General features: G+C 60.3%; 40 protein-coding genes and 2 pseudogenes. 13 read left to right on the top strand and 29 right to left on the bottom strand.

Going from position 1 to position 57,671, the window contains the following annotated elements:
* A partial coding sequence (locus tag FFS45_RS42910) for a hypothetical protein (protein ID WP_349292334.1) occupies positions 1 to 1,480 on the top strand: 1,480 nt, incomplete at its 5' end.
* A 420-nt stretch (positions 1,481 to 1,900) separates the two neighbouring features.
* Here the strand turns inward: FFS45_RS42910 and FFS45_RS42915 are convergent.
* Together FFS45_RS42915 and FFS45_RS31090 are read right to left on the bottom strand one after the other, a co-directional pair.
* Positions 1,901 to 3,279 (bottom strand): annotated as a pseudogene (locus FFS45_RS42915) (ESPR-type extended signal peptide-containing protein); the annotation flags it as partial.
* Positions 3,280 to 3,379: 100 nt separating this feature from the next.
* A complete protein-coding gene (locus FFS45_RS31090; protein ID WP_137958476.1) occupies positions 3,380 to 4,663 on the bottom strand; it encodes an EAL domain-containing protein in 1,284 nt (427 codons plus the stop codon).
* Positions 4,664 to 5,473: 810 nt separating this feature from the next.
* Between FFS45_RS31090 and FFS45_RS31095 the strand changes: the two genes are divergently transcribed.
* The gene (locus FFS45_RS31095) at positions 5,474 to 7,033 is read left to right on the top strand and encodes a HAMP domain-containing sensor histidine kinase (RefSeq protein WP_171029800.1); all 1,560 of its coding nucleotides are present in this window, start codon (positions 5,474 to 5,476) and stop codon (positions 7,031 to 7,033) included.
* 339 nt (positions 7,034 to 7,372) lie between these two features.
* Here the strand turns inward: FFS45_RS31095 and FFS45_RS31100 are convergent, their stop codons facing one another.
* Entirely contained in the window at positions 7,373 to 7,735 is a 363-nt protein-coding gene (locus tag FFS45_RS31100) for a hypothetical protein (protein ID WP_249363005.1), read from the bottom strand.
* Positions 7,736 to 8,034: 299 nt separating this feature from the next.
* Complete coding sequence (locus FFS45_RS41920; RefSeq protein WP_171029801.1) at positions 8,035 to 8,172, bottom strand: HHHH-motif protein; 138 nt, start codon at positions 8,170 to 8,172, stop codon at positions 8,035 to 8,037.
* 431 nt (positions 8,173 to 8,603) lie between these two features.
* Here FFS45_RS41920 and FFS45_RS31105 point away from each other — a divergent pair, with 431 nt between their 5' ends.
* A complete protein-coding gene (locus FFS45_RS31105; RefSeq protein WP_249363006.1) occupies positions 8,604 to 9,704 on the top strand; it encodes a porin in 1,101 nt (366 codons plus the stop codon).
* 4 nt (positions 9,705 to 9,708) lie between these two features.
* On the opposite strand, the gene FFS45_RS31110 is transcribed toward FFS45_RS31105, so the two are convergent.
* From FFS45_RS31110 to FFS45_RS42800, 6 genes and pseudogenes are all read right to left on the bottom strand, one after another.
* Positions 9,709 to 10,419: a response regulator transcription factor gene (locus FFS45_RS31110; protein WP_137958478.1), complete on the bottom strand. Its 711-nt coding sequence runs from the start codon at positions 10,417 to 10,419 to the stop codon at positions 9,709 to 9,711.
* Between the two features lie 202 nt (positions 10,420 to 10,621).
* Complete coding sequence (locus FFS45_RS31115) at positions 10,622 to 12,382, bottom strand: hybrid sensor histidine kinase/response regulator (RefSeq protein ID WP_137958479.1); 1,761 nt, start codon at positions 12,380 to 12,382, stop codon at positions 10,622 to 10,624.
* Between the two features lie 323 nt (positions 12,383 to 12,705).
* Positions 12,706 to 13,341 (bottom strand): response regulator transcription factor, encoded by a 636-nt coding sequence (locus FFS45_RS31120; RefSeq protein ID WP_137958480.1) that lies wholly within the window; start codon positions 13,339 to 13,341, stop codon positions 12,706 to 12,708.
* Positions 13,342 to 13,497: 156 nt separating this feature from the next.
* On the bottom strand, positions 13,498 to 14,991 hold the full coding sequence (locus FFS45_RS31125; RefSeq protein ID WP_137958481.1) for a sensor domain-containing diguanylate cyclase: 1,494 nt from the start codon (positions 14,989 to 14,991) through the stop codon (positions 13,498 to 13,500).
* A gap of 123 nt (positions 14,992 to 15,114) precedes the next feature.
* Positions 15,115 to 15,738 (bottom strand): annotated as a pseudogene (locus FFS45_RS31130) (methyl-accepting chemotaxis protein); the annotation flags it as partial.
* A gap of 437 nt (positions 15,739 to 16,175) precedes the next feature.
* Positions 16,176 to 19,121, bottom strand: coding sequence for an HD domain-containing phosphohydrolase (locus FFS45_RS42800; protein ID WP_137958483.1), 2,946 nt, complete (start codon positions 19,119 to 19,121; stop codon positions 16,176 to 16,178).
* Between the two features lie 435 nt (positions 19,122 to 19,556).
* Between FFS45_RS42800 and flhC the strand changes: the two genes are divergently transcribed.
* Together flhC and FFS45_RS31145 are read left to right on the top strand one after the other, a co-directional pair.
* Complete coding sequence (gene flhC, locus FFS45_RS31140) at positions 19,557 to 20,087, top strand: flagellar transcriptional regulator FlhC (protein ID WP_137958512.1); 531 nt, start codon at positions 19,557 to 19,559, stop codon at positions 20,085 to 20,087.
* A 218-nt stretch (positions 20,088 to 20,305) separates the two neighbouring features.
* Positions 20,306 to 21,925: a YadA-like family protein gene (locus FFS45_RS31145; RefSeq protein ID WP_137958484.1), complete on the top strand. Its 1,620-nt coding sequence runs from the start codon at positions 20,306 to 20,308 to the stop codon at positions 21,923 to 21,925.
* Positions 21,926 to 21,994: 69 nt separating this feature from the next.
* Here the strand turns inward: FFS45_RS31145 and FFS45_RS42165 are convergent, their stop codons facing one another.
* The 8 genes from FFS45_RS42165 to ugpC all read right to left on the bottom strand — a co-directional run bounded on the left by FFS45_RS42165 (position 21,995) and on the right by ugpC (position 29,169).
* Positions 21,995 to 22,783: a hypothetical protein gene (locus tag FFS45_RS42165; RefSeq protein ID WP_212745781.1), complete on the bottom strand. Its 789-nt coding sequence runs from the start codon at positions 22,781 to 22,783 to the stop codon at positions 21,995 to 21,997.
* Between the two features lie 308 nt (positions 22,784 to 23,091).
* Positions 23,092 to 23,253, bottom strand: a complete 162-nt coding sequence (locus tag FFS45_RS41925) for a hypothetical protein (RefSeq protein ID WP_171029802.1) — start codon at positions 23,251 to 23,253, stop codon at positions 23,092 to 23,094.
* A 41-nt stretch (positions 23,254 to 23,294) separates the two neighbouring features.
* Positions 23,295 to 23,678, bottom strand: coding sequence for an L-rhamnose mutarotase (locus FFS45_RS31155; RefSeq protein WP_249363007.1), 384 nt, complete (start codon positions 23,676 to 23,678; stop codon positions 23,295 to 23,297).
* Positions 23,659 to 24,777: a mandelate racemase/muconate lactonizing enzyme family protein gene (locus FFS45_RS31160; RefSeq protein ID WP_137958485.1), complete on the bottom strand. Its 1,119-nt coding sequence runs from the start codon at positions 24,775 to 24,777 to the stop codon at positions 23,659 to 23,661. Before FFS45_RS31160 ends, FFS45_RS31155 begins: the two co-directional genes overlap by 20 nt.
* A 32-nt stretch (positions 24,778 to 24,809) precedes the next feature.
* Positions 24,810 to 25,601 (bottom strand): carbohydrate ABC transporter permease, encoded by a 792-nt coding sequence (locus tag FFS45_RS31165; protein ID WP_137958515.1) that lies wholly within the window; start codon positions 25,599 to 25,601, stop codon positions 24,810 to 24,812.
* A gap of 106 nt (positions 25,602 to 25,707) precedes the next feature.
* Complete coding sequence (locus FFS45_RS31170; protein ID WP_137958514.1) at positions 25,708 to 26,676, bottom strand: sugar ABC transporter permease; 969 nt, start codon at positions 26,674 to 26,676, stop codon at positions 25,708 to 25,710.
* Positions 26,676 to 28,034, bottom strand: coding sequence for a sugar ABC transporter substrate-binding protein (locus tag FFS45_RS31175; protein WP_137958486.1), 1,359 nt, complete (start codon positions 28,032 to 28,034; stop codon positions 26,676 to 26,678). Before FFS45_RS31175 ends, FFS45_RS31170 begins: the two co-directional genes overlap by 1 nt.
* Before the next feature lie 70 nt (positions 28,035 to 28,104).
* Positions 28,105 to 29,169 carry a sn-glycerol-3-phosphate ABC transporter ATP-binding protein UgpC gene (gene ugpC, locus FFS45_RS31180; RefSeq protein ID WP_137958487.1) on the bottom strand — a complete coding sequence of 355 codons (1,065 nt, stop codon included), beginning with the start codon at positions 29,167 to 29,169 and terminating at the stop codon, positions 28,105 to 28,107.
* Positions 29,170 to 29,359: 190 nt separating this feature from the next.
* Between ugpC and FFS45_RS31185 the strand changes: the two genes are divergently transcribed.
* Positions 29,360 to 30,169 (top strand): IclR family transcriptional regulator, encoded by an 810-nt coding sequence (locus FFS45_RS31185; RefSeq protein ID WP_249363009.1) that lies wholly within the window; start codon positions 29,360 to 29,362, stop codon positions 30,167 to 30,169.
* A 44-nt stretch (positions 30,170 to 30,213) separates the two neighbouring features.
* Here FFS45_RS31185 and FFS45_RS31190 read toward each other — a convergent pair whose 3' ends face one another.
* Positions 30,214 to 31,491, bottom strand: coding sequence for an MFS transporter (locus tag FFS45_RS31190; RefSeq protein ID WP_137958488.1), 1,278 nt, complete (start codon positions 31,489 to 31,491; stop codon positions 30,214 to 30,216).
* Positions 31,492 to 32,060: 569 nt separating this feature from the next.
* Between FFS45_RS31190 and FFS45_RS31195 the strand changes: the two genes are divergently transcribed.
* Complete coding sequence (locus tag FFS45_RS31195) at positions 32,061 to 32,318, top strand: DUF4148 domain-containing protein (protein ID WP_137958489.1); 258 nt, start codon at positions 32,061 to 32,063, stop codon at positions 32,316 to 32,318.
* Positions 32,319 to 32,694: 376 nt separating this feature from the next.
* On the opposite strand, the gene FFS45_RS31200 is transcribed toward FFS45_RS31195, so the two are convergent.
* From FFS45_RS31200 to FFS45_RS31215, 4 genes are read right to left on the bottom strand one after another with little or no spacing between them, the layout of a single operon-like run.
* A complete protein-coding gene (locus tag FFS45_RS31200) occupies positions 32,695 to 33,534 on the bottom strand; it encodes a heavy metal-binding domain-containing protein (RefSeq protein ID WP_212745782.1) in 840 nt (279 codons plus the stop codon).
* Positions 33,535 to 33,558: 24 nt separating this feature from the next.
* Positions 33,559 to 34,485, bottom strand: coding sequence for a heavy metal-binding domain-containing protein (locus FFS45_RS31205; protein WP_171029803.1), 927 nt, complete (start codon positions 34,483 to 34,485; stop codon positions 33,559 to 33,561).
* Between the two features lie 38 nt (positions 34,486 to 34,523).
* Positions 34,524 to 34,892 carry a hypothetical protein gene (locus FFS45_RS31210; protein WP_137958491.1) on the bottom strand — a complete coding sequence of 123 codons (369 nt, stop codon included), beginning with the start codon at positions 34,890 to 34,892 and terminating at the stop codon, positions 34,524 to 34,526.
* Between the two features lie 55 nt (positions 34,893 to 34,947).
* Positions 34,948 to 36,234, bottom strand: a complete 1,287-nt coding sequence (locus FFS45_RS31215; RefSeq protein ID WP_137958492.1) for a toxic anion resistance protein — start codon at positions 36,232 to 36,234, stop codon at positions 34,948 to 34,950.
* Positions 36,235 to 36,816: 582 nt separating this feature from the next.
* Between FFS45_RS31215 and FFS45_RS31220 the strand changes: the two genes are divergently transcribed.
* Both FFS45_RS31220 and FFS45_RS31225 read left to right on the top strand, forming a co-directional pair.
* Complete coding sequence (locus tag FFS45_RS31220) at positions 36,817 to 37,854, top strand: bifunctional nicotinamide-nucleotide adenylyltransferase/Nudix hydroxylase (protein ID WP_137958493.1); 1,038 nt, start codon at positions 36,817 to 36,819, stop codon at positions 37,852 to 37,854.
* 82 nt (positions 37,855 to 37,936) lie between these two features.
* Entirely contained in the window at positions 37,937 to 39,370 is a 1,434-nt protein-coding gene (locus FFS45_RS31225) for a nicotinate phosphoribosyltransferase (protein ID WP_137958494.1), read from the top strand.
* Positions 39,371 to 39,543: 173 nt separating this feature from the next.
* On the opposite strand, the gene FFS45_RS31230 is transcribed toward FFS45_RS31225, so the two are convergent.
* Positions 39,544 to 41,424 carry a serine hydrolase domain-containing protein gene (locus tag FFS45_RS31230; RefSeq protein WP_249363010.1) on the bottom strand — a complete coding sequence of 627 codons (1,881 nt, stop codon included), beginning with the start codon at positions 41,422 to 41,424 and terminating at the stop codon, positions 39,544 to 39,546.
* A 249-nt stretch (positions 41,425 to 41,673) separates the two neighbouring features.
* On the opposite strand from FFS45_RS31230, the gene FFS45_RS31235 reads away from it, so the two are divergent.
* Positions 41,674 to 43,623, top strand: a complete 1,950-nt coding sequence (locus tag FFS45_RS31235; RefSeq protein WP_137958496.1) for a tetratricopeptide repeat protein — start codon at positions 41,674 to 41,676, stop codon at positions 43,621 to 43,623.
* Between the two features lie 66 nt (positions 43,624 to 43,689).
* Here FFS45_RS31235 and FFS45_RS31240 read toward each other — a convergent pair whose 3' ends face one another.
* From FFS45_RS31240 to FFS45_RS31260, 5 genes are all read right to left on the bottom strand, one after another.
* Positions 43,690 to 47,886 (bottom strand): bifunctional nitrate reductase/sulfite reductase flavoprotein subunit alpha, encoded by a 4,197-nt coding sequence (locus tag FFS45_RS31240; protein WP_137958497.1) that lies wholly within the window; start codon positions 47,884 to 47,886, stop codon positions 43,690 to 43,692.
* A gap of 46 nt (positions 47,887 to 47,932) precedes the next feature.
* Entirely contained in the window at positions 47,933 to 48,334 is a 402-nt protein-coding gene (gene nirD / locus FFS45_RS31245) for a nitrite reductase small subunit NirD (protein ID WP_137958498.1), read from the bottom strand.
* A gap of 10 nt (positions 48,335 to 48,344) precedes the next feature.
* Positions 48,345 to 50,888, bottom strand: coding sequence for a nitrite reductase large subunit NirB (gene nirB / locus FFS45_RS31250; RefSeq protein ID WP_137958518.1), 2,544 nt, complete (start codon positions 50,886 to 50,888; stop codon positions 48,345 to 48,347).
* Between the two features lie 392 nt (positions 50,889 to 51,280).
* A complete protein-coding gene (locus tag FFS45_RS31255; protein ID WP_137958499.1) occupies positions 51,281 to 52,681 on the bottom strand; it encodes an MFS transporter in 1,401 nt (466 codons plus the stop codon).
* A 47-nt stretch (positions 52,682 to 52,728) separates the two neighbouring features.
* A complete protein-coding gene (locus FFS45_RS31260) occupies positions 52,729 to 53,466 on the bottom strand; it encodes a type IV pili methyl-accepting chemotaxis transducer N-terminal domain-containing protein (RefSeq protein ID WP_137958500.1) in 738 nt (245 codons plus the stop codon).
* Positions 53,467 to 54,202: 736 nt separating this feature from the next.
* Here FFS45_RS31260 and FFS45_RS31265 point away from each other — a divergent pair.
* The 3 genes from FFS45_RS31265 (at position 54,203) to FFS45_RS31275 (ending at position 57,238) form a co-directional block, all read left to right on the top strand.
* On the top strand, positions 54,203 to 55,672 hold the full coding sequence (locus FFS45_RS31265) for an MDR family MFS transporter (protein WP_137958501.1): 1,470 nt from the start codon (positions 54,203 to 54,205) through the stop codon (positions 55,670 to 55,672).
* Positions 55,673 to 56,175: 503 nt separating this feature from the next.
* A complete protein-coding gene (locus FFS45_RS31270; RefSeq protein WP_137958502.1) occupies positions 56,176 to 56,742 on the top strand; it encodes an acyloxyacyl hydrolase in 567 nt (188 codons plus the stop codon).
* A 130-nt stretch (positions 56,743 to 56,872) separates the two neighbouring features.
* Positions 56,873 to 57,238, top strand: a complete 366-nt coding sequence (locus FFS45_RS31275; RefSeq protein ID WP_137958503.1) for a hypothetical protein — start codon at positions 56,873 to 56,875, stop codon at positions 57,236 to 57,238.
* Positions 57,239 to 57,671: the final 433 nt, after the last annotated feature.

A 57,671-nucleotide genomic window follows, 5' to 3' on the forward strand; every position in this document is an offset into this window, starting at 1 on the left:
CGAAGCCGATGTTGACAGGCTGGCGACACTGCTGTTGGTCGTGCTCAGGCCTGTCGACAACGAGCTGATGCCCGTCGAGGCCGAGGTCGACACCGATGCAATACCGGTCGAAGTCGAGCTCGAGAGCGAGGTCACGGTGCTGTTGGTCGTGCTCAGACCCGTCGAGAGCGAGCCAATACCGGTCGAGGCCGAGGTCGACAGCGAAGCCACGCTGCTGTTCGTTGTGCTCAAGCCGGTCGACAGCGAGCTAGCCGTCGTCGAAGCCGATGTTGACAGGCTGGCGACACTGCTGTTGGTCGTGCTCAGGCCTGTCGACAACGAGCTGATGCCCGTCGAGGCCGAGGTCGACACCGATGCAATACCGGTCGAAGCCGAGCTGGAAAGCGAGGTCACGGTGCTGTTGGTCGTGCTCAGCCCCGTCGAGAGTGAGCCGATACCAGTTGAGGCCGACGTCGACAACGAAGCTACGCTACTGTTTGTTGTGCTCAAGCCGGTCGACAGCGAGCTGGCCGTTGTCGACGTTGACGTTGAGAGGCTGACGACACTGCTGTTGGTCGTGCTCAGACCCGTCGACAGCGAGCCGATACCCGTTGAGGCCGACGTCGACAACGAAGCTACGCTACTGTTTGTTGTACTCAGGCCGCTCGACAGTGAGCTGGCTGTCGTCGAGGCTGACGTTGACAGGCTGGCAACACTGCTGTTGGTCGTGCTCAGGCCTGTCGACGCCGACGTCGACACCGATGCAATACCGGTCGAAGCCGAGCTGGAAAGCGAGGTCACGGTGCTGTTGGTCGTGCTCAGGCCCGTCGAGAGTGAGCCAATACCAGTCGAGGCCGACGTCGACAGCGAAGCCACGCTGCTATTGGTTGTACTCAGGCCGGTCGACAGCGAGCTAGCCGTTGTCGAGGCTGATGTTGACAGGCTCGCGACACTGCTGTTGGTGGTGCTCAGACCCGTCGACAGCGAGCTGATACGCGTCGAATCCAACGTCGACAGCGAAGCCACGCTGCTGTTGGTCGTGCTCAGTCCGGTTGACAGCGAACTGATGCCCGTCGAAGCCGACGTCGACAGCGAGGCGACATTGCTGTTGGTCGTGCTCAGCCCCGTCGACAGCGAGCTGATGCCCGTCGAAGCCGACGTCGACAGCGAAGCGACATTGCTGTTGGTCGTGCTCAGCCCCGTCGACAGCGAACTGATGCCCGTCGAAGCCGACGTCGACAGCGAAGCGACATTGCTATTGGTCGAGCTCAGCCCCGTCGACAGCGAGCCGATGCCCGTCGAAGCCGACGTCGACAGGCTGGTAATGCTCGACACCGTCGTGCTGGCCACGCTATACAGTTGGCTGCCGTTGACTGCATCCGTACTGGCGCTGCTGACGAGGCCGGCGGCCACGTTCTGGATACGGCGCTCGGAACCGGGGGCGCCCACGCTGACCACACCGGCGGCGGAGCTGGTGCCCGCGTACGTACCGAAAGTCTGACCACCAATCGTGGAACTGCTGACCGTTCCCGTTCCGCCGGTTGCGGCCGTCGCCGAACCTGCCGTCACCGCGCCGGAGCCCAGCGCCACCGAGCCCGCAACCGTGGCACTAGCAGTCGCACCAAGTGCCACTGCGTCGCTCACATTCCCGACCGTAGCGGTGTCCCCGATAGCGACCGAGGACACACCACCGGCGGTGGCACTGTGGCCCAATGCCGTGGCCGCCGTAGCAGACGCGGCGGAACCCGCCCCGAACGACGCAGCATTAGCCGCGCTGGCTGTACTCGACGCACCGACGGCGACAGAACCAGCACTGCCACTCGCCGTGGATCCATCTCCCAGCGCCACAGCGTCACCCCCCGTCGCAAGGGTGGTCGCATCGAAAGTTCCCGAGTTGCCAAGGGCTATCCCTCCGTTGCCGGTCGCCGTCGCAGAGTTACCGATTGCAACCGAACCATTGACACCGGTTGCATTCGACCCAACCCCGAGTGCTACAGCGCCGTTGGTCGCGATGCTGCTGCTACCCATCGCAATTGAGCCCGTGCCGGAGGCCGAATTGGCGCTGCCGATCGCCACCGCACCGGTGCCCGTCGCCGTATTGTTTGCGCCCACCGTCACAGCGCCGGTGCCGGTAGCAACGCTCGGGTCTCCGATAGCCACCGCACCATTGCCGCTTGCGGTGTTCTCATCGCCAATCGAAACAGCCGTACCACCGGTTGCCGATGCGGACGTGCCAATCGCCACGGAATTAACCGCGTTCGCATTCGCGCCAGTACCGATCGAAATGGCTTCCGTCGCGCTTGCGGCGTTATAGTCGCCCAGTGCGATTGCAAAGTTCGCGCTGGCAGTCGCGCCCGTACCGATCGCAGTGGCGCCTATCGCGCTTGCAGTCGAAAAACCACCCAATGCGGTTGAATTCCCCGTGCCCGTCGCGTTGGCGGCATATCCGATCGCTACGTTTTGCCCTCCGCTTGCAGTTGAGGTAGCGCCCATCGCAATGGCTTGATCGCCCGTGGCGTTCGCCAATGTGCCGAACGCCATCGAATCGGTGCCCGACGCTGTCGTTTGTGCGCCAAACGCAAAAGAGCCTTGGCCTGAAGCCGTTGCGTTGATGCCCATTGCAACCGAACTCACGCCTTGCGCTTGAGCACCCCAGCCGATGGCGGTAGCACCCAATCCGGTCGCGGAGCTTCCGCAGCCCACGGCAAAGGTGTTCATGCCCAGCGCGGCCGTACCCTGAGACGCCGTATCAACAATAGCCGAGGTAACGCTGACCTGACCAAACGTCTGCGCAGTGGTAAAGTCATTGATCCCCGTCGGCTGCCCTGCCCCAGCGTTCGCCGGAACGCTCCACGTAGTCGCCGTCGTTTGCTGGCCGAATCCATACAGCCCACCGCTGTAAGTCGAACCGGTACCGTAGACCGAGCTGGCCGTCAATGGATTGATCATGCCGCAGGTATCCGACGCTCCCACCAGCGCCACGCCATTCATGGATGCCGTCGTGTAGCCACCGCCCAGCCCCTGATTGTCGAAGCTGTTTGTTAGACTCGAGTTCGAACCCTCCACCGTAGTGTTATTGCCGATAATACCGGCCTGCGCCACGAGAGGATAAACTGCTCCTGCTAATGACAGAACCAGAAACACAGCAGATGATATTGCACTAAGCGTACCAGGATGTTCATCCCTGCTCTGAACAGCACGCCCCTTCTGTACGCCCGCGCAATAGCCCTTAGCCAACTCAGAAGCGACAATCCAAGCGTTTCTTACACGACTCCAGACAATTCGATAACTGCTATTCATCACTCGCTCACTTGCAAATTTGTATCGTTACGTATTTGTCAACCTGACAGCGCCTTCATCGACTACCGGCGCTCAGTCGCGCCTCAAACGCTAAGTTGTCCTAATGCCCAAGGCTATTGCTACGAATCGATCCCCGGACCAAACATCGATGACGTGTCCCCGACTGCGCCACACCCAAACCCTGCAGTCCGGCCGCCCCAACCTCTACCGCTAACCGCGTGTCCTCCCCGCTCTCCACCTGCTCAACCACCACCAGAGGCGCCAAAGCCCTACACAGTGACGCCAGATTCCGGAATATCAGGGCATCCTGCTCGGAAGCCCTCGCGCGATGCAAATAAGCTCCGTCGATTTTGATCACATCCGGCTTCACAGCCAGAGCGAACGCGACATTGCTATGGCCCGCACCAAAATCATCGAGCGCAATCTGACAACCCAATTTCTTTAAATGTTGAACGAAAGCCACAGCAACATCGAAATCAGGAAGCGGTGCGGTTTCCGTGACCTCAATCGTCAGACGGGCAGCCACATCCGGCCGGGCAGCAAGACGTTCAACAATGCCCATCCAAAAGGAGTCAAGCATCAAGCTGCTGGCGGAGACGTTGCAACCAAGTTTCGCGCTGGATTTCCTTTCCAGTTCGCCTAGCACGGCCAACACCACTGCACGATCCAGCATACGTACCAGTCCCAACCGCTCGAGTGAGGGAATGAAACTCGCCGGGCCGCCGCTTCCCGCGAGCCCCGAAACGCGGAGCAATCCCTCCGCGTAAAGCTCCACTCCAGCCTGGTCATGACGTACAACCGACTGGAACTCGAGGCAGATCTGCTCAGTGTTAAGCGCGTGCACCAGAGCCACGGCTTGCGCCATGCCACGTTTGTAGTCCAGGCTCCACTCGGCACCGAACTGAGGCAACGGCAATTGCGGCGACAATGCGTCCACATGATCCAGCGTCTTTGGGTAGTGGAAACCTCCACCAATGGGGCCAAGATGCCCCGAACCCACCGATTTCACCGTGACCACAGGAAGGGCGGCCCCTTCCTCGAATTCAAACGGGATGGCAGCTAACTCCAACTGCCAGCCCTCCATACGGAGGACGAATTCACATGAATTCTTCGTCGAAGGCATCGCCACATGAGGCGCAAACATAGCCAGGAAAATACCTGGCCTAAGATCCATCACCGACGCGCCCCATAGCTGAACTCGCTGCTGTAGCGCACGCGTAGCCTTGTGAGCGAACGCCTCGCCATACACCGAGCTCAGGTGCGCATGGTTGTGCAGTTCAACCAGCAGGTAATGTCCTTCCATAGCCAAGGCGTTTGAGGCCTTGAACGGATTGACTGCGGATAGCGAGCCGGCGGGTCGGAAAGAGGGAGGAATCAGATTCATGATGGACCTTCAACGCGACAACCGAGGCCACCGTTGAATTTGTCGTAAAAGTGTTTGAATTAGACACTCCGACGCACCCCCGAACTTTTGAATAGCGGATTAATGTTTTTGTTTTTCCCCGAATGACCAAATTTAACAATTTATTTTTGGTTTACGATTGCCAAAATCATCAGATGATTTATAAGCTTCGAAACATCAGTCGAATTCATTCGCGAAGCGTGGCCAGCCATGACAACGACAAGGAAGAGCGATGGCATGCAGGTTCCGAGAGAGTGTTCGAAGCGGATACACAACTCCCCAATGCCACCAAACATGCATACGACACTTCACCCACACAGCGATGGAGTCTGAGCCGTTTATCGCTTCGAACTCCACAACGGGCAATCCGAGTGGTAATTCCGTATCGCTTTAGATAGCGTCAACAGAGGGGCAAGATCGTACTATCCGGCAAGACAGTCTGATAGCACAAAACCGCACTATCGGTGCCGAATAAGATGATGAATGAAGTGTTTAATATTACTGACAAGCGAGTGCTCAAGCATTGCGACCTTTCAATATTTGTCAGACTGCCACCGAACAACCTTGTGGAGTAAGCTAACCAGGCGACCCAACAATCCGCACCGCCGATGCCAGGGACCACCGTTTGCCGCACAGGGAAATTCATTGATTAAATTAGGATTTCTTATATTTTTCGGTGCCTCTTGACAGAATCGTTTGCCGCAACCAATGACCTGGTTTACAAAATTCATATCCTGGACTGCCTCCCGGCGCGGGGATTCGGAAGCCGCGTTCCAGCGGCACCATCTACCGATGACTCGCTCATCGCTGCGTCTCGTTCTGATTGCCGGCTCTGCGCTCTTCCTTGCTTTCTCGTTCGCGGATATCGAAGCGCTGGGTTTCGCCCCTCTTACGCTGTTCCTCGTGCTAGTGCGCCTGTCGTTCGCCTTGATTGCAGCGTGCTGCTTTTACTGCCTGCTACATTGGCCGGCATCGATCCTGACCCCCAGGATCGTGGCGACCGTCATCACGGTAACCGGGATGACGATATTCATGGTCATCACGTGGTGTTTGCCTGGGCAATTCCTGCGGCACGCGATGTCGATGTGTGCATTGTTGATGCTTATGTACTTTTTCGTACCCAATCGATTTGGCATCTCAGCGGCGATTGCGCTCGCGTCGAGCGTAATCTTTGTTCTGGTCGCCATAAAGCAGCGGGAGATCGTCCGATCGGACGCACCTGCACTGATGATGCTGGTCTTGATCAACGGCTTTGGCCTGGTGGTGGCTGCACGCTTGCAACGGCATCTGCGGGAAATGTTCGAGATTCAGGTGGCGATGACACATCAGGCCCAGGCACTCAACAACGCATTGCACCACGCGGAGGAATTGAACCGGCAGAAGGTTGAGACCATCGGCTATATCGGACACGACCTTCGTGCCCCGCTATCAACGATCAGTATGTATTCGAAACGGCTTTTCAAACACGCTCGCGAAAATCAGCAACCCCTCATTCGCGCAATCGAGCGCAGCATTGAGTATCAGCTCAACCTGATTGACGAACTCATGGAGTATACAAAGGCGGAACTGCAGCCACTGGATGTTAAACCTGCTCCGACTGACATATCCGCCCTGCTGCTCGACGTCGCAGAATTTGCCACAGCACTTTGTTCGCGGCAGGACAACGAATTCCGCTTCCAGTTGCAAGCCGCATTGTCCTCGCTTGTGGAATGCGACGGGCGGCGCCTGCAACAGGTCCTGCTCAACCTGCTTTCCAATGCGGCGAAATTTACCCGCGAGGGTATCGTGACGCTTACCGTCCACGAACTACCTGTCGAGGAAGGACTATGTATTGCCTTTGAGGTCTCGGACACCGGGATTGGCATCGATCTCTCACAGCATACGGACATTTTTGATGCGTTTCGGCAGGTTCAGGAAACTGGCGGTGGAACCGGGCTGGGACTGTTCATCGCCCGGAGCATTGTGAATGCAATGGGCAGCGAACTTCGGGTTGCAAGCACGCCGGGACATGGGACGACATTTAATTTCGAACTGATAGTTCGGGCGCTCGAAAACAAAACAGATACCCAGTCTGAGGTCCCGAGTACGGCAGCAATCCTCTCCAGTCCAATCGGGACGGCTACTCGCAAACCGGTTCAAATGAATCGCCCCTCCGGAGCCCATCTTGAGGAACTGGCAAGGCTCGCAAAGCAAGGAAGCTTGACGGAGATCGAGCAATGGATCGGCAAGTTCTCCAATGACGCGAGCTATTCAACATTCGTCACCGAACTGCAGGAGCGTCTTTCTCAACTGGATTTTCTCGGTATCGTAGACCTCGCAACTGTGCCAGAACCACGGACGAATAGTCAGTAATCGCCTGTACACGCGGCGCGCTCCGGGTGCGACGGTGCGTGCGGTCCATGAGCGGGATGCGATGGTTTTCGCTTCGAGGAAAAGGTTGGGTGTAGCTGAGAAAAAAAGCGCGCCGACATAGGCGCGCTGAACTTCGAAGAAGCAGTGCCAGAGACCAATCTGGCATCTCGATGGCCCCGGGGGTGCGGCCATCAGCACAATACTAACAACGATCGGCTAAAGCAAATGTAAAGCATCGTCACAGATTGTTGAGCCTCGCATGACAACGCTCGCGTTCCTCGCGTCGATTCCTCAAGCTCGACCCATTATCGCTTCCGCGGATGCGATAATGTCCATCGGTCACGCTAGCACCTCATTCAACCGGCTGCCCGGCAACGGCGACATCTGCGTCGAGCCGACAAAGCGCGTGAGCTTGCCCCACGCCTCGGCGTAACAGTACTTCGGCAGGCTACCCATGATTTCATCGTTGCGCCGCAGAACCTGCTCAATCGCCGGTAACCACTGCGCGTCCACCTGCCAGTCGCATCCCTGTGCCGCCGTCCGGATGCTTTTGTCCAGGCCCGTCTCGACCTCCAGAAACAGCGCCAGGTCAACCTCAGAACAATTTCCATCTAGCAGGTAGAACGTCATGTAGAGTATCTGCAGCAGGGCCGTCATCGTGTCCTGTGTACCGTGTCCGTTCCTCATGACCACGAGCGACATGTGATTCTCGAGAGAGATCTGCTTCACAATGCTTGCCGGTAGCGGCAGGAGCATCTCCTTCGTGCGCGTTTTGCGCGCCTGGCCTTTTCTCGTCATATCCTATCAACGCGTTGTGGCGACTCCACCGCAACCGAAGACTCCACATTCGGACAGAAAAACCATCACCATATAAATTAGTATAGCCAATCGATATTTCATGAAACATACACCCCGGACGGCGTTTGCACGACAGCCTGATCTACCTCACCGACGAGCCTCAACCGCAGCCTGGTTCCGCTTTACCAGGATCACGCAGCGTGTTATTTCACCCAGTGGCAAACACGATGATGATGATGATCGAAATGGCACACACGATGCGAATGCGCTTCGGCTAGTACCGGTGCAAAAATACCAAGCGTGACAGCGATGACGGCCAGAATCTTTGCGATTTGATTCATAAGTTTCCTCTTCTTTATTGACAAGTAGCCGAGCGGCTTCCGCCTGTGGATCTACGCGCACGCGACGGCACGAACTTTAACTGCATCGGGTCAACGAGACTGTCAAGCTTTGTGAAACCGGTCGTTAGCCAGGAGGGGCAACCAAACGCTTTGCATCGAACTTCGCGACCACTACGGTCTTGCTCCTGAGCTCGTACCTTGTCCTGTCGAAAGCAAATTTCGGGGATCGGCCCGTCATAAGCTGATCTGATCCAGCATCTGTCTAGTGGACCTGCATGTAGGCTTGCCTGCCTCCAAAGCAACACCACATCTACGAAATTTCATGTTCAACTGACATCCAACTGAGTTGAAAACAGGTGGATAATTGCAACGTTCCGCAGGTTCTTGCTTTACGCCGCCAAAAGCCAACTTTCATTTGAAGAGCGGATCATTTGAAAAACAGACATCTCGCAGGGTTGTTTTTGATCGTCTCATCGACAAGTGCATTCTCGCAATCGAGCGTGACACTTTATGGATTGACTGACGCAAACATCCGCTACATGACCAACGCGAGCGCTGACGGCAAATCGATTCTGGAAATGGGGACGGGAGGACTATCGGAGAGTCGCATCGGTATCAACGGTCTCGAAGATCTTGGGCAAGGTCTCTTGGCAATCTTCCGAATTGAGAATCGCTTCTTCTCCAACTCTGGGCAGGCTGATCCGGCACTTCCATTCTGGAATACCGCATTCGTCGGATTGCGTTCCGCAACCCTGGGGCAACTGACGCTTGGCCGGCAGACGAATACACTGGTTGACACGGTGACGAGGGCCTACGCCTCGAATCCGTGGATTCCATATGCGAATTCGTTTCAGCCCGAACTGACATTGACGGCCGGTATCTGGACCAGCAACCTGGCAAAATACATCATGCGTTTAGATAACGTCTTCGCTGAAGCTTCCTATGCTTTCGGTGGAGATGCCGGCCACACTTCATATGGCTCGCAGATGGCGTTCGGTCTTGGCTGGTTGCCCGGTGGACCAATCAATCTTGCCGCCGCCTATTCCCTGACCCGCGATTCAACAAACGGTTCGCTCGCGAAGATCTGGACTGCGGGCGGATCCTACAAATGGGATGCGACTCAATTCCACACGGGCTATTACGAGAACAGGCTCGATGCCGGATTCAGCTCTTTCCTGAATGGCCCCTTTACGCAGCAGGAGCTGACTGCCCTCAAATATCTCGACTTCAGCTCGCGTCGAATGATGACGGCCGGTGTTACGCAAAGCCTCGGCACAGCATGGCATTTGTCATTTAATTATTGGCGTACCTGGCAATCAGGCAAGACATCCAGCCTCGACGGTTCAGCATCGCAGTTCCAGTTCGTTACCGACTATAACTTATCGAGGCGTACCGATGTTTACCTCGAAAGCGACTACGGTTTGTATCGACAGGACCTGATCGGCGCGCAGTTGCAAGGCGCAAATGCCCTCGGCTCAGCGCCGAAGTCGACTCAGCTCGGGGGTACGGTGGGGTTAAGGCACCAGTTCTAGCTGGCTACGCAGATTCTCTGCCCTCCTCTTTCTCGACTGAGTCGAGCCGGTAGCCATAGCCGTACACACAGGAGAGCCGAAACCCGTTCTCCGGGCGCAGCCCGAGTTTGGCACGGACACGCGTCACATGAGTGTCTATAGTCCGTGAGAGGACGTCATTGGCTTGGCCCCAGACTGTTTCGATAATGTGCGCGCGCGAAACCGGCTGACCGATGTAGCGGAACAACAGCAGCGCGAGTGCAAACTCCTTCTGCGTGACCGCCCTGATTTTGCCGCTCATGTGGACCTGTTGCGATGTCAGATTAAACTCAATCTGTCCAAACATGGCTCGGGTTGCGGCTGGGTCGAACGCATAAGCTCGCCGCAGCAGTGTTTCGACGTGCACGCTCAGTATTGCCATCGCCACCGGTTTGACGAGATAGTCGTCCGCACCCATGTTCAGAATCGACACAATGTCACTCTCACGGCTGCGCTTCGTCAGGAAGAGGACCGGCAAACAGTTCGACAGGTTTTGTCGCGTCCATCGCAATACATCTTCGCCTGACATGCCGGGGACAACCCATTCAAGGATCAGAAGATCAAATGTTTCGCGACGCAGTCGCCGAACCAGCTGGTCACCCGCGGCGAAGATATGGCAGATGTGGCCCGCTACCGATAACACTTCGGTCAATTGGCCGGCCTGAACGGTATCGTCTTCGAGAATAGCGATTCTCATGGCTACCTCAGCTCATCGACAGGGATTGCTGTGGTTGAGACGCCGCCGTTGCGCCGGCTAAAGTACCGTCAAACCCATCTTGCAACCAGAAGCGTTCAAGCGGCGACTGGATTAAGCATCTACCAATAGTGGTCGTCAGTACATTGGACATAGGTCTCGAGACGTCTTATGGCCTTTGAGAGGCTCGGTTACTCGTGGTCAGTCAGTCCGATGAAGGTTCGGCAGCAATCAGTTCGACAATGGCAGTTTTCAGCGCCATATTCGACACTGGCTTGTGCAAAATCAGCAAATCGTTCGACTGTGCTTCAATCAGTCGATTGGCGGCAGTGTCGCCGGAGATCAGCATTGCGGGAATCGTATCGTTATATTCGGTGCATAGTCGATGAATCGCGTCGACGCCAGTTTCCTCTCCCCGCAGGCGGAAGTCGCAAATCAGCAAATCTGGTCGCTGCCACTTTGCAGACAGCATGGTGATCGCCTCGTCGGCTGAGCCTGCCACGATGACGTCATAGCCCCAGCTCGACAACAAGATCGACATCCCCGTCCGAATTGCCTGTTCGTCGTCGATTACTACGATGAACGCATTGCCGTGAGCGACATCGATTTGATCGACTTCGACGGAAATGGGCGAAAAAGTAGAGAACTCGGCGCGTTCGAGCAACACCTCGAAACATGATCCGCGTGTTGGCACTGAACGTAGCGTGATGGTGCTTTCCAGCAGGTGCGCGAGTCTGCGGACAATCGCAAGCCCGAGTCCGAGCCCTTTCTCCCGGTTTCGTTCTGGATTACCAACTTGATAGTATTCCTGAAATATGAGTTCCTGGTGAGCGGGAGCAATTCCTGCTCCTGTATCCCAGACCTGCATTGCTATGCCTGCCCCTCTTTGGCGACAGCCCACTATGATCTTTCCTGTATCGGTGTAGCGTACGGCGTTTGAGATCAGGTTGCGTGCGATCCGCTCGACAAGCACTGGGTCCGAATTCACTACGGCGCGACTTGGTACGTATTTAAGTACCAGGCCTTTAGCCGAGGCATCCCTCGAGAAATCCGCGCATACCCGGGACAGGATGATGTTGATCTCAAAGGCGTGTCGATGAACCTCGACTATTCCTGCATCGAGTTTCGAGATGTCCAGTAATGCGGCGAAAAGTTTGTCAAGTGCGTCGGTCAGAGCCTCGATGTGACTCACAATCTCTCGACCTTCCTGCGCCATGGGTACTCCACGAAGCGCACCGACAAAGAGGTTGAGCGCATGGGTGGGTTGACGTAGATCATGGCTGGCTGCGGCCAGAAAACGGGATTTATCGAGGCTTGCCCGCTCGGCTGCCTCCTGTGCGTTCTCCGCCAGCTCTTTCTGATACATCAGAGCAACCGTCATTTCCTCGAATTTTATCCTGAGCCGGATGCCTTGCCTGATTGCCCGGTTCGCCAGAATTCCCAATACAATTAGCACTACGGTGTAAATAAACAGGAACGACCCGGAAACAAGATGGAATTTATCGCCCGAAGTCAGGTTGACTAAGGCATAAATCATCGTGGCCGGCACGACGAATGAAATCAACGCGGGGAGGTATGGACTAAACGCCGGTATGCTCCCGGCGGCGACGCCACCGGCACTGAGGAGCGTGAGTGTTTCGAATTCTCCTTGCCCCCCCGTTGCGAGCCCGATGCATCCCCATCCGGTGCCTTCAGCCAGACAGATGATGGTGAACCACGCTGCCCAGTTGCGCGATACGGCTTTGAGCGATTCTCTGCGCTTAAATAGATGGGCTAGAGTAACGTGGCAGGCTCCACAAGCAATCATGTAGACAAGCCAACAAATGCTATTTACCAGATCCAGGTAGCCCAGTTGACGAACAGCGAATACAAATACAATCGCGAAAAATGCTGCAGAAACAACCGCTGGAGTAACAAAATCGAACAAAAGTTTGATCTGCTCGTCGTGCAAGCGTTTTGAAGTCATTGGATAGAGTTAGCAAGCCGGAACGCTCAAGGCGAAATCGGCGTGGACGGTGGTCGGGATCTCCAATCGCCCGGCAACGCGCTGCTGCATGAAGCGCAACACGATCGCTCGTGCGCTCGGACGCATGGTGATTCTTCCCGTTCGCTCTTTGAACAGAGGCTAACCAGCTATTCGAAAAATTTCTGTCAACAATTGCAAAGGCGATAGCATTTCATGGCGATTGCACGAAAGGTTAAATCGCGGGAATTTCTGTGCGTCAACGGTTTGCGGGATGCCTTGCGAACTTTCGAGACCTGTCGTTCGTGCGCATTGCTTTCGCCGAGCTAGATCAGCCCCGCCTTACGTCCGGCGACGGTCGCCTGTGTGCGGTTGACCACCTTCAACACCTTAAAGATGGCGGTGATATGAGCCTTGACCGTCTTCTCGGACAAACCTAGTTCGCTTGCAATCGTCTTGTTCGGACGACCATCGCTAACAAGCCGCAACACTTCGATCTGACGCGGTGTCAGCGACATGCCGCCTCCGCCATACTGGCTAAGGGTTTCGGACCGTGCGTCCGGACCTTCGTCGAGCATGAGCGTCGGGACATAGCGATCGCCGTTGAGCACGAGTTTGATGGCGGAAAGCAAGGCGTACCGACTCGACGATTTAGTCACATAGCCTAGTGCGCCGTGCGCGAATGCCTCGCGTGCATCGTGGGGATCTTCCGACGATGACAGGATGACGACCGGCAAGGCCGGGCGGATCTTCACAAACGCCGCGAGCGCCTGGAAGCCGCTCATGTCCGGCAGTCGCAGATCGAGCACGACGGCGTCGAGGTCGTCGTGCTCATTGATAAGTCCAATTGCTTCAGCTCCGCTCCCGGCCTGCAGCACAATGGTGTCCGCACCGTCCTGCAGCAACAGGGCGGCAATCCCCTCTCTCAGAACCGGATGATCGTCGATAACTAGTATTTTCATAGGGATCACTATGACGCGAAAACCAGGCTAACGGCAAGTGGCCAGGAGGCTGAGATGAAATCGCATGTCCAGGACTCCAGTCTACCCGCGACACCGCCACGGTAGCGCAAAAGTCGCTGGAGCGCGCGGCCTTCCTGAGCGCTTTTCAACGCGTGATCAGCCCGCGCGACGTCGAAGACACGCGGTAGCCTCTTCTCCATACACGGCAACGCGATCTCTACCGGCGTGTTTGGCCTGATAAAGCGCCTGGTCTGCCGTTTGCAGCACGGTATCCACTTCGGTGTCCTGGTTCGCAATTCTCGTTGCTGCTCCAATACTCACCGTGACGTGTCCATATACGCTTGCGGCATGCGCGATATTCATCGCGCTGACACATGCGCGGATTTTTTCGGCTACCGTTAGTGCGCCTGCTTCATCCGTATCCGGCAACACGATCACAAACTCCTCGCCGCCATAGCGCGCCGCACTGTCGCCCGGACGCGAAACATTGCTGCTGATACAACACGCGACAGCCGCGAGCGTATCGTCTCCCGCCTGATGACCGTATGTGTCGTTGTAAGCCTTGAAGCTATCGATATCGATAAAGAGCAGCGAAAACGGATTTCTCGTGCGGCGAGCCCGGCGCCACTCGTGCTCGAGCGCCTCGAAAAGCGTGCGACGGTTGTTGAGTCCCGTCAGTTCGTCCGTCCGCGCGAGCATCCGCAATTCGGCCTCGGCCCGCATGCAGTCGCGTTGCTGCATGCCGAGCCAGACCGACACGCAGACAAAGACGGCACAGAAAATCGCCATCGCCGAGCCCATGCGAATGGCCCGATCCCACCATTGCGTGTAGATGTCCTGTTCCGCCTTCGCAACCATCACGATCAAGGGCAGCTTCTGAAAATTTTTGAAGGCGTATTGCCGGCGCACGCCATCGATCGATGCAGTCGCAGTGAAGATGCCTTCGGAGGTGGTGCGAAAATGACGCACCGTGGCCGCAAGGCTGATGTCGAGACCGACCATCGCTGCACTGTACGGCTGACGCATGATCACAATCCCTTTTTGGCTCACCAGAGATATGGACCCGTGAGAGCCCAGCGACAAACCATCTAGCAATGCCCGGAAATAGTTCAGGTCAAGCTCGATCAGAACCACACCGGCAAACGAGCCATCGGGGTTAGAGACGCGCCGGCTCAGCGCAATACTGAGCGGACGATCGCGAAACGTCGAATGATACGGGTTGCTGATATAGAGTCCGACGCTCGGGCTGTCCCGATGCACAGTAAAAAATGGAAAATCGGCGAAGTTGCCGGCATGCGGCGTGTCGCTCGCAGCATCGAGCACGACCTGACCGGACCCATCGATCACGACCATCGCCGACAGATATCGTGCAGTCAGCGCCCGATCGAACAAGGCCTGCCTTTTCAGATGCGCCGACAAATTGCGTACTTCCGGATCACGCAGACCCTCGACGACCGCCTGCATCGAAAGATCATAGAGTTCGAGGTTACGTTCGACGTCGCGCTCGATCAATACCGCGAGATTGCCTGACGTTTCGGCCGCGTGGTTAGAGGCGTCGACCCGGGCCTGAAAGAAAATCGCTGCGCAAATGCCGGACATGCAAAGCGCAACCGCCAGCGCCCAGCAGAAGAGAATACGAGGTCCGCTCATGCTCAGCCGCGGCTGGATCAATGTCCGGCGTTCAGGAGACGCGAGTCCGTCCACTAATTCCACGGTACCGTTACCTCGAATGAATTGCCGCCTGTATGCAGGCCGACCCTACAACTTCGGGGATTAGAGTCTGAAAGCGCTCATCTCGATGTGAAGCCTGCTTGCCTGGTCATCCAGTGATTGCGCAGCGGCGGCAGCCTGCTCGACGAGCGCCGCGTTCTGCTGTGTGACTTCGTCCATTTGCATGACCGCCTTCCCCACCTGGTCGATACCACGACGCTGCTCGTCCGAGGCGGCCGCAATCTCGTCGACAATCTCTGTCACCCGCTTGATGCTCGACACCACCTCCTCCATGGTCACGCCCGCCTGATCGACCAGCCTTGCGCCCGCGCCGATCTTGCTCACGGAATCCTCGATAAGCATTTTGATTTCACCCGCTGCTTTCGCCGAGCGTTGCGCGAGCGTGCGCACCTCCGTGGCCACCACAGCGAATCCCCGGCCCTGTGTGCCGGCGCGCGCGGCCTCGACCGCGGCGTTGAGCGCCAGAATGTTGGTCTGGAACGCGATCTCGTCAACAATACCTATGATGTGGCCGATTCTCTCGGAACTCGCATTGATCTCACCCATGGTCGCGACCACTTCGCTCACGACACCACCGCCCTTCACCGCGATTTTGGCCGACGTCTGAGCCAGTCCACTTGCTTGCAGCGCATTGTCGGCGTTCTGCCTCGATGCCGTGCTGACCATCGCGACGGACAGCAGACCCAACATCGCGATGACGACAGTGCTGCCCGTGCCATCAGCGCGCACGTCTGCAAACCGGGCGGACTGTTCGGGCGTAACGTCTGCCCGCGCCACGGCCCACATACGATTGACAGCGTCGAATCCCAGCGCCGTCACACCGACACTGATGCCAAGTGTCATCACCGAAATCAGTATCAGCATGCGAAGCTTTAACTTGATTGACATGATGTCCTACCGCGATATGGTGTTCATCCGCGTCTCGCACACGCTGCTCGAGACCTGTGTACAAAGAGACCGTCGGAGTGACTCCGACGGTCCGCAAGACCACTCACCAGGGAGGGGCTAGTGAGGGCCGGATTCAGTACGAATCCAATTGTGTTAGCGGCACAAATTGAAACAACTACATGGCACGTCACAAAGCTTAACAATCGGCCCAGCCGTCAGAAGCAGGCGGGTTCGCCGCGGGTTGAATAGCGCAATACGTCGTCTATATCGATCGACGCGGATTTCATGTAACGGCGGGCGTACTCCATACACACGCCCGAACGCAGAAAAAGCTCGTAGAGTTCGGCATCCAGGTGCCGCTCCGCCGCCATGCGGCGCATGATGTCGAGCGCTTCCGACAGTGTCTTGCCCGGCTTGTACGGACGGTCTTCCGCCGTCAGCGCCTCGAATACATCGGCCACAGCCATCATTCGCGCCTGCAGACTCATCTGTGCGCCCGTCAGTCCCTTGGGATAGCCTTTGCCGCTGATCTGCTCGTGATGCCCCCCTGCTATTTCCGGAACGCCTTGCAACTGGCGCGGAAACGGTAGCTCACCCAGCATCTTGATCGTCTGCACCATGTGCTCGTTGATCTTGTATCGCTCTTCGCTGGTCAGCGTGCCCCGCGAAACCGAGAGGTTGTACAATTCGCCGCGGTTGTACAGGTGCTCCGGCTGTGCAATGTTGAAACCCCATCGATTACCCGCGACCAGACGCTCGCCTGGCGCACGCGGCACAATATGCTCGGGCCGGTCTGCCAGCAGCAGTTCCTGGGCCGGCAACGCAAGTGGAGCACCGGCAAGCCGATGCCTTTCTTCCGCTGAGAGCCCGAGACGGTTGTCCATGGTGCGCCACCAGCGAGTTTGTCCGATTTCCCGCAAGCGGGCCTGATGCTCTGGGCTCATGGATTCAGTGCCGTGATTGCAGCTTGCGATGAACGCAAAATCCTCGTCCAGTCGCTTCTGGGTATCAGCTGCTTCGGCATGGGCCCGGGCAGTACCGTGCTCCCCCAGTCTCGCCTCCAGGCGCTCGATCAGCGCGTCCCGCTTGAGCACCTCGAAGCGCGTGCGAATCTCGTGAATGCGGTTGTAGATGGTCTCCAGCTTGGTTGCCTTGTCGACAACGTAGTCCGGCGTAGTGATCTTGCCGCAATCGTGCAACCACGCGGCAATGTGCAGCGTTTCCCACTGATCCGCATCCATCACGAACCCGGCGAATGAGCCCTCCGTTGTGTCACAGGCCGCGCGGGCGAGCATCTTGACCAGATCCGGCACACGCTGACAATGTCCGCCCGTGTATGGACTCTTTGCGTCGATGGCGCCCGCCATGAGCTGAATGAAGCTCGCCAGAAGACTTTTGGACGTGCGCAGCAGCAGATGATTGTCGATGGCCAGCGCGGCCGTACCCGACAGTGCACGAATCAGATCGACTCGTGTAGACGCGAGCGGCGCAGGCACGGCATCGCTCGCCGTCGTGAAACTGAGTGTCAGCGTTCCGATGACCTCCATCTGGCGGTTCTTCAACGGCATCGACAATAGCCGTGAGCGCGCCGCGCCCTGATTGCCAAGGCTTGCGCCGAAGATCGCGTGGTTAGTCGCATCGTCTCGATTCAATTCGATTTCTACGACAAAGTCTGAACGCAAAGCACGCACCGGAGCCGCGACTGGGTACGGTTCGTTGACGTCCCATGTGGGACCTTCCGCAACCGCGACCCGGCCATGCAGGCGCAATGCCGCGGGCTCAAGATGGTTGCCGTCGCGCGACAACAGATGAACGGCGCCGCCGCTAGCAGCCGAAATATGCATGGTCTCGCGAAGAATCCTATCCATTAGCGCATCAAAATTGTGCTCGGCGTTCAGGGCGCCACTGATCTCGAGGAAACGATGCAATGTGTGCTTCATCGTCGTCATCGACACGGCGAGTCGATCGACTTCCCGAATCAGGCTGCGTTGCGGGTTCTCTCCATCGAAATCGAAATGCGTGATCGCCTCTGCCTGCCGTGCGAGGTTGCGCAACGGCTGAGCAATGCAATTGGCCAGCCAGTGCACCAGCGGCAACAGCAGCAGCATGAGACCGAGCGAGATATAGAAGCCGTGGCGACGGCTTTGAATCTCGAGTGCCTGCAACTCGTCGCGTGGCGCGGCCACCAGCAGGGTCAGCGGTGCACCGCCTTCGTGTGCCTCACTGTCCAATGTCAGCGAGTGCGCTACCCACTCGCGGCCCGCGATCTGCTGTATCGGTTCAAGCAGTCCCTGTCTGTCACGCCGATGCCAAAGTGCCTTCATCACCGGCGATGCCACTGCGTCGACGGTCGGCACGACACGAAATCGGCTTGAAGCCGCGACATATTTTCCCTCCGATTGCGCTAGCAGTTCGCCACTGCTCGTCGCGATCAGCAGTTCCGCCGAGGCACTGATATTGGTTCGCGCCAACAACTCGCTGAGCGTCTCCAGACTCACGTCCGCCCCCACGACGACATTCGAGCTCGCCTGCGCCAATGTGACCCCGGGTTCCCCGGTGGTAAAGAACAGATACGGCTGCGATTGCACGCGGGCGCCGTCGCCGGCCTGCCTGGCGAGTTCGAACCAGATGCGCGAGCGCGGATCGAAGTCGTAATCAGGCATGTCGCGTCGCTCGATTTCCCGCATCTCGTCGTCGAAATAGCGGAAACCGCCCACCACTGAGCCGCCGTCCCGATCGACACTCTGTAAGGCGAAGGCCGCCGCGAGCGGTGCGCCTGTGCGTTGGCGAGCGAGCGCACTGCGCAGTCGGCGCAGCAACATAAACGAGCCGGACGTAGTGCCGAAGTAGATCGCGGACACTGACGCGTTGCTGCGCAACGTTTCCGCCAGTTCGGCAAGCATGCGAAGACGCTCGGACTCCGTCGATGCATGGCTCGGCACGCTGGACGCAAGCAAGGCCACTTCGGTACGCGCAGGGCGGAGTTCAGACTCCAGCGCTGCTGCAGCTTCACGGCCGACGTACTGCGCCTGTGTAGCAGCCTGCTGGAGCAGCATGGCGTTGCTGCGTGATTGCTCGTGCCACATCAGCACACAGTAGACCAGCGCAACGAGTCCGATCATCGACGCACTGAGTGTGACGTAAAGGCTCTTTGGTTTCATGCCGGTACTCGCCTATATGAATTCCCACAATTCACGAGGAAATCGCGTTTTAGCTTAGTCCCTTATAACGTCATAAAACGTCAAATCTTGTTACATCGAGGATCTAAGTCGCGACCAGGCACGGCAAATTCCCGGAAACACGGCACTCTCAAACATCAAAGGATCATCGAGCTCGACTTCCCCTACTGGGTCCTAAGACCTTCATAGCCGTTTGTCTCATTTACTTTCCAATGTCGTGAAGTACGCTCACTAGCAACCAATCTATATTTTTAACTGCACAAATACGAAACCCCGGTTGCAATTCCGAGGCGCCCCCACGGGAGCGAACAGATTGGTCAGCGTATCGAACTTCACAACTTAACCCGCCTCGCGTAACGATGGATTCTGGCTGCGTTCAACCCACCCGCGAGGTCGCTTGAGAGGGAGTTGGCCATGATGGAGAAGCGAAGCTTGATAAAGGACGCGCAAGAAATATTCAGCGCCATCGCTCTGATCGAACTCGGTGCTCGCCTGCAAGTGCTGGAGTCTGAGCTGTCCTTGCCACGTGTGCGTCTGGTTCGGCTTTATCACGAGGTGAAAGGCATGTCGCCGCCGAAGGGCATGCTGCCGTACTCGCCCGACCGTTATATGACATGGCGAGCGAACATCCACGCCTCGCTGTTTTACAACACTTATCTCCACCTGAAAACAGAGATGGGTTGCTCGCATCTCGACGCGCTCACTAAAGGATATAGGCTCTATCTCGACTACTGCGGGCTGGACGGCGTGAGTCCGGCGCTGGACATGACGCGAGCATGGACGCTGGTTCGGTTCTTCGATGCGGGCATTCTGCAACTGACGCAATGCTGCCGCTGTAAAGGCAAATTCGTCGCGCACAAGTACGACCCCCAGCTCGGTGTTTTGTGCTGCGCCTGTTTGCCGCCGCCGGCGCGTGTTGGCAAAACGAAAGCGTGCATCGCTGGGTAATCAGGCTCGTACCGTTGCTTACGGGAAGCGATCCGATCTAATTGAATTTCGCTAGCCGCTTCATCGATGTCGCGACGCCGTTCGTCGGAGGAATCATGATGGCTTACACAGATTTTCGGACTGGTCATGCCCAATCTTTGTTTTCTGTTTCGATTACTAATTTTATCAATTACACCATCGCACAGTTAGTCTTTTCATTAAATTAAGGAATACAAATCATGATAAAAATTCTGTATTTCACATTGAAAGGAGCTCCGGGCTGCAGCGTTACCGAAAATCCGAAGGCGAGAGGCCGCGGAAATCACGCCGTCACGAATGCAATCGCGGTTGCTGTGATCGCACTCGCTGCAAGCTGCACGAAGGAAGCGTCAGCATGCAATATTGCGGTCGGTGACAACGCTTCGGGCAACGCGAGCCTGGCATCGAACTGTTCGGGGAACGCGGCAGCGAATACCGGTGGCCCGGCTGGAACGAGCGCGGTGGCTGGTGGAACTGGTCCCAACAACATTGCCATTGGTACGGGGGCGAACGCCAACGATACGATCGCCTTGCCTGATCCGACTGGTTCCGTGGCGATCGGTTATACCGCGTCGGCCACGAGCAGCAACACTATCGCTATTGGCACGAACGCCAAGGCGACGGGAGTCTTCAGCGCCGCATTGGGTCCTGCTGCGGTGGCTTCTGGCGACTATAGTTTCGCAGGCGGAAACGGGGCGATCAGTTCGGGTTTCGGCGCCTTAGCTCTTGGTATTGCAACGCAGGCAGCGGGTGCCAGTGCCATAGCACTCGGCTCCGCTGCGCATGCCGCAGCAGCGACTAGCGTTGCAATCGGCGCGCTGTCCTCTGCACTCGACACAAGCGCGATTGCTATCGGTACCGAGGCAAGTGCGACGGCAAGCTCTTCCATGGCGCTCGGCGAGCAGGCAAAAGCAGCCAACACAAATTCTGTTGCACTCGGTGCTCTTTCGGTAACGGGCGCGGCCCGCATTGATGTATCGGCGCAGCAGGTTACACTCAATGGCGTGACGACGATCTACGCCGGTCCCGCTTCGACGGCTGCAGGGGTGGTGAGCGTTGGCACGGCTGGCGCGGAGCGTCAGATCCAGAATGTCGCAGCGGGTGACATCACATCCACTTCCACGGATGCCGTGAACGGCAGCCAGCTCTACGCGCCGGAACAGGCATTCAGCACACTGGCTAGCACGGTGACCGCCGGCCAAGGGTCGTCGTCCGCTGGGAGCCAATCGAATACAGGCAACGCGACGGGCCTGGATTCGACAGCAACGGGCGTGCGTTCCAATGCATCCGGCGCGAACGCGACGGCCACGGGCCAAGGCGCGCAAGCCACGAGTAACAACACGACGGCGTTGGGTCAAGGCAGCGTTGCCTCCAGTTCGGGAACAACGGCGGTTGGCCAGGGCGCGTCGGCGACAGGGGCGAATTCGGTTGCGCTGGGCGTGGGTTCGGTTGCGAATCAGGCGAACACAGTCTCAGTCGGGTCGGCCGGCAACGAGCGTCGCATCACCAACCTCGCGCCGGGGGTGAACGGCGCCGACGCGGTGAACATGAACCAGTTGTGGGGCCTGCAGAACAGCGTGAACCAGGTGGCGCGCAACGCGTACTCGGGCGTGGCGGCCGCGACGGCGCTGACGATGATCCCGGACGTTGACGCAGGCAAGACTATCGCGGTCGGTATCAGTACGGCCAGCTATCAAGGCTACGGAGCATCGGCGATCGGCATGACGGCGCGCATTACGGACAACCTGAAGGTGCGCGCAGGCGCGGGGGTCAGTGCTGCGGGCACGACTTACGGCGCGGGCGTGCTTTACCAGTGGTAAGTGAATGGAGCGCAAAACGGACGTGCAGACATACAATCAGCCCGGAACCCGTGAGTTTTACTGCCGTTGCTATTGAACGGAAATCTCGGCATGGTGAACAGCGTTGACATGCTTGTGATAAGTCACCTGATAAGAAACATGATCCACCCCGTGGAAGTCGCTTTCAGGGATGTAGACGACCGTTTCGCCGTGTGCCGTTTGCCCCTGGCAGCGGCTCGACTTGCCAATGACGTAATCCTTCTCCCTGACGTCAATCCGTCCGTGTCCTGGGGGTTCTGCAATGGTGATCGAAGGTAGCAGGTCCGGACGACATAGACTGTCCCACTCAGCGTGCGATGCGATGACGACCGGAACACCTGCGGACGTACTGCGACGATAGACTTCGTCGGCATTCGGAACGGCGGCGGTCGGTGGGAGAGAAATAGAAGATGATGCAGGTGCCGTCGGTGTACCTTGAAGCCCCCCCGGTTCGGGTTTGAAGGGAGGTGGGCCTATATATACCGTAATTTCATCAGGGTATTCATATGCGGCACCGTTCGCCATATCGATGCCGGCGCCAATCACTCCACCGAACACCGCGTTTCCAAACGCCATCCCTTTGGTTTTGGACGGTATAGTCGCTGAACCATTCTCCTCCCCATCCTTGTGACACTGAATTTCCAGCGCAGCGTACGCCCGGTGTATTTCGATTGTCCCCGGTGTTGTCAGATACCAAGTCCCCTTTCCGTTGGAGAGGCGGCATGATGCCCCCGGTACAGCAGCGGTATCTTTACGGGTTTCAATCGCTACTTTTTGACTGGTCCCTCCGGTGATCGTCGCACAGCCCGTCAATGTTAAAAGCGCCGTAGCTACTGCCACTCTTCTCATGTGTTCCCCGCACCGCATTGAACTGATGATGGAATTTAAGTAATTTCCATCATTATTTAGAATATATCTGGGCTCGAATGAATTTATTCGCACGTAGTATTGGAGCTTGTCTCCACGCCTCAAACCGCTATTTCGCGCTCTCTGGCGAATGGCCAGATTGAATATCTAACACAGCAATGCTGAAATATAGCGCATCGCTCCAAATAATTTGTTAAGCATTGTCATGGCGAATCCACATCGCTCGCTAGTGAGTTTTCTTTCCATGTCAAACCACGGCCGTGAGTATTGTTTTTTGTGATTTACCTGGCGAAATGGTCCACGAGCTTGTGCCGCGAGCCATTTTCCTTGAGCGGGTTGCGCACATGGACATTGCCATTGTCGAACCCGATGATGCCTTGCCAGATCGGGCACAGCACCTGATAGCTTTTTGCCGGTGGCAGACCGCGATGTGCAAGCGCCACGCGCCGAGCTTCTGACGCTCAGCTACTGCAGAGTACTGGAGTCAGTTGCAATCCACCTGTGCCCTCAAACTAAAAACCTCCACCATCGGCTGCCACAACCCCGCCGTATCCGCATCGGCCAGCGCTTTCTGAAACCGCGCCATCAACTGATTCCATTCAACGACACGTGCAGGCGTATCACCCGTCGTCGCAAGCCGCGCAAAGTCGAAATCGTCCTCAGTTTCAAGCAGCATCATCAACCGACTACCGCGACGCCAGATAGTCATATCCTGAATCCCGCTAGCCCGTAAATGCACAAGCACCTCCGGCCAGACCCGCTGGTGATAGCGATCATAGGCAGCAATGGCCGCAGGATCATCCTGAAGGTCGAGCGTCAGGCAATGTCGCATCATCAATTCCCCACCTTCACGCAGCAACCGTGCCATCAATCGACAATTGCAGATGCTGCTGCGCCGATATCGCATCCCAGTCCCACACAATTCCAATGCCTGGCGTCACCGGCGCAACCGCATAGCCGTCCTCTATACGAACACGCTCACCCGTCAGCGTGTCGAGTTGCGGAATGTATTCGACCCATGTCGCATTCGGCACCGCCGCACACAGGCTGACATGCAACTCCATCAGGAAATGCGGGCAGACGGCCATGTTGTACGCTTCCGCCATATGCGCGATCTTCAGCCACGGCGTAATGCCACCGACACGCGCGACGTCGGCCTGCACGATCGCACACGCATCGGCCTTCATATATTCGGCGAACTGGCCAGGGTGATACAGCGATTCACCCACCGCGATTGGCACCGTTGTCGATGTACAAAGGCGCCGGTGCGCATCAACGTTTTCCGCGGGCATGGGTTCTTCCAGCCACGCAAGCCGGAACGGCTCCAACGCGGCAGCGCGGCGCAACGCCTCAGCCAACGTAAATCCCTGGTTCGCGTCGACCATCAACTCGAAACCATCACCCACCTCCCGGCGCACAGCGTCGAGACGGCGTACGTCCTCCGACAAATGTGGGCGCCCTACTTTCAGCTTCGCGCCAGAAAAACCGCTATCCCTCGCCTGCAGCGTCTGCTCGACCAGTTCCTGCTCGGACAGATGCAGCCAGCCTCCTTCTGTCGTGTATGTGCGGATGCGCTGCTTCGCCCCACCCGCGGCGACCCACAGCGGAAGCGCGGCTACCTGGGTATTACGATCCCACAGCGCCGTGTCGATCGCAGCAAGCGCGAGGCTCGTGATCGCACCAACCGCGGTCGCATGCGTATGAAAGAACAGGTCGCGCCAGATTGCTTCAAACGCCGCAGGGTCGCGACCCATGAGCCGCGGCGCAAGATGATCGCGCAGCAACGCCACAATCGAGGAGCCGCCTGTACCAATCGTGTAGGTGTAGCCCGTCCCAACGCTGCCATCGCTGCAGCGGATCGTCACAAGTACGGTCTCCTGCACCACGAATGACTGGATTGCGTCGGTGCGGCGCACCTTTGGCTTAAGGTCGATCTGACGAATCTCGACGGCGTCGATCCTTGTCATCGGTCATATCCTTTTTGAAGTGATGTCCAGCCCTAGCCCTTCACGCCGCCGAGCGTCAGGCCGGCGATGAGATGCTTTTGCACGATGAAGGTCAGGATGATGGCGGGCACGATGATCACAACCGCCATCGCACACATGCCGGCCCAGTCAACCGTAAACTGTGCGGTGAAGTCCATCAGGCCGACCGGCAGGGTCTTCGTATCCGGGCTGCGGCACAGTTGCGTCGCGAGAGCGAATTCGTTCCAGCTCGTCAGGAATGCGAAGATGCCCGCGGACGCGATACCGGAGCGTGCCAGCGGCAACTCGATCTTCCAGAATGCCTGCCAGCGGTTGCAACCGTCTATCAGCGCGGCCTGTGACAGTTCGACAGGCACCTCGCGAAAGAAGCCGTCGATCAGCCAGACGGTAAACGGCACATTCATCGCCAGATAAACGATGATCACGCCAATGCGTGTGTCGAGCAGCCCGGTCCAGGCCCACAACATGAAGATGGGCAACGAGAGCGCAATGCCGGGAATCGCCCGCGTCAGCATCAGCAGCACGAACAGGAGATTTTTGTGGCGAAACTCGAAACGCGCGAACGCGTAACCTCCCATAACACCGACCACAAGCGCAGCCGCGGTGCTCACACACGAGATGATGACCGAGTTCAGGAAGTACTGGCGAATCGGCAGCGACGCCATCTGGCCGAAACCGAGCATGCTGAGGAAGTTATCAAGCGTGTAGCTGCTTGCTACGAACGGTGACTGGTTAGAGAGAATCGCGACATTCGAGCGAAACGCGTTGAGCACCACCCAGAGGCCCGGCAGGCAGACAATTGCCATCACCGCGAACACGCCGGCCCACAATCCGCATCGCTTCGCGCAGGATCGCAGCGTGGCCCAGCCACTGGCATCGCCGTCGCGACGGAGAAGAAAGTTGCTCATGTTCTCAGCCCATATGCCGGCGTGCGGCGTTCAGCTTGCGAAAGAAATACACCGTGAAGACTATCGACACGATCACCGAGACATACGCGATCGCGTTCGCATAGCCCATGCGCGAATCGTCGTAGGCAATGCGGCCGACCATCGTCCACAACAGTTCTGTGCGTCCACCGGGGCCGCCGTTGGTCATGATCCGCACAATGTCGTAGGCGCGGCCTACGTCGAGCGAACGGATGGTCATCGCGATGTAGATGAACGGCATCAGATACGGCAGTGTCACGTAGCGGAACGTCTGCCAGGGCGTGCAACCATCCACCTTCGATGCTTCAATCGGATCCTTCGGCAACGCCATGAGCCCGGCGAGCAGGATGACCGTGAACACCGGCGTCGAATTCCATACTTCAGCCACGATCAGCGACGCTAACGCCGAATGAGCGTCGACGAGAAAGGGAATGCTGCCCTTCACACCGAACAGCGAATGCAGCAAACTGTTGACCACACCTGTACTGTCGTTCAGCATGAACTTGAACTGAAAGCCCACGAGCACCGGCGAGAACATCATCGGAAACATCATGATGGTGCGCAGCAGGCGTTGTCCGGTGGTCACCGCATTGAGCAGCAGCGCGATGCCAAGGCCGAACAGCATTTCGAGATTCAGCGCAATGGTCAGAAACAACACCGTGCGTGCAAACGCGGCCCAGAAGTCCCCGTTTGCGAACGCGCGCAGATAGTTGCGCCAGCCGATGACGTGCCCGAGCGTATCGGGATCCGTCAGGTTATAGGCCGTGAAGCTCGTGTATAGCGAGAAAAGCAGCGGCAACACAACGACAATCGCCACCGAAAGGAACGCCGGCAACAGCATCTTGAACGGCAGCGCAAGACGCGCGCGTGCCACTTCAACGATCCCCGCTACCGGGCTGGCGTACTGCGTGCCTGGTCGTATCTTTTCACGACCTCGCTGTTCGGCGTTGTTCATCATTCGCTATCGGCCGTATCCTGCATGATGTCCGACACTCGCTTCGCCGCATCGTCGAGCGCCTGCCTGGAGGTCTTGTCGCCGATGATCGCCTTTTGAAGTTCCGGCCAAAGCGCATTCGAGATCTCGTTCCACTGCGCGATACGCGGCGGCGTAAATGCATCGTTTTTCGCCGCCGCACTAAACACATCAATCGCGCTTGCCATGAAAACGTCGTGCTTTGCTTCGAACTCCTTCTGTACGTCGCGCTGTGCGTCGATGCGCGAAGGAATCGATCCAAGGCGTGCTTCAACCATCTGCGAATCGTGGCTCGTCAGGAACTCAATGAAACTCGCCGCCACCTCCGGACGGTCGCACGTCCTGGTAATCGAGAAGCTATGCGAGCCGGACCATCCTGGCCTGCGATCGCCTGCGCCCAGCGGTGCACGCACGACGCCGACCTTGCCCGCGATTTTCGACGTCTTGGGATCGTTGTAGAAGGATGCGAAACCCGGCCAGTCCATGTCGAGCGCAACCTTGCCCGCGGCAAAGTTGTTGCCGAGGTCATCCCACACGTAGTTCGGTGCACCCTTCGGCACCGCCCCCACCTTGTAGAGATGCACAAACCAGTCGAGTGTCTTTATGCCTATGGCCGAATTGAACGCAGGCTGCATCTTCGCGTCAAGCAACTGCCCCCCATTGGCGACCAGCAGGGAATAGAAAGTGCCGGTCAGCGCCTCGTCCTTGCCGGGAAACTGCGTGCCGAAGAAATCGGGGGTCCTGGTGAAGAAAACGGCCTGCTGCGTGAATTCCGCGAAGTCCTTCGGCGGCGCGAGCGGCTTGCCAAACTGTTTCTGATAGGCGGCCTGGTTTGCAGGATCGTCGAATGCTGCCTTGTTGTAGTAAAGCGCCTCGACATCAACCGAGCGGGGAATCTGCACAAGATGCCCCTTGATTTCCGACTGCTTCATGAGGTTCGGCGCGAACTTCGCAAGATAGTCGGCGGGAAACAGGCCCTTCAGGTCACGAAAGATCGGATATTGCGCGGAAAAATTCGTGTGATTCGACGAGACGCAGTAGTCGATATGATTCGCCGCGATGTCCTGCTTCAGCTCACGATCGAGTTCGAAATGACTCTTGCGCGAGATAATCTCGACCTTCGCGCCAGTCTGCTTTTCCCACAAGGGAATGCGCGTATAGAGAGCCTCGTATTGCACACCGCCGATCAGCTTCACGCGTAACGTGTAGCCTTGATACTCACCGTCCGCGTGTGCGATGCCTGAAGCAACCACGCCCGCAAACACAAACGCAAACACCGATAGCGCGAGGCGCAATCCCGCCCCACGCCCGCCTCTGCTCGCCCTGCTGGAACTATGCATGCCTGTCTCCTAGGTTTGGACGCCGGGTTGCATGGAAGGCGCCGCTAGTTTTCGTACGGGCAGGCAGCCCCTACCGAAGCCGACGCCCGCTATCTGGATCGAACAGAAAAATCTTCTCGGGTGCGACGCGCAGCGACGTCACCGCACCCGCTTGCAGCGTGGTCCGGCCATTGCAGATCACACAGCACCGTTCGCCGGCAACGGTGCCAAACAGTTCGGTCGACGCGCCCGTAGGCTCGACGACGTTGACCGTGAATGGAATGCCACCCTCCCCCTCTGGTTCGAGATGCTCGGGACGCAACCCGACCGTCACGCGGGAGCTTTGCGGCGCGTGGACAATCGGGGCGGCTATCGTCACATCGCCAATGCGCACCCGCGCACCATTCGATGTTCGTTCGTAGTAGCCGCCAAAAAAATTCATTGCTGGTGACCCGATAAAACCGGCTACGAACAGATTGTCGGGATCGTCGTAGAGATCAAGCGGTGCGCCAATCTGCTCAATGACACCGCCATTGAGCACGACAATGCGGTCAGCCATCGTCATCGCCTCGATCTGGTCGTGCGTGACATAGACAGTGGTCGCCTTCAGACGCTGGTGTAGCCCGCGAATTTCCGCGCGCATTTGCACACGCAGCTTTGCGTCGAGATTGGATAGCGGCTCGTCGAACAGAAACACCTTGGGGTGGCGCACAATTGCGCGCCCCATCGCGACGCGCTGGCGCTGGCCGCCGGACAGATGCCGTGGATAGCGATCAAGCAGATCATCCAGGCCGAGAATCGCCGCCGCCTCACGGGCACGCCTGTCGATCTCGGCTGGTTTGAGTTCGCGCAACTTCAGCGCAAAGGTGAGGTTCTCCAGCACGCTCATATGCGGATAAAGCGCGTAGTTCTGGAAAACCATCGCAATGTCGCGATCTTTCGGCGGCAGGCTGTTGACCGCACGCCCGCCGATCAGGATACGTCCGTGCGTCACCGCTTCCAGCCCGGCGAGAGCCCGCAGCAGCGTGGACTTGCCGCAGCCACTCGGGCCAACCAGCACGAGAAACTCGCCATCGCGAACAGTCAGATCGACGTGCTTGAGTACCTGCACCGCCCCAAACGATTTCTGCACCTGCTCGAACGCCACTTCGGCCATTGCCAGTCTCCGGATTGACTGTATGATTGCTGGACTTAATTTTATTCATGAAATTAGATTTTACGAATAAAAGTTGCTAGGTACTTTCCCGAGCGTGGCAAGCACACGGGATCGGCATGCCCAAACCGCACTAAAATCGGTGGGCCGGATAACGCCCGTTGGCGCATCCTGTGCATACCATTGAGGAGAGATGTTGGACACCGCACGCTATTCAGCGCCCGCGCTCGAGAAGGGCCTCGACATCATCGAACTGCTGGCCAATCACCCGGAAGGGCTTTCGCTGATCGAGCTCTCACGTGCGCTCGGGCGCACGACGGCAGAGATTTTCCGGATGGTCGTTACGCTGCAGAACCGCGGCTATCTGATCGCCACCGACGAGCGCTATGCACTCTCGCTGCTGCTGTTCCAGCTTGCGCACCGGCATCAGCCCGTGCGCTCGCTCGTTTCAACCGCGCTACCGCTGATGACGCAACTCGCCAATGACGTGCGCCAGTCCTTCCACCTCAGCGTGTATCAGGCTGGGCGTGTGCTGATCGTCGCAGGCGTCGAGAGCCCCGAGCGCTGGGGGTTTTCACTGAAGGTCGGGACGTTGATCGGTATGACCGATACCGCTTCCGGCCAGGTATTGATGGCATTTCAACAGGCTCCGGAACGCGAGCGCATGCTTGCACTGCACGAGCCGGTGGAGGGCGAGCTGGAGGTTGATCGCGAAGTACTGGCAAACGACCTTGGATTGATCCAGCAGCGCGGCTTCGCGCGCATGCCGAGCCGGCAGGTGAAAGGTGTGCGCAATCTGGCCTACCCGGTGTTTGGCCGCTACGGCCACGCAATCGCCGCGCTGACGACCCCCTATATCGACCGGATCGACAACACCAAGGTGCCGTCGATCGCGGAAGTCGGCGTTCGCATGAAGGAAGCCGCGGGAACCCTGACTACCTTGATGGGGTTAGACGTTTATTGGGAAGCCGCCGTGGAGAACAAGGACACGGGCGCGCAGTAGCGCCAGCATCAGGTAACCCATCAGGCAACGCATCAGGCAACCCGTCAGGCAACCGCAAGCCGGCGCCGCTCCACCAGCGCCGGCCGCACCAGACTCCAGATCAGCGCGGCGCCAATCAGGTCGCCAAAGCCCAGCGCCACGAAGAACGGCGTGTAGCCGATGGTCATCACCAGCGCGCCCATGACCAGCGTAAAGCCGAGGTTGCCGATCCCTGCGGTAAGTGCCGCGAAGCCTGTCACAGTCGCGACCTCATGGCGCGGGAACAGGTCGGCTGACATCGAGATCACCGTCACCGAAAGCGTCTGGTGCGCAAAGCCACCGAGGCACAGCAGGAAGATCGCCATGGCCGGATCCTTCACATAGCCGACCCCGGCCATCGCCGTCATCAGCAGCGCGCCCAAAGTGAAAACCACCCGCTTTCCATTCACCAGCGGCAGGTTGAAGTGCCTGTTCAGGAAGTACGAGATCGAACCGCCCATCAGACAACCGATATCGGCAGCAACAAACGGCAGCCACGCGGTCATCGCAATCGCCTTCAGGTCGAAACCGCGCGCCTGATGCAGATAGAGCGGCATCCAGAACACCAGCGTGCCCCACACCGGATCGGCAAAGAAGCGCGGCAGCGCAATGCCCCAGAAGTTGCGGTTGCCGAAGATCTCGCGCAGATTCGGTTTTGAACCGTCTTCAGCGAGACCCTGCTGCTTGCCGTCGACAATATGAGCGGCCTCCTTCTCGCTCAACGCAGGATGTGCGCTCGGATGACGATAGAACGCGATCCACAGCACCGCCCAGACAAAACCGATCCCCCCGGCAATCACAAAGGCTGTTTGCCAGTTGTACTGAAGAATGGCCCATGCGATCAACGGCGGCGCGGCGATGGCGCCAACCGAAGTGCCGATGTTGAAAATGCCCGCGGCAATGCCCCGCTCGCGCAACGGAAACCAGAATGCGGCGAGCCGCATGCCGGCCGGAATGAACGAGGCCTCGACCAGGCCGAGCATCCCGCGCAATATGAAGAGCCCTACCCAGCCGCTGGCGAGACCATGCGCCATGCAGATGCACGACCAGGCGAGGCCGCACAGCAGAAAGCCGAAGCGCAGGCCGATCCGGTCCATCAGATAGCCGGTGAGCGGACCGCCCAACGGATACATGACAAGGAACGCCCCGGTAATCCAGCCGTACTGACTGGTGGAGATGTGCAGACTCTGCATGACCGTCGGCGCGGCGACGCTCAACGAGCTGCGCGCCAGGTAGTTCATGACCGTGCCCAACGACAGCAACGCGATCATCCACCAGCGCAACCCTCTGACCTTGATTCCCATGATGGTGTCTCTCTCCAGTCCGTCTGTTGTTTTATACGTACGGCACGCGCCGATGTCTGTCTCAGAAACGAAGACATCGTATGTCCGTCAACCGGTCTGGATCAAGCAATAGATTACGGGTGTTTACCCGATGACTTCAGTTAAATAGCCACTCGAAGCCCTACATCACATAGCTTGAAGGGGTGTCTTGTCTTATGTTGTACGACAACTCAAGAGACTCTGCCGACAACTTCCACCGGGCCGCCAGTTGCTTTACCTGTCTTGCCGCGACCGGCCAAGCTTCGGCCTATCGTCGCCCGGAATGCCGGCGCAACTCCCCATTTCGCTGATTGCGCTTAACTGGAACCGTTCACCGTCAGAGAGACCCAGCCAGGCTGGTGTAGCTAACGCAGTCGTTTTGATTGCATGAGGTCATGTTCACTCGCCGGATCACCCACCGAGCCGGTTTAAAAATCTCTTCATTTTCCTGCTCCGGTTGCGATAGGGCCCGCGCCTTATTCTGCCTCTCAACGGACAACCCATTCACTTGACCCGGTTGCCCCAGACCGTCCACGCATGGAGATGAATTGATGAAGCGCATGACACTCGCCGCCCTCGCCGGATTACTGGTTACCAGCGTGCTCACCAGCGCGGCGTTTGCCCAGTCCAACCCGGCCCCGAGCGATGCCGCAACGACCGCCCAGGCCCCTCAGCAAGGCCAATGGGCGCCCCCGTATGGCCAGCCGCTCGCCGGCAAGACGCGCGCCCAGGTGTATCAGGAACTGGTGCACGCCGAACAGGACGGCCAGCTCGCGTATCTGAACAGCACCGTGTACGCGCACCACTGACGCAGTCTGACGCTCAACTTCAGCCGCGGCATCAACCCTTCTTGCGGTCACGCGTGATACCGCTATCAGGGCGCGCGCTGATTCGCTTTCACGCCTCTATAGAACTGCCGGGAACCATGAAAATGCGGACATTTATCTTGCGATCAGTGCGGCTCGCCGTGTGCGTCGCCGCGGGTGTAACACTGTTTGGATGCGCGTCGCTGCAAGGGACCGCTAACGGCCCGGGCGATTGCGTGGGACCGCCCGATTTCTGCACGCCGTTCTTCGGCTCGTAGGAGCGCTTGCGTAGCCGCGCCGCCGCCAATGCCTCAGGTTCAAGCTCAGGTTCAACCTCAGGCGGCCGCGGCGGCCCACTCCACAGACACGGCCGGCGCTATCAATCGTTCACTGACAGCACCAGCGTCGGCGCCGGAATATCCTTCGCCTCGATCTCGACATTCAGCGGCGCGACCGCCGTGCCGATCGCGAAGAACTCGATCACGTGGCTTTCCCAACGGTACGATTTTTCATGAATGATCGTGCCGATCACGCCTTCGGCTTTGGCGGTCTGCGCTTCGACCTGCATGCGCTCGATGGCCAGTTCACGCGCGCTGTAGATCGCCTGGGTGAACTGCTCCAGTTCGACGTTGCGGCCCGCCTGGTTGAAGGCCTTCAACATGCCGCGATGCGCGACGTGGTACACGCAACTGCCCATTACGAGTTCGATAGGCCGGTAACCTGAATTCAGCAGCGTGTAGAAATCCTGGCCCGAGAGGTCCGAGGTAAACGGACCGCCGTCATGCGCCCTGAAACCCTTGGTGTCGTGGTTGTGGACCACGCCCGTGCCAATGGCAACGAACTCGAGTATGTCGGCATCCCACTCGACATGCTTGATCTCGAGGCGCACGCCCACAATACCGTCCGCGCCCATGCCGCGCGCTTCCTCGCGCATGCGCGACATGGCCAGTTCGCGGGCGTGATACATCGCCTGCGACAGCACCTCGAGTTCCTGGTTCTTGTTCCAGGAGCCGTACTGGATGCCGACGTGGTAGATGCTGCTGCCCACGCACAGGCCGATCGGTTCGAAACCGGCCTTGCGGACCAGCAGAAACTCGTTGACGGACAGGTCGGAGGTAAACACCGAGGTCGGGTGAGCCGCGCTGCGCAGCCCCTGAAGACGCGCCTTGGCATTCGCGGGAAGCTGGGCGGTGACGTCTTGCATCGTGGTTTCAGCCATGTTTGTCTCTGGTTGGAAGAAGGTTCAGATACCGTCGCTGTATGCGTTGTGATGTTCGGAGGTGGAGCGCAGGTTGTCGGGCTTGTCGCTGAGATCCAGCACGAACTCGACGTTGTGAGGCACGGCGACGCCGCGCGGGCAATCGACCACCGTGCCCATCACAATGTGCCGCCCGAGCAGCGGCGAAGTGTCCTCGTCATCGTCCCTGCGAATCAGCTGGCTAAACTGCAACTGTGCGAGCACGCCCGAACCCTGGCGGGCCGCGTCCGCACGCAGGTCCGCATGTGCGTTACGGCGGATCCGCTCCCAGAACGCCGTGCTCTGCAGCAAAGGCTGATTGCCGCGCCAACCGACCACGCTGTAATCGAGTGCGCCATTGCTCCACTCGAAACGCGCGCCAACCGCCAGTCCCACGGGGACGATTCCGGCCTCCAGCAACTGGATGAATTCCAGTGCCGGCACGGTCGAGATGATCGGCGCCGGACTCGGCGGCAGGCCTTCGATGCGCACTGCCGTGCCGACTAGCGAGTAGTCCATGCTGTTTTCGAGGTACAGGTCCACGGTCACCATCCTGACGTCGATCACAGCATTCGCGCCCAGGGCAACCGCTTCCGCTTCGAGCCGCTTCAAGGCCGTGCGCCAACCCTGTGCGTGCCCTTCGGTCCACGAAAAACCATAGTGCATCCAGCAGGTGGCCGCGATAGGCGCGATCATCCTCAGCCCGTGGCTGCGCGCCAGAGCCATCTCCGGCGCGGTGAGCGTGGAGACCCACGGCAGCGTGCCGCTCTTCGAATCCGCGAGACGCTGATGCACCATATTCGGCACGCCCTGCGCGTCGAAGAAATCCGGCGCCGGGCCGCTTGGCGCACTCGAACTTGCGCTCTTCGTATTCGTCGCATTCGTCGTATTCGGCCCGTCCTTGCCTTTAAACAGCGAACCCAACCAGCTCATCTGCATCTCCTGCGAAATTGTTGTGTGGGTTGTGTTGGTTAAAGCCCGGCCAGCAGTTCGCTCATCGCACGGGCTTTCTCGGTGCGTTCGCGCACATGCGTCATCAGGCCGGTCATCCAGGTGTGGGGATCGACCTCGCGGGTCGAGAGGACCACCCCTTTGACCTTCTTTTCGACTTCAGTGGCAAGGTGCTGGCCGTCCTTGAGGCGCATTGCGTAAGTCTCGTTGTCAAAGGCAACGCAAACACCGACAATTTCCTCAGTTTTCCGAAACAAACCGTGTCGCAGCCGTTGAACCTCCGCATGGTTCGGCAACGCTTCCGCCAGGATCAGTGCGAAGCGCGACAGGAAGGCGGCGCGATCTCCTTCGGCATGGCGCAACCATGCAGCGGCAAGATCGAAGCTCAACGGCGCAGCGCCTCCCGTGTGGCCGCCGTCAAGGTCATGAGTGGATTCGGACACGTCACGCTCCCGGCGGCGCGGCAAGCGCCTGGGCCTGCACCCCGCGCATGCCTTCCACCAGCTTGTTGCGCACTTCAATCAGCTTTTGCTCGCGCTCGCGATCCTGCGCGAGAACCTGCTGTTCGATGGCAAGCACTTCCTTCATCGTTTCGATCGACTGCGCTGCCGCTGCCGCCAACGCGTCCAGATTGCGCGGGTCGCCGCCCAGGCTGCGCGCCGCGTCGACTGCCGCGTCGTGGGCGCCCTGCACGGCCAGTGCAGTGATGCGGCGGGCCGCCTCGTCGAGTTTTTCGCTTTCCTCGCCGGCGCGGCGCGTATCGGCTTGCACGACGGCCTGTGCCGCCACCGCCATCAGGCGCGGAATCGTCACCATGATGCCGGTCGTAAGCTTGCTCACGCGCGTCTCCGCCGCCTTGCGGTTGGATGCAATCAGCGGAATCAGCGTCGCGGCGGAAATCATCGCCTCGCGAAGATCGGCGATCCTGCCGCGGAAATTCCCGAGCGTGTTGCGATAATCCATCGCAATGGCGGCATCGCCCGCCGTGTTGGTGCGCAGGGCCACCTGACGCAACTGTTCCGCTTCGCTAACGCCGCGCTCCAGCGCCAGCTGCATCGCGGCAATCCCGATCGAGAGGTCGCTCACGCCCTGGCGCACTGCCTTCGACTGCTCGTCGAGTTGCTGGATGGTAATCATCAGATCGGCCTTGGTGCGCCGCGCGCGCGCCTCTTCGGCATCCATCAGGCCAAGAAAGGCCTTGCGGTTTTCCTGGAACGACTTGACCGCGCCATGTGCGACCTTGCCGAGACGCCCCAGTTTGCTGAGAAAGCCGCCAACCTTCGGCGCGGCCTCGTGGACTTCCTCCTGAAGCTCCTCGATGCGCAGGATCTTGATGCCGTCGATCACGGCTGCGGCAATGCGGCCGATCTCGCCCGCCTCGCCCACGGTGGTGTCGGCGAGCAGCCGGCGCGACGCGAGAGCGAGCGGCTGCAGCGCGTTGTCGACGAAGCTCAAGGTGGTGGTGGTGTCGTCGAAGCGGATGCCGTCGGCCAGCTTCTGCGCTGCCGCACGCTGTTGCGGCGCAAGCGAACCGAGATCGACCAGCCGCTCGGCAGGCGGCATGGGCGTCAACACTTCGGCAGGCAGGTTCGAGACGGCAGCCGTCTCCGGTACAACCTGCAGCGCGCCGGTTTCAGCGGGTTCGCTGGCGGCGCTCAGGAAGGCCGCCAGGTCCAGTGGCGAGTCAGTGGCAGTAGGGCTGGACGGATCTTTTGCAGTGGGATCGCTCATGGGAAACCGGACGGTAATTTGAAAAGTGAGCTGGGAAGTACGCTGAAAAGCTGATCGTGAAGCAAGCCGGGAATCAGATCGGAGAATAGGGAAAAATTGCGGCTCTATCTCGACAAACCGGAATATTGCATAGCAAGATAATTTCAACCTTTAAATTCGGTCAATCGGCTGCCTATCTCCGACCGCTCGCATCTGCCGCCTGTCATTCAGATGGCTTGCGATAGCGTCGCATAACGCGAGTTGCCAGCCGCATTAATTTTCACGCTCCTCCGAAGGCACAACAGCATAAACCGGAATCGACTCACCAGGAATGGGCTGCGACGGATCAAAACGCGAACCCGTAAGGGATTTATAAGCAAAATCGCCGCTGCATATGCAAAATGAATGACAAGAACGTCTTCTGACTTAAAGATGTCATGGTTAATTCACGGTATTGGCACAAGCGCCACCCTGCTTCACAGATAAGATGCACCGTTTTCAGTCAATGCAGTAAAAACGTTTGACGCCGCTACAATTTCAGACGTAGCATTTTGACATGGCTAAGGGACAGACCCGCCGCCGTCAATCTCTTGAGGGATTCTCATGAGCACGTTGTCCAGGCGCTTCGATGCGCTTATTTTCATCGGTCGTTTTCAACCTTTGCATCGCGGTCACGTCGAAGTCTTGCGGCGCGCGTTGAGTCTCGCGACCCAGGTCTGCGTTCTGATCGGTTCCACCGACCGGCCTCGCACCGTCAAAGATCCGTTCTCGTTCGACGAACGCCGCCAGATGATTACGTCTGTGCTCGCTCAAGACGAACGCGAGCGCGTCGCCATCGCCGCCGTGCAAGACTCCACGTATAACGACAGCGACTGGGTACGCTGGGTCCAGGACGCGGTTGCAGCCGAACTGGGCGACACCACTGGCAAGAAGATCGGCCTGATCGGCCACGAGAAAGACGGCTCGTCGTACTACCTGCGCATGTTCCCGCAATGGGAACTCGTCGAGGTCGACGCAAGCGAAGACATTTCCGCCACCGAGATTCGCGACCAGTTCTTTGCCGAGCGTAGCAACAGCTTCGTTTCATGGGCCGTTCCGGCTCCGGTGTTCGATTGGCTCGAGCAGTTCCGCACGCGGCCCGAATTCCTGCAACTGAAATCCGAAGCGGAGTTCATCGCGGCCTACAAGAAAGCGTGGGCGGCCGCTCCCTACCCGGTCACCTTCGTCACGGTCGACGCGCTGGTCGTGCATTCAGGCCATATCCTGCTGGTACGCCGCCGCAGCGAACCGGGGCGCGGCCTGTGGGCCCTGCCCGGCGGCTTCGTCAACCAGGACGAGCGGCTCGAAGCGGCCTGCGTGCGCGAACTGCGCGAGGAGACCGGTCTCAAGCTGCCGGAACCGGTCATGCGCGGTTCGCTGAAGGACCGTCAGGTGTTCGATCACCCGCAGCGTTCGGCGCGTGGGCGCACCATCACGCATGCCTTCCTGTTCCATTTTCCGGTGGGCGATCTGCCGCGCGTCAAAGGCAGCGACGACGCCGACAAGGCGCGCTGGGTGCCTTTGAACGTGTTTGCGCAGATGCGCAACGTGATGTTCGAAGATCACTTCGACATCGCCTATCACTTCCTCGGAAAACTTTGATTCGTTCTTGATTCGTTCTTGATTCGTACCACCCGCCGGGATAGACCCGGCGGCATCTCAACGGCATAGAGGAGCTCTAGCCATGCAAACCACTCTCCGCAGTTTCGCCTCCGTCCTCGCCAACCCGATCCTCAACACGGACTCGTACAAGGCCTCGCACTACCTGCAATATCCGCCGCAAGCCTCGGCGATGTTCTCGTACATCGAATCGCGCGGCGGCTGCTACGATCGCACGTTGTTCTTCGGCTTGCAGATGCTGCTCAAGGAATACCTGTGCCGCCCGGTCACCCACGCCATGATCGACGAGGCGAAGGCGTTCTTCGCCGCGCACGGCGAGCCGTTCAACGAGGCCGGCTGGCGCTATATCGTCGCTCAGTACGATGGCTATCTGCCGGTGCGGATTCGCGCCGTGGCCGAAGGTTCGGTGGTGCCGACGCACAATGTGCTGGTAACGGCAGAGTGTGAGGATCCCGAAGTATTCTGGCTCGCCTCTTACCTCGAGACCATGCTGCTGCGCGTCTGGTATCCGGTAACCGTCGCGACCCAAAGCTGGCATCTGCGCAAGACCATTCGCCGTTATTTGCAAAAGACCAGTGACGACCTCACGCAACTGCCGTTCAAGCTGCACGATTTCGGCGCACGCGGCGTGTCGAGTGCGGAGTCGTCGGCTATCGGCGGCGCGGCTCACCTGGTCAGCTTCATGGGTTCGGATACGGTGCTCGGCGTGGTAGCGGCAAACCAGTTTTATAACGAACCGATGGCGGCGTTCTCGGTACCGGCCGCCGAGCACAGCACAATCACGGCCTGGGGCCGCGAAGGCGAAACCGATGCTTATCGCAACATGCTGCGGCAGTTCGGCAAGGAAGGTGCGATTGTCTCGGTGGTCTCCGACTCCTACGACCTGTTTGCCGCACTCGACCTGTGGGGCACCCAGCTGAAGCAGGCCGTGATCGACTCGGGCGCGACACTCGTGATCCGGCCGGATTCGGGCGACCCGCTCACCATCGTGCTGCAAACCCTGCGCGCACTCGACGCGTCGTTCGGCTCGACGCTCAACAGCAAAGGCTACCGCGTGCTCAATCATGTGCGCGTGATCCAGGGCGACGGCGTCAACGCGCAATCGATCGAAGCGATTCTCGCCGCAATCGACGAAGCCGGCTATGCCGCCGACAACCTGGTGTTCGGCATGGGCGGCGCCCTGCTGCAGCAGGTCAATCGCGACACGCAACGCTTCGCCATGAAGTGCTCGGCGATCCGCGTTGGCGCGACATGGCAAGGCGTCTGCAGGGATCCCGTGACGGACGCCGGCAAGCGTTCGAAGAAGGGCCGTCTCACGCTGCTGCGCAACCGCCGCACGGGTGAATACCGCACCGTCGCATTGCCGCTCGCATGGGACGACCACCGGGTGGAAGGCGAATGGGACGAGGCGCTTGCCACGGTGTTCGAGTCGGGCAAGCTGCGGGTCGACGATAGCTTCGCCGCGATCCGGGGCCGGGCTCATGCGGATGAAGCCTGAGTGACTGCAAGCAGAAGCGGCGGCGGGAGCGGGAGCGCAACCGCTGCGCCCGCACTCCGCCGCTCAGGAGCGTGACGCGACTACAGCAAGCCGCTTGAAGATTTCCTCGCCAAGTTCAAGGTTCGGCACGCCTCCCGCAACGCTTGCGCCGCACTTCGGACCGCCGCGCTCCGTCAAGCCTGCGCATATATCGAACTCCCCAATGTCACCGTGCTGACGTTGTTCGCGGACGCGAAGCGGATCTCATAGAGATCCCGGCCGAAATTGCCGGGCACTTTCACCGACATGCCTCCCCGGTCGTCCGCGAGCGGTACGAAGAGCTGGTAGCGAAGATCGTTGTTTCCGAACAGGACATAGCCCGGCAGTTCGGTCAGGGTGGTCAGAATGGCCGGGACGTTGCCATCGAGAACCAGTGGTACGGACGTAGGCGACTCGTTCGTCACGCTCCATTGCGTGCCGATGCGCTGCTGCCAGGCGTTGTCGAGCGGAGCGAGCGCGGCGAGCTGCTGACCGAGCGGCAGGGTGAGCCAGGCGTAGCCCGCGCCGGGCGCGACCCGCTTCATGAGGTAGCGATAGCTGAAGGCGCTGCCGCTCTCGTCGGTTCCAGTGGCGAGCGCGAAACGATATGACGCGGACGCATTGCTGTCGTTCCACCACCACCCGTCGCTGCGGTACTGGAATGCGCCGGGGCCGACCTGCGTCCAGGCATGCGTGGCGCCATCCCACTGATTCAGTTGCAGGCTGCCGTCGCTGTTGGCGATCACCTGAAGCGGTGCATCGAAGTTACCGTAGATGCCGGCGGCGCTGGCTATTCCAGGACCGGTTGCGATCGGTGGAATGGCGCCGGCCACCGGGGGCGGCAGTGCGCTGATCGTGCCGTCCTCCTGCAGCGCGGACAGCACGATGGTCTCCGCGAGCTTGCGCGCATCGTAGCCCGAGTTGCCGGTCAACATCAGTGCCAGTTGCGCCTGCGGCAATACGAAGAATTCGCTTGTGAAAAACGCGGTGCCGCCGTCCTTTTCCCATGCAAGTACACCGGCAGCAGCGACGCCGGGTTGCAGGACGGAATCCCACCCGAGCCCCCACCGCCACTCGGGCGACGGATTGATCAGCAGTCCCCCTGTCTGGTCGGTGCCCATCTGCGCGAGTCCCGCCGCAGACGCAATGCGTTGCCCTTGAAACACGCCTGCGCCGAGAAACATCGCCGCGAGATTCATCATGTCGCCTGGTGTCGAACTCAGTCCGCCGGTAGCGTATGCATTGACGAACTCCTGATACTGCGTGCCATTGGCATAGGGATACGCGAACGAGCCGCCACTCGGCACACTCGTGAGATAGCTGGAATTTGTCATCTGCAACGGCGCGAGGATATTCGCCTCCACGAAGCTCGCGTAGCTCTGCCCGGTCAGCGCCAGCACAATCTGCTCGATCATCGTAAAACCGTCGTTGCAGTACACCGCCAGTTCACCCGGCAGATGCTTGAGATGCGTGTTCGCCAACTCGGCCTGAGTGTCCGCCGCATAGCCTGGAATCGGTGCGAATGTGAAGAGGTTGCGCGCATTCGTACCGGGCAGGCCTGACGAGTGCGACAACAGATGGCGGGTCGTGATCTGCGCGTATTCGGGCGACAGCATCGTAAAGGTCGGCAGATACTGGATGATCGGCGTGTCGAGCGAGATCAGCCCGCGGTCCTGCAGGATGACGGCGGCGAGCGCCGCAATCACCTTGCTGACCGAGCCGATATTGAAGCGGGTCTGAGTCGTGGCCCTGGTCTGGTCAGGCACCGACGAAACGCCGAATGCCTGCTGCCAGACCACGTTGCCGCCCTTGAGCATGGCGACCGAAATAGCGGCTACCGGATGTTCGGGATCGCTGATTGCCTGCTCGATCGCCTGTTGGCCCTGTGCAATTGTCTGCTGATAGGGAGTGGGGTTGACGCTATCGCTGCCGCAGCCGGGCAGTAACATCGCAAGCATGCCGGCGCCGGCGAAGCCGAGAAATTCCCGGCGCCCCGCACTGGATGGTTTATCGTTGTCGCGGTCAGATCGGAGCACGGCTGTTCTCCCTGTTGTTGTTCCAGAGCCAACTGCTGCGGTTTCTGCGCTTTCGCGATGAATTATAGCTTCCGTTTCGGCGTTGTCAGTGACGCTGATGCAGTGCGCGGCTGCCATAGATGTGATCTCAGCAGGCCACCTTCCGGTCGCCCTCAGTTTGCCCTCAGCCCGCCAGCCGATCCGCAATGTCATGTCTGAGCATGGGTTCAAGCCGTATACTGCCAACCGTGATTCCAGAAGCCGCTACGCATGACATCCTCCCCCGCTGACAGCGCCGAGCAGGCGCACCAACTTGCGCTGCAAGGTGCCACGCTGTTTCAGGCCGGACAGGGCGCGCAAGCGCGCGAAGCCTGCCTGCAGGCGCTGAGCCTTGCGCCGCACTCCGCCGAGGTGCTGTTGTTGCTCGCGTTTATCGCGCTGCACGCCAATCAGCCGGGCGAATCAATCGACTGGAGCAACCGCGCGCTCGCAGTGAACGGCAATCTCGCCGACGCCTACTTCCTGCGCGGCGAAGCGCAGCAACAAGCGCAACTCTACGAAGCAGCCGCCTCGAGCTACGACGCGGCGCTCAGGCTCAAGCCGGCACATGCAGATGCCTGGAACAACCGCGGCAATGCGTACCATGCGCTCGGTCAGCAGGAACGCGCACTGGCGAGCTACGACAAGGCGATCGAACTGAATCCCGCCAAAGCGTCGTTCCACAACAACCGGGGGCTCGCGCTAAAGGAACAGGGCAACAACCCGCTTGCGATCGGATGCTTCGAGCAAGCTATCGCCCTTCAGCGCGATTACGGCCTCGCCCATTTCAACCTCGGGCTGTCGCTGTTTGCGCTCGGCCGGTATGAAGAAGCGGCAGCCAGCCATACTGAAGCAATCAGGCTGATGCCCGGCCACGCTCTCTCCCATTGGGGTCGAGCCGACGCCTTGCGGGCCAGCGGACACTTCGAAGCCTCACTCGAAGCCTATGACGCCGCGTTAGCGCTCGACCCTGGCCGGGCCGACATCTATAACAACAGAGGGCTGCTGCTGCACGTCTGGGGCAGGCACCAGGATGCCCTCGCAGACTTCGCAATGGCCGCACAACTGGACCCCGGCCACGCGGATGCCCACTGCAATAGCGGCATGGCGCTGGAGGCGCTGGGGCGCCATGCGCAGGCACTCGGCGAATACGAAGCGGCCATTGCCCGCTCACCCGGACACGCCGCTGCGCACTTCAATCATGCGCTGTGCCATCTCACGCTCGGCCGGTACCGCGAGGGATGGCGCGAATACGAGTGGCGCTGGCAGACCGGGCAACTCAGGTCGTCGCAATTGCAATGCGAGGCGCCGCTGTGGACCGGTAAGAAATCGCTCGAAGGTGAACGGATTCTCCTGCATGCGGAACAGGGCTTCGGCGACAGCCTGCAGTTTTGCCGCTATCTGCCCCTGGTAGCGGAACTCGGTGCAACGCTGATCGTCCAGGTGCCGGCGCCTCTCGCGCCGCTGATCCGCAGCATCAGCGGTGTTTCTCAGGTTGTCACGGCAGGAGAAGCGCTGCCCAAGTTCGACTTTCACTGCCCGTTCATGAGCCTGCCTCTTGCGTTCGACACGACGCTGGAGACCGTGCCTTACGCGCAACGGTATCTGACGCCATCCCTGGAGAAGTCTTTGCTCTGGCAGCAGCGCCTCGGCGCGAGGCGGTTGCCGCGAATCGGCCTGGTGTGGGCCGGTGCGCCGCACGCTTCGCTCGCCGTGCAGCGTCCCGTCGACATACGCAGGTCGATTCCGTTGGAAAGATTTGCACCCCTTAGCACTTCAGAGGCTGAATTCTTCAGCTTGCAGAAAGGCGAACCCGCAGCATCGCAGTTGCGGGAGCTAGAAGAGAAGAATTGGGACGGTCCGCGTCTGGTCGACTTCACCATCGAACTACGCGACTTCGAAGACACCGCTGCATTGATCGATCAGATCGACCTCGTGATCTCCGTCGACACCTCCGTCGCTCACCTGGCGGGCGCGCTCGGCAAACCGGTGTGGCTGCTCAACCGCTTCGACACATGCTGGCGCTGGATGACCGAACGCGACGACAGTCCGTGGTATCCGACAATGAGAATTTTTCGCCAGCCCGCAGCGGGCGATTGGAACGGTGTAATCGCACGCGTGCGAACCGAATTGCCGCAATTCATCGCGCAATTCGTCGCGCAACGGGGCACCGGCAGCTAGGTTCAGGCTCAGGCGCGCTACAAGCGCATACAGCGCGCAGCAACATCCCGATCCGGCCTCCCCGCATCAATACACGTCGCGCACATAGCGCTTGTCACGCGCCAGGCCGCTCACATATTCCAGCGCCCTCTCGTCGCTCATGCCACCGTGGCTCGCCACCACCGCTTTCAAGGCCGCATCGACGTCTTTCGCCATCCTGTTCGCATCGCCGCACACATAGAAGTGCGCCCCTGCTTCGAGCCACGCCCACAGTTCCGCGCCGTGTTCGCGCATGCGGTCCTGAACGTAGATCTTCTCGGCCTGATCGCGCGAGAAGGCCAGATCGAGCCGGGTCAGCAGACCCCTGGTGCGCATCGTGTCCAGCTCGTCGCCATAGTAGAAGTCTGTTGCCGCATGCTGCTCGCCGAAGAATAACCAGTTGCGGCCCGTGTCGCCGCGCGCCAGCCGCTCGTGCAGAAAGCCCCGAAACGGCGCGACGCCCGTACCCGGCCCCACCATGATCATCGGCGTGTCGCCGTTGCGCGGCGGGCGGAAATACGCGGACTTCTGCACGAAGACCGGCACGCTCACCTCGCCGGCGCGATCGGCCAGAAAAGTCGAGGAGACGCCCTTGCGCTGGCGGCGGCCATTGTTGTAACGCACCGCCGACACCGTCAGGTGCACCTCCTCCGGATGCGCTTTCGGACTGGACGCAATCGAGTACAGACGCGGCTGCAGGCGCTTGAGTATGCCGAGCAGTTCCGGCGCGCTCAGCGTCACCGGAAATTCGTGCAGCACGTCCGCCAACTGTTGTCCCCACAACCATCGCTTCAGATCCGCCTTGCGCTCGTCAGCCAGCAAGGCGCCGAGCGCACCATCGCGGCTTCGCGAGGCGATGAACGCAAGCGCTTCGCTACTCGGGCGGGCGATCTCGAAGTGTCTGGCGAGCGCATCGGCAAGCCGCATCTCGCCGGCGCCGCTCACGCTGACCGCTGTATCCGCAGCAAGGCCGCTCAAGCCGAGCAGTTCGTCGACCAGTTCGGGGCAGTTGCTCGGCCAGACGCCAAGCGCATCGCCCACCTCGTACTCGAGACCGGAGCCGGCAGTCGAAAACGAGAAATAACGCGTATCCTTAGCGGCGCCCTGCTTGTTGAGCCGCAGATTCTTCACGAGCCGCGACGCCGCGGGATGCGCCTTGCTCGGCACGACGCCCGGTAAAACCGCGGGGATCATGCCTTCCTGCGCGACGTCATGGAGCGCAGCGTCTTCCTCCTTGATGCGGACGGTGATCCGTTCGAGCCAGGCGTCGGCTGCGGGCTGAAACTCGCTATCGCAATCGGCCCGCGGCAGCAGGCGCAGCGCGCCCTGCTCGGCCATGCGCCGGTCCAGATTGCGGCCGTGGCCGCAAAACTGGTCGTAGTTGGTGTCGCCGAAGGCCAGCACCGCGTAGCGCACGCCATCCAGACGCGGCGCCGTCACGGCCTGCAGCGCGCTCCAGAAACTCGCACCGTTATCGGGTGGATCGCCGTCGCCGAAGGTGCTCGACATCAGCAGCACATACTGCGCTTTCGCAAGCGCCGTTACGTCGCAATCCTCCATGCAACAGGTGCGAATCTCGAAACCGGACTCCATTAACTGCGTTGCATAGCGCTCGGTCAGCGATTCGATGTTCCCCGTCTGCGATGCCCACAACAGCAGCACCTTGGGCCGGGCTCGCGCAATCCGCACGGCGCCGGAACCGGAGCCGGCTTCGTGCGCCGCCGCAGCAGCGCCGTCCAATGCCGCCCCCGACGTATCAGCACGGCTGTAGAGCCCTGCGAGCGCGCCATCGAACCAGAGGCGGGTTGCAGGCGGCAACGGCGCGCTCGCGGGCAGCACCGGCACGCCGTCCAGCCTGCCGGCAGTGCTCGAGCGCAGACCGCCGATGAAGCCGGAGAGGTAGGCACGCTGGGCATCGTCGAGATGCGGCGCAGGCATCTCGGGGAAGCCGAGCAGCGCGACGAGAGCGTCGATGCGGGACATGTCCGTTTCCTTTTCCTTCAACTGGCCACTGCCATTTGCAAGCAGCAGCGCCGCATTGTCCGCACCGGACGTCATGAGATCCGAATCCTCCGCGGCGTCCTCGCGCTCAGACTCGACCCGGCTCAATGCCACGGCGCAGAATTTCAGTTCCGGTTGTTGCGATACCGGATCCACCGCATCGTGGGTCACCGCATTGATGCAGAGGTCTTCGCCGAACACGTCGTTCCAGTGCATCGGCGCAAAACATGAACCGGCGCGCACCCGGTCGGTCACGACGGCCGGCAGCACCGCGCGGCCGCGCCGCGAACGCACTTCGACGCGATCCCTCGCCCCAATGCCGAGCGCGGCTGCATCCTCCGGATGAATCTCCACGAACGGCTTGGGGTTGAGCTTGTTCAGCATCGCCACCTTGCCGGTCTTCGTCATGGTGTGCCATTGATGCTGCAGGCGCCCGGTATTCAGCACAATCGGAAATTCGGGCACCGGCATTTCGGCCGGCTCCACATGGGGGCGCGCAAAAAACATCGCCTTGCCGCTGGCAGTTGGAAACACCAGCGCCGGCCGGCTGCCATCGGGCAATACCTTGAGCGTCTGACTGACACCATCGTTCAGATAGCGCAGCGGATTGCGGTCGTGCGGCGCATCCGGCGCGCACGGCCATTGCAACGGCGTCTCACGCAAGCGTGCGTGGCTCGCGCCGCGCAGGTCGTAGCCGGTCCGCGGGTTCGATGCACGCGTGATCTCCGCGAACACCTCGTCCGCACAGGTATAGCTGAACGCATCGGCGAAGCCCATTGCACACGCCACCCGCGCAATGATCTGCCAGTCCGGCAAGGCGTCGCCAGGCGGTTCGATGGCCTGTTGCATGAGCGTCAGATTGCGCTCGGAGTTGATCATCACACCTTCCGCCTCGGCCCATAGCGCACCGGGCAACAGCACGTCGGCATAGCGATTGGTCTCGGTGTCGAGAAACGCGTCCTGGGCGATCACCAGTTGCGCAGCCTGCAGCCCGGCGATCACGTTCTGCCGGTTGGCGACGCTCGCCACAGGATTGGTGCAGATGATCCAGCAGGCCTTGATGTCGCCTGCCGCCATGCGCGAGAACATGTCGATAGTCCCGTTGCCCACCTCCGCCTTCAAGGTGCCCGGCGCGATGCGCCACAGGTCCTCGACGAACGCCCGGTCCTCCTCGACCAGCACCGAGCGTTGCCCCGGCAAACCCGGTCCCATGTAGCCCATCTCGCGGCCGCCCATCGCATTCGGCTGGCCGGTCAGCGAAAACGGGCCGCTGCCGGGGCGACAGATCTTGCCCGTCGCGAGATGCAGGTTGCAGATTGCGTTGGTGTTCCAGGTGCCATGCGTGCTCTGGTTCAGGCCCATGGTCCAGCAGCTCATCCATTCCTGCGCCTCGCCGATCCATTGCGCAGCGGTACGGATATCCGCCTCGGGAATGCCCGTGAGCGCGGCCACCTTGTCCGGCGCGTAGTCGTCGAGAAAGGCCGGCATCTCGTCCCAGCCCTCGGTGGCCGCGGCGATAAACGCGGGGTCCGTATGACCGTTACGGTGCAACAGATGCAGCAGCCCGTTGAGCAATGCGAGGTCCGTGCCCGGCTTGATCTGGAGATAGAGATTCGCTTTGTCTGCGGTCGTCGTGCGGCGCGGATCGACCACGATCAGCTTTGCGCCGGCCTTGACCCGGTCCATCATGCGCAGATACAGGATCGGATGGCAGTCGGCCATGTTGGCGCCGATCACGAAGAACAGATCGGCCTTGTCGAAGTCCTGATACGAGCCCGGCGGGCCGTCCGCACCCAGCGACAGCTTGTAGCCGCTGCCGGCGCTCGCCATGCACAGCCGCGAGTTCGATTCGATCTGGTTGGTGCCCACAAAGCCCTTGGCAAGCTTGTTGACGAGGTACTGCGCCTCGATCGACATCTGCCCGGACACATAGAAGGCAAGCGCGTCGGGTCCGTGAGTGTCGAGCAGCTCGCGCAGGCGGCGGCCGGTGTCGGCGAGCGCCTGATCGACCGGCAGCGGGATCGGGTCGCTATGGCGGTCGCGCCGCTGAAAAGCGCTTTCCAGGCGCCCCGATTTGCGCAGCGCGACATGCGCCGAGGAACCCTTGGTGCACAACCGCCCGAAATTGGCCGGATGCTCGCGGTCACCGGCGATCCTGACGACCTGGCCGTCCTCGACCTGCAGCACCATGCCGCAGCCGACCCCGCAGTAAGGGCACACCGTCTTGACGCTGGCGCTGCTCATAGCCTGATCGCCCCTTACCTGCTGTCCGGTGTCATGGCAAGCACGGTCATACCGAGACCCACACCTGGCCGTCCTTGACCCGGGCGGCAAACGCGCTGACCGAATGCTCGGGCGCTTCAAGGCACTCGCCGGTGCGCAGATCGAAATGCTGCTTGTAGATCGGCGAGGCCACCACGATGCGCTCGCCGAGGCTGCCGATCAGCCCGCGCGAAAGCACCGCGGCCCGTGAGCAGGGATCGTAGTTGTCGATGGCGTACACGTTCTGTTCACCGCGCTCCACCTTGAACACGGCCACTTGCCTGCCCTCGACGAGGGCGCAGATGCCGGTGTCCGGCACGATGTCGTCGAATGCGCAGACCGCCACCCAATGCTGCTGCCTCGCCTCGGCGTCCGTAATGGACGAGTCGCGTTGGGCGAATGCCTGCTCATTGTGCAAATCGATTTCCATATCACCCTCCTCAGATTGTTTCCGCGACTACAGGCACCGGGAACGCATGAGCGGCGGCGCGTTCATCCGGCGTCGCGGGACGAATCTGTCCGCGCTCCTCGACGAAGACAATGTTTTCGTCGAGCCGGTCGCTGTTGACGAAATGACGGAAGCGCTTGCGTGTCTCGGGGTCGGTCACAGCCTTCTTCCATTCGCACTCGTAGGTGTCGACCACGTTGCGCATGTCCGCTTCGAGCTCGGCAGCGAGCCCCAGTCTGTCGTGCACCACCACGTCGATCAGGTACTCCAGCCCGCCTTCGAGGTTATCGCGCCACACACTGGTGCGTTGCAGCCGGTCGGCGGTGCGCACGTAAAACATCAGGAAGCGGTCGATGTAGCGCACCAGCGTGTCGTGGTCGAGATCGGCCGCCAGCAGTTCGGCATGACGCGGCTTCATGCCGCCGTTGCCGCACACATAGAGATTCCAGCCCTTTTCGGTCGCGATGACGCCGACGTCCTTGCCCTGCGCTTCCGCGCATTCGCGGGTGCAGCCCGACACGCCGAACTTGATCTTGTGCGGCGAGCGCAGGCCTTTGTAGCGGTTCTCGAGCGAGACGGCGAGCCCAACCGAATCGCCGACGCCGTAGCGGCACCATGTCGAACCTACACACGACTTCACGGTGCGCAGCGACTTGCCATAGGCATGACCCGATTCGAAACCGGCCGCAATCAGTTCTTCCCAGATCAGCGGCAACTGATCGACGCGTGCGCCGAACAGGTCGACACGCTGGCCGCCCGTGATCTTCGTGTAGAGACCGTATTTCTTCGCCACCTGCCCCACGGCGATCAGCCCGTCGGGTGTGACCTCGCCGCCCGGCATGCGCGGCACAACCGAATAGGTGCCGTCGCGCTGGATGTTGGCGAGGTAGTAGTCGTTCGAATCCTGCAGGCTCGCGTGTTCCTTCTTCAGCACGAACTCGTTCCAGCACGAGGCGAGAATGCTGGCGGCCACAGGCTTGCAGATATCGCAACCAAGGCCGTGGCCGTGCTTCTCGAGCAGCGCACCAAAGGTCTTGATGCCCCCGACGCGCACGATGTGATGCAGCTCCTGGCGCGAGTAGGGAAAGTGCTCGCAGACATGGTTGTTGACGGCGAGCCCCTGCTTTTTCATTTCCGCCTTCATCACCTGGGTGACGAGCGGCACGCAGCCGCCGCAGGAAGTGCCCGCGCAGGTAGCCGTCTTCAACGCGCCGATGCTGGTGGCGCCCGCGCCCACCGCCGCGCAGATCTGGCCTTTGGAAACGTTGTTGCACGAGCAGATCTGCGCGGCGTCGGGCAGCGCGTCGACACCGAGCCCCGGCTTGGCCTTGCCGTCGCTCGCCGGCAGGATCAGGAATTCGGGCGCCTCGGGCAACTCGATGCGATTGAGCATCATCTGCAGCAGCGTGCCGTATTCGGCGGCGTCGCCCACCATCACCGCGCCGAGCAGTTGCTTGCCACAGTCCGATACCACCAGCTTCTTGTAGACCTGCTTGCGTTCGTCGCTGAACTGGTACGTGCGGCTACCCGGCGTCTTGCCATGCGCGTCTCCAATGCTCGCCACGTCCACCCCCATCAGCTTGAGCCTGGTGCTCATATCCGCACCCGCAAAACCACCATCCGCGCCGAGCAGGTGTCCTGCTGCGATGCGCGCCATCTCATAGCCGGGCGCGACGAGCCCATACACCATGCCGTTCCATGCGGCGCATTCACCGATCGCATAGATGTCGGGGTCGCTGGTGCGGCAGCTCGCATCGATGGCAATGCCGCCGCGCGGCCCCAGTTCCAGACCGCAGGCACGGGCGATTTCATCGCGCGGCCGGATGCCGGCGGAAAATACGATCATGTCGGCGTCGAGATGCGTGCCGTCGGCAAACTGCATGCGGTGCGTGGCGCTCTCGCCGTCAACAATCGCCAGCGTCTGCTTGCCCGTATGAACCTGCACACCCAGTTCCTCGATCTTGCTGCGCAGCACCCGCCCGCCGCCCTCGTCGATCTGCACCGCCATCAGGCGCGGCGCGAATTCCACCACATGCGCGGCGAGCCCCATGTCGTGCAGCGCTTTCGCACATTCGAGCCCCAGCAGGCCGCCGCCCACCACGACCCCGGTTTTGGCCCGCACGCCACAGGCCTGCATCGCTTCAAGGTCTTCGATGGTGCGATAGACAAAGCAGTCCTGACGATCGTTGCCTGCTATCGGCGGCACGAACGGCGTCGAGCCGGTGGCGAGCACCAGCTTGTCGTACGAAAGCGTTTCACCGGTTGAGATGTGCACGGTGCGCGCGGCGCGGTCGATCGACACAGCCTTCGCGTTGAGCTTGAGCAGCAGGTTCTCGCGCTCGAAGAAACCAGGCTCGACGAGCGACAGATCGTCGGCGGTTTTGCCGGAAAAGAATTCGGACAGGTGGACGCGGTCGTAAGCCGGACGCGGTTCCTCGCACAGCACGGTGATATGCAGCGCGCTGCCCGCTGCGTCGGCGAGACATTCGAGCAGCTTGTGCCCCACCATCCCATGCCCGATCACGACTACGTTCATGACAGGTGTTTCATCCATTTCCAGCTCGCTTCGCGACATGATTTTCGTCCGGCAAATAAAAAGGCGTCCCGCGAATCCAGTCGACAAGTGACTGAATTCAGGGGACGCCGTTGTCCAAAACCCGTGATCTAAGGAGTGACCTTTGCTGCTGACTTCACTGCTGCACTGGCCGGATCGCCGTTGATCCGCCGGGTCTGTCTATGCAAAGGCTGTGCCATGCGAGCCGCTCTTCCCTGCGTCCCGCAGTGCGGGCTTCGCGGGATGAGCAAGCCCTGGCGGCGCGTCGCGCGAGGACGCATATTGATGCGGCGAGGCACAACGGCAGTGCGGCGCAGCACAGCATGCGTGCAAGGCGCCTCGCTGACGCCGTGCGGATTCGCCACGCGAGCGCATCACACTCCGCCGTCCGCCTGCACACCCACGGCTGCGATCGGATTCGCCACCACCAGCGGCTCGCCAGGCAGTGCCCACTTGAGCCAGCGGGCGCGATGCAGCACCACTAGCGCGAAGGCCAGCGCCGACAGCACCCCGAAGGTCGCAAAGCCCATCTGATAGCTGCCCGTGCTTTCCTTGGCGATGCCCATGATCACCGGCAAATAGAATCCGCCGATACCGCCGGCCGCGCCGATGATGCCCGACATCAACCCGGTCTTGCCTTTCCAGCGTTGCGGCACGAGCTGGAAGGTCGCGCCGTTGCCGAGTCCGAAGCACAGGTAGGTTGCCACCAGCAGCGCGATGCCGGCCGGCAGCGGCGGCATCCATGCGGCAAAGGCGAAGTCGCACAGCGAAATGCCGGCCAGCAGCAACACCAGCGCCCGCACCCCGGAGATGCGGTCGGCGACCAGCCCGCCGATCGGGCGCACCAGCGCGCCGATAAAAGCGAGCAGCGACATGAAGAGCCCTGCTTCGAGTTTCGGCAACTGATACAGCGAAACCAGCAGCGTTGTCACATACGAGGACATGCCGACGAAGCCGCCAAACGTAATGCTATAGACGAGCATCACGACCCACGTATCGCTTTCTGCCAGCACGCTGCGATAGTGCTTCGGCAGCACAGCGATGGCGAGCAGCGCACCGAGCACCGGCAACAGCAGGACACCCGTCTTGCCGCCGCCGAAGACACCCGCATGCACGGCCAGCACGAGGGCGATCAGGCCGCCCAGCGTAATGCAGAAGCTGCGCAAGGCGCGCGGTGCGCTGCCTGATTTCGGCCCGAGGTCTTTGGCCCAGAAGAACAGCGCCACCGCGGCCAGCGCCAGCAGCGGCAGCGCGGCGCCCGCGGCTTTGGCCCAGCCGAAGTGGTCCGCGATACTGGGAAACATGAAACCGTCGAGCACTGCGCCGATATTGCCGGCAGCAGCCAGACCGAGCACCAGGCCCTGCACCTTGGGCGGATAGTTGCTGCCCGCCATCGGCAAGGCCACCGCGAAACTGGCGCCGCCCACACCGAGAAACACACCCAGCACCAGCAGGCTCACATAGGACGGCGCGACCGGCGACAACAGCAGGACAACTGACGGTATTGCCGAGAGCGCCACGCCGAGCAAGGCGATGCGGCGCCCGTCGTAGGCCTGGTACAGATTGCCGAGCGTCACCCGCAGGATGGCTGCGCCGAGCACCGGCACCGCGACGAGAAAGCCGAGTTCGGCCGGCGACATCGCGATGTCCTTGTGAATGAACGGAGCCAGCGGGCCGAACATCACCCACACGGTAAACCCGGTATCGAAGTACAGGAAGCACGCCAGCAACGCGCGCCAGTTGCCGCTTGTCAGCGAATTCAATAGATGTTTCATGGGTTTCTCTCGCAGGGTGTAGACAATTGAAGCGACGTTTAAAGCGGCTATTGAAGCGACGACTGAAGCGCGCGACCGGCAGGCGATTGCCGGTCTTGACCCACAGCGCCGGAACGCGGCGCGGTACCGCCGGCGCTGCCCGGATCGACCACGCGATGGATCAGCGCGTCCATCTCCTTGATGATGTCGGCGAGCACGGTAGTGATCACCGCGAACTCGCGGCCGTGGTGCCCCGCACGCGCCGCTGAGATGCGGGCATTGAGCGCGACGATATTGGCCTGCATCGAAATGCTGCCGAGCTGCTCGGCAATCTCGATCTGGCGCTTCATGCCGGCCGCCTCGATGCCGCGCATCTCGTGCTGATACGCGAGCGTGATCTCCTGCAGCAGCTCGAGCAGCGGCGTGGCCTGCGCGACCAGCGCCTCGAGCTGGGACGGCGGGTCATCGCGGCCCGCTTCGATGCTCGCCATCGTGTGGCCGGCCAGCGCGATGAACTGCTGGATGCGTTCATCGGCCCGGCGGTTGCCGAAGTAGACCTCGCGCAGCGCTGCCGAGAACACGCCGGGCAAGTGTCCGTTGCCGCCCACCAGGTCGGCATGTGCCCGTTCGAAACTGGCAAGGCATTCGCGCAGTACCGTGAGCGCGGCGCTATCGCCGCGCGCGGCCAGCAGCGCGTGCAGCACGATGCGTTGCGACAGCATCCGCTGCCGCCCCGACAGGTTGATGAGCTCGCCGATGATCTGTCCGGAGACGGCAACGGGGCTGATAGGGGTCTGCTGTTTCATCGTGAACGTGGTTCAACCTGCACCTTCGCTCCATTTGCCCCGCCGGCTTCGCCTCGACCACGGCAGGACAGGCACGGAGAAAAACGAAGCGCAAAAAAAAAGCGTCCCGAGTGCCTGGCGCGCTCCGATTGCTCGGATGGCCACCAGGTACCCGGGACGCCGTTGTCCCTGTGGATTGCTACAGACGAGCAACCCCTCAAGATTCGATTCGCTGAGGCCGCCGTTGGCCTCGCCGCGTTGCAATGCAATAGCTGTGCCAACATGACAGCGAGGTGTAAGCATGCGGCGCCACCGCAGGGTACGAGCGTCCCTGGACGGCGTGGCAAACCGCAGCCGGATAAGGCCCGGCGCCCTGCAGCGCGAAGCTTTTGCCTGAGTTTTGCGCGAATCGCTGCGGCTCGAAAGCGGTCCCCCGCGCGGGACGTCGCAAGCGCCGGCAAGCGCCGTCACGGCGCGGCATGAATTGACTTGGTGCAATTTTCTGGTGCGTCGCACCATGTTATTGCACTGGTTTCACTGCCCGCGCGATGGCGCGCCGTCAGCAACATTACCGGTGACGCGGTAACATCCGGATTCGCGTTTAAGCGCCTGCTGCGTAGCATCCGTGTCCAGCAGCAGGCTGCCGCATCGCGCTGCGCAGCCGGCATCGAACCGGCCGCGCCGGACATTCACCCCTGCGATACATTCCGGACGGCTCAAAGAAGCCGCCCGGTCTCTCTCTTTCTAAAGCGACGGCATGTCACACCACCCAAAGACAGTTCGCCCCCTCGTCATTGCCTCGGTCATGGCTTCCATGGCGATGGTCGCCATCGAGGCCACCATCGTCTCCACCGCCATGCCGCAGATCGTCACGGAACTGGGCGGCCTGCATCTCTATAGCTGGGTCTTTTCATCGTTTCTGCTGGCGCAGACGGCCATGACCGTGGTGTTCGGCAAGCTCGCCGACCTGTACGGCCGCAAGCCCATCGTGCTGATCGGCATTGGCATCTTTCTGGTGGGCTCGGTGCTCGCCGGGTTTGCCTGGTCGATGCCGGCGATGATCGTGTTCCGGCTGATCCAGGGCGTCGGCGCCGGGGCGATCCAGCCGGTCACGCTGACCATCGTCGGCGACCTGTATCCGGCACGCGAGCGCGGCAAGATCCAGGGCTACCTCGCAAGCGTGTGGGCCATCGCCGCCGTGATCGGGCCGATGGCCGGCGGCTTGCTGATTCGCGACCTGTCGTGGGCGTGGATCTTCTGGATCAACATTCCCATCGGCCTCGCCTCGGCCGCCGGTTTTATTGCGTTTCTGCACGAGCATGAAAAGCGCGAGCGGCCCTCCATCGATATTGCCGGCGCCACCCTCTTCACGGTGTCGATCGGCGCGCTGATGATGGGTCTCACCGACGCCGGCAGTTCCAGCAACGCGCTGGTCGCACTCGAGTTCGCGCTCTTTATCGTCTGCGGCGTGCTGTTCGTGCTGCAGGAGCGCCGCGCCGCCGATCCGATGATCTCGTTCGCACTGTGGGGTCATCGCCCCATCGCGGCGTGCAATGTTGCCACGGTGCTTTCAGGCATGGCCCTGATGGGCCTGACGAGCTTTCTGCCGATGTATGTGCAAGGCGTACTGGGCCGCTCGCCGGTGGTGGCCGGCCTCGCCCTGACGATGATCATGCTGGGCTGGCCCAGCGGCGCGACGCTCGCCGCCCGCTCGTTCCACCGGCTCGGCTTGCGGCGCACGCTGGTGGGCGGCAGCGTGTTCCTGCCGCTCGGCGCAGTGTTCTTCGCGACGCTGGGGCCGGAGAGCAGTCCGCTGTTCGCGGGCATCGGCTCGCTGGTGATGGGCTTCGGCATGGGGACTTCCAGCATCAGCGCGCTGATCCTGATCCAGGAAATCGTCCAACCGTCCGAGCGCGGCAGCGCCACCGCGTCGAACCTGTTTGCCCGCAACCTCGGCAGCACGCTTGGCGCAGCGATGTTCGGCGCGGTGCTCAATTACGGACTCGCGCATTCGTCCGCTATCGCCGTGACGGCGGATCAGCTCAGGCAGATTCTGGACACAGCGCCGGGGCATGCCGCGGGTGCTGCGGGCGTGAGGCTGGCGCTGCATCAGTCGCTGCATCTGACCTTTGCGTCGATTCTGGTGATCTCGGTGCTGGCGGTGGTCTCGCTGATGCTCGTTCCGGCGATCAAGCTGGAGCCTGCGCGAGCGGCATCGGCGAGTTGAGCGTGGCTTGAAGGTGCGTGGGAGAACTAGCTGAGGGGACTGGCGATCATCCAGGCAGCGTCAGCCTCCCGCTCGCCTATGCGAGCATACCCTGCGGCTCGATACACGCGAAGCCATCTACAGTGCACGATTTTCCGGGCTCGGCTAGACTGCAAAAAACTTCGCTAAACATGAGCGAAGGCGTCACGCGGCAAGGTGCGTTAATCGGCTCACCTTAAGCGAATCTCAGCGAAACCCGCACGCGCGCCGAACTCAATGCTCTGACAATTTGGCAAATGAACGACTCAAAACTGCTCTATGCGGATCGTTGCGAAATTCAACACACTCATTTGTTAGCGGGCGAATATTCAAGCTCCCCTTAGCGCTCTAGAATCCCGCTCGAAGTTCAAGCGCAATACGCCCATGCTAATGCGTTTGAATTAACGGAGACGGCGCGCTTGCACGGCGCGTCTTGACAACAAAGCGCTTGCCCTCAGCAAGCCACACTCGTTGCCGGAAATGCTATGCCACCGAACAAGAAAGCCCAGAAAGGAAAAATAGTTCGCGCTCTCGTGTTTTGCGCGCTAACGATCGGTTCAGCGTCCGTCCATGCCGACCAGTTTGGCGTTCAGGTTTCCGGTGGCGTGGCAGATCATGACGTAAAAAAAGCCGATCTCGGCCTTGTCTGGGATCCCGGTTTAACCTGGTGGGAAATCGGCGGTTATCACTTTACCGTGGTCGGAGAAGCGCACGTCGCCTACTGGGATATCCGGGAATCCAACGCGGCTCATCCGGACATCTGGGAATTCGGCCTGACGCCGGTGTTCCGCTTCATCAAGAGTTCCGGCTGGTTCCGCCCATATATCGAGGGCGGGGTCGGCGTGCGGATGCTCTCTCACGTACGGGAGACGGATGACCGCACGTTTTCCTCGTCGTTCCAGTTTGCCGACATGCTCGGCGTGGGCGCCCAGTTCGGCGGGCATCAGCAATACCAGGCGGGTTTTCGCTTCCAGCACCTCTCGAATGCCGGCCTCGAGCACCCTAATCCTGGCATCAATTTCAGCGAAATCTACCTGCAATACAACTTCTAGGCGCCCTCGCCCGTAGTCCAAGCACAAGTTGTTCCTGATTCGGGCCACTGCGTGCTATCGTTGAGTTGCATCAAAGGACGGTTCGCGCACCGTCGGGAACCGAACGCAACTCATCGTAGCGAGCGTCGCCATGAGTGAAGTACGCCTCCATCTGAGCCCACGCGACCGCGTGGAACTGCTGTGCTGGCTCACCTGCGGGAGCCTCGGCGCCTATTACCTCAATGAGACCTGGCCGGAACCCTCGTTCCACGTGCAAGCAGCCCACAAGTGGCTTGACCGTCACTTACGGGAAGCTGACTGGCTGAGCATCGCCAAGCTCTCCGCACTGGCTCTCGAGATCGCCGCGCGGCACGCGCGCTTTGTCGAAGCCGAGTGGGCACGTGACGCGGTTGAGGAAATCCTCGATACGGACGACCTCGATTTTCAGGCCCGACTGGTTCTGCAAGTGCTGACCGACTGCCAGCTCGCGTTGGCGGACAAGCGCATCGCCGACTGAGCCGCACGCCATCGCGCGACTACGGCGAGCCCGCCAGGGTTTTTACGTAGCGCAGCGTAGCGGCGGCGAACACCGCGCCCAGGCCGGGTTGTACCCGACCGATGATGGCTTGTGCACGCCGCTCAAAACACCTCTCAAGCTTCAACCGGAATCATCCGTCACTGCCATTTACTAAGGGATACTAATGATATGGTTCTCACCAGGGGAAATCATTTTCTCTGCTACCTGTAGTCACGCTTATTCGCAGCGGCGGCCGCTCAACCCTGACCTTTCCCGGCCGCACCGGCACACTCGCTTCACCCGCCCGAGCGGCCAAACGTTTGCGCCTTGAATCTGAAGCGCCTGCTGCAGATTGCGGCACATCGTATTGCGCCGCGAGGCCCCGCCCACACGGCACGGAGGCCACATAAAACAGCGCGCCGCGCTAAAGAGA

The sequence above is a fragment of the Burkholderia sp. 4M9327F10 genome (assembly GCF_005503145.1).
In the GTDB taxonomy this organism is placed as follows: Bacteria; Pseudomonadota; Gammaproteobacteria; order Burkholderiales; family Burkholderiaceae; genus Paraburkholderia.

Bases quoted from the DNA above. Each gene is read 5' to 3' on its own strand.
- FFS45_RS31200 (WP_212745782.1), bottom strand. From the start codon at position 33,534: ATGGCTGAAACCACGATGCAAGACGTCACCGCCCAGCTTCCCGCGAAT.
- FFS45_RS31110 (WP_137958478.1), bottom strand. From the start codon at position 10,419: ATGAGAATCGCTATTCTCGAAGACGATACCGTTCAGGCCGGCCAATTG.
- FFS45_RS31215 (WP_137958492.1), bottom strand. From the start codon at position 36,234: ATGAGCGATCCCACTGCAAAAGATCCGTCCAGCCCTACTGCCACTGAC.
- FFS45_RS31205 (WP_171029803.1), bottom strand. From the start codon at position 34,485: ATGAGCTGGTTGGGTTCGCTGTTTAAAGGCAAGGACGGGCCGAATACG.
- flhC (WP_137958512.1), top strand. From the start codon at position 19,557: ATGGAGAAGCGAAGCTTGATAAAGGACGCGCAAGAAATATTCAGCGCC.
- FFS45_RS31220 (WP_137958493.1), top strand. From the start codon at position 36,817: ATGAGCACGTTGTCCAGGCGCTTCGATGCGCTTATTTTCATCGGTCGT.
- FFS45_RS42800 (WP_137958483.1), bottom strand. From the start codon at position 19,121: ATGAAACCAAAGAGCCTTTACGTCACACTCAGTGCGTCGATGATCGGA.
- FFS45_RS31240 (WP_137958497.1), bottom strand. From the start codon at position 47,886: ATGAGCAGCGCCAGCGTCAAGACGGTGTGCCCTTACTGCGGGGTCGGC.
- FFS45_RS31090 (WP_137958476.1), bottom strand. From the start codon at position 4,663: ATGAATCTGATTCCTCCCTCTTTCCGACCCGCCGGCTCGCTATCCGCA.
- FFS45_RS31115 (WP_137958479.1), bottom strand. From the start codon at position 12,382: ATGACTTCAAAACGCTTGCACGACGAGCAGATCAAACTTTTGTTCGAT.
- FFS45_RS31145 (WP_137958484.1), top strand. From the start codon at position 20,306: ATGATAAAAATTCTGTATTTCACATTGAAAGGAGCTCCGGGCTGCAGC.
- FFS45_RS31235 (WP_137958496.1), top strand. From the start codon at position 41,674: ATGACATCCTCCCCCGCTGACAGCGCCGAGCAGGCGCACCAACTTGCG.
- FFS45_RS31265 (WP_137958501.1), top strand. From the start codon at position 54,203: ATGTCACACCACCCAAAGACAGTTCGCCCCCTCGTCATTGCCTCGGTC.
- FFS45_RS31125 (WP_137958481.1), bottom strand. From the start codon at position 14,991: ATGAGCGGACCTCGTATTCTCTTCTGCTGGGCGCTGGCGGTTGCGCTT.
- FFS45_RS31095 (WP_171029800.1), top strand. From the start codon at position 5,474: ATGACTCGCTCATCGCTGCGTCTCGTTCTGATTGCCGGCTCTGCGCTC.
- FFS45_RS31225 (WP_137958494.1), top strand. From the start codon at position 37,937: ATGCAAACCACTCTCCGCAGTTTCGCCTCCGTCCTCGCCAACCCGATC.
- FFS45_RS31185 (WP_249363009.1), top strand. From the start codon at position 29,360: ATGTTGGACACCGCACGCTATTCAGCGCCCGCGCTCGAGAAGGGCCTC.
- FFS45_RS31175 (WP_137958486.1), bottom strand. From the start codon at position 28,034: ATGCATAGTTCCAGCAGGGCGAGCAGAGGCGGGCGTGGGGCGGGATTG.
- FFS45_RS31190 (WP_137958488.1), bottom strand. From the start codon at position 31,491: ATGGGAATCAAGGTCAGAGGGTTGCGCTGGTGGATGATCGCGTTGCTG.
- nirB (WP_137958518.1), bottom strand. From the start codon at position 50,888: ATGAACGTAGTCGTGATCGGGCATGGGATGGTGGGGCACAAGCTGCTC.
- FFS45_RS31170 (WP_137958514.1), bottom strand. From the start codon at position 26,676: ATGAACAACGCCGAACAGCGAGGTCGTGAAAAGATACGACCAGGCACG.
- FFS45_RS31165 (WP_137958515.1), bottom strand. From the start codon at position 25,601: ATGGCAATTGTCTGCCTGCCGGGCCTCTGGGTGGTGCTCAACGCGTTT.
- ugpC (WP_137958487.1), bottom strand. From the start codon at position 29,169: ATGGCCGAAGTGGCGTTCGAGCAGGTGCAGAAATCGTTTGGGGCGGTG.
- FFS45_RS31100 (WP_249363005.1), bottom strand. From the start codon at position 7,735: ATGTCGCTCGTGGTCATGAGGAACGGACACGGTACACAGGACACGATG.
- FFS45_RS31195 (WP_137958489.1), top strand. From the start codon at position 32,061: ATGAAGCGCATGACACTCGCCGCCCTCGCCGGATTACTGGTTACCAGC.
- FFS45_RS31120 (WP_137958480.1), bottom strand. From the start codon at position 13,341: ATGAAAATACTAGTTATCGACGATCATCCGGTTCTGAGAGAGGGGATT.
- FFS45_RS31160 (WP_137958485.1), bottom strand. From the start codon at position 24,777: ATGACAAGGATCGACGCCGTCGAGATTCGTCAGATCGACCTTAAGCCA.
- FFS45_RS41920 (WP_171029801.1), bottom strand. From the start codon at position 8,172: ATGAATCAAATCGCAAAGATTCTGGCCGTCATCGCTGTCACGCTTGGT.
- FFS45_RS31270 (WP_137958502.1), top strand. From the start codon at position 56,176: ATGCCACCGAACAAGAAAGCCCAGAAAGGAAAAATAGTTCGCGCTCTC.
- FFS45_RS31255 (WP_137958499.1), bottom strand. From the start codon at position 52,681: ATGAAACATCTATTGAATTCGCTGACAAGCGGCAACTGGCGCGCGTTG.
- FFS45_RS31260 (WP_137958500.1), bottom strand. From the start codon at position 53,466: ATGAAACAGCAGACCCCTATCAGCCCCGTTGCCGTCTCCGGACAGATC.
- FFS45_RS31155 (WP_249363007.1), bottom strand. From the start codon at position 23,678: ATGGCACGGTTGCTGCGTGAAGGTGGGGAATTGATGATGCGACATTGC.
- FFS45_RS31275 (WP_137958503.1), top strand. From the start codon at position 56,873: ATGAGTGAAGTACGCCTCCATCTGAGCCCACGCGACCGCGTGGAACTG.
- nirD (WP_137958498.1), bottom strand. From the start codon at position 48,334: ATGGAAATCGATTTGCACAATGAGCAGGCATTCGCCCAACGCGACTCG.